A 57671-nucleotide genomic window follows, 5' to 3' on the forward strand; every position below is an offset into this window, starting at 1 on the left:
GGCCCGTCAAGGTTGACGGGCCGAGTTTGCCCATGTTGTTCACAGGGGCCACGGTTCAGAATGTAAATAAGGTCGCGCTTTCAATCTGTTAGGTAATCACCGTCCCAAAAGGCCACGGGTGACAACCTGGGCCTGAATTTCGGCAGCACCTTCGAAAATGTTCAGAATGCGGGCGTCACAAAGAACGCGGCTGATTTGATATTCAAGCGCGTAACCGTTGCCGCCATGAATCTGCAGCGCGTTATCGGCATTTGACCATGCAACGCGGGCCCCCAGAAGCTTGGCCATTCCTGCTTCGATGTCACAGCGGATATCCTGATCTTTCTCGATTGCCGAGAAATAGGTGAGCTGACGGGCGATCATGGTTTCGACAACCATCCAGGCAACCTTCCCATATACGCGCGGGAAGGCATAAAGCGGTTTGGAAAACTGGATGCGGTCCTTGGCATAGCGCATTCCGATTTCCAGCGCGTTTTGCGCAACACCGACAGCACGTGCCGCGGTCTGAATGCGCGCAGATTCAAATGTTGCCATCAATTGTTTGAAGCCCTGACCTTCCTCGCCGCCCAGAAGATTGGCTGTCGGGACTTCAAACCCGTCAAAGGACAGCTCGTACTCCTTCATGCCGCGATATCCAAGGACCTCGATCTCGCCACCCGACATGCCATCGGCCGGGAACGGATTGTCATCGGTTCCGCGCGGCTTTTCGGCAAGCAGCATCGAAAGACCGCGATAGCCTGCTTCGTCCGGATTGGTGCGTGTCAGAAGCGTCATCAGGTCCGATCGGGCTGCATGGGTAATCCAGGTTTTGTTGCCGGTAACCTTATAGGTATCTCCGTCCTTGATCGCGCGCGTGCGCAGATGGGCAAGGTCGGATCCGTTATTGGGTTCGGTAAAGACAGCTGTTGGCAGAATTTCGCCAGAAGCCAGTTTGGGTAGATAATGTTCCTTTTGGGCGTCTGTCCCGCCAAGACGGATCAGCTCGGCGGCAATTTCGGATCGTGTTCCCAGCGACCCGACACCGATGTAACCGCGCGAAAGTTCCTCGGTCACGACACACATCGCGGTCTTGCCCATGCCAAGTCCCCCAAACTCCTCGGGGATGGTCAGGCCAAAGACGCCGAGTTCCGACATCTCGTTGACGATCTCTATCGGGATCAGTTCATCTCGTTCATGCCATCCATGGGCATGGGGAGAAACTTTCTCGTCAACAAAGCGCCGGAACTGGTCACGCACCAGATCAAGCGTTTCGTCCTCAAGGCCGGTCTCACCAAAGCGACCGGTATCAAGACTGTCTTCGATTTCGATGGAGATTGCCCGGCGGGCAGCATCGGAGTTGCCATAGGCTGACAGCACAGCGACAGCCCGGCTGGAACAGAAAGCCTGAATATCTGACTCTGATGCTCCCAGGGTTGTCAGGCGAATGATCTCGCCCTGTGACATCGGAATGCCGCCCTTGATCTGGGCAAGATATTCACCAAAGGCCACCTGCAATATCAGGGTTTCGAGCGTGCCGCGTTTACCTTGGGCGACCAGTCTGTCGGACCATGCCTTCATTTGCTGAAGGGCGGTGACATAGGTCGTAAACCATGCAAAGCCGTGGGCAGCGAACTGATGTTCGTCAAAGGCGCTCGCATCAATGCGGCCATCGACAGTGACCTGCGCGCGGATGGCATTTTCGGTTGCATCATAAAGCGATGCCAAAGCGGCCAGTGCATCGTCACACAATTGGTCAAGATCAGGAAGCAGGGCGGTATCGGTCATTGTCTTGGTCCTTTGCCCGGCAATCGTGTGGGGCGATTGCACTGGTCGAAACTCGGTTAATATGATCAGAAAGGGTGGTGGCACCCCGCACGCGGATCGGGCGAGAACGCGATTGGGGTGCCAGCTGTCAGTCGAAGATTAATGTGGGACTAGCCTTCGACTGCTTCTTCAAGGGTACGCATACCCGGGCGTTTGGCCTGAACCAGAACCGCCATGTTGCCCGGCTTGTGTTCGTTGCGCATCATTTTCATGTGCGCGCGTGGGATGTCTTCCCAGCTGAATACCTCGGACATGCTGGGATCAAGACGGCGTTCGATCACCAGTTTGTTTGCCTGTGCAGCCTGTTTCAGGTTGGCAAAATGACTGCCCTGAATGCGTTTCTGACGCATCCAGACAAAGCGTGCATCAAAGGTCAGGTTAAAGCCGGTCGTGCCAGCACAAAACACCACCATGCCTCCGCGCTTGACCACGTTGCAAGATACCGGGAAGGTCTGTTCGCCCGGATGTTCAAAGACGATATCAACATCATTGCCCTTGCCGGTGATGTCCCAGATCGCCTTGCCGAATTTGCGGACTTCTTTCATATAGTCGGCAAATTCCGGACCATTGACCGTGGGAAGTTGTCCCCAGCAATTGAAGTCCTTGCGATTGATCACAGCCTTTGCACCCAGTCCAAGCACAAAGTCACGTTTTGATTCGTCTGAAATAACCCCGATGGCGTTGGCACCCGCAGTGGTGATCAACTGAATTGCCATGGAGCCAAGACCCCCGGACGCTCCCCAGACCAGAACGTTATGCCCCGGACGCAGGATGTGCGGGCGATGGCCAAACAGCATGCGATATGCCGTGGCAAGGGTCAGGGTGTAGCACGCACTTTCTTCCCAGGTCAGATGTTTGGGGCGCGGCATCAGCTGTTGCGCCTGAACACAGGTGAACTGGGCAAAAGATCCATCCGGTGTCTCATACCCCCAGATGCGCTGGGTCGGGGACAGCATCGGATCGCCGCCGTTGCATTCCTCGTCATCGCCATCGTCCTGATTACAGTGAATGACGACTTCATCGCCAACTTTCCAGCGAGTGACTTTTGAACCAACGGCCCAGACGATGCCGGATGCATCCGAACCGGCAATATGGAACGGGCAATCATGGACATTGAAAACCGAGATCGGTTTGCCAAGCGACGCCCAGACGCCGTTATAGTTCACGCCTGCTGCCATCACGAGGACAAGCACCTCGTGGCTGTCAGGTTGTGTCACCGGCAGAACTTCACATTGCATGGCGGTATCGGGTTCGCCGTGGCGCTCTTCGCGAATCGCCCATGCATACATATTCTTGGGCACGTGACCCAGCGGCGGGATTTCGCCAATTTCATACAGATCTTTTTCTTCCTGACCGCCACGGAAAGGCAGCACTTCAGCAGTGGTATTCATGGCCTTCACTCCTTGTTCGGGTCGATCCGGATCGCAGGGTAACTAAATTACCGATGCTGCATTGCGGTCGACGAAACCTCCAAGCCACAGAATTTGTTTTATTTTCCCTGGGCGTTTCCCGGTTTTCTGCGAAATTTGTTCCGATTAAACCGGGGCGACATTTGTTTTCGCTTTTATCGCGTTGCACAAATTGTTATATAATTACTCAAGTGATGTCTAGTGGATAATTTAATAACGTTTAAACGTTATTATCGAAAAGGCATTTGGTAATAAAAATACAAGAGGTCGCGATGTCGATGGAAAACGAACGCAGCGCAGCAAGAGCCGACCGGGATCGCCCATGGTTGATCCGCACTTATGCGGGGCACAGTTCGGCGCAGGCATCCAATGCCCTGTATCGTCAGAATCTGGCAAAGGGACAAACAGGCCTTTCTGTTGCTTTCGACCTGCCCACCCAGACCGGATACGATTCGGACCATGTGCTCGCACGCGGTGAAGTGGGCAAGGTCGGCGTGCCGGTGTCGCATCTCGGCGACATGATGACGCTGTTTGACGGTATTCCGCTTGATCAGATGAATACATCCATGACCATCAACGCCCCGGCGGCCTGGCTTTTGTCACTTTATATTGCGGTGGCGGAAAAACAGGGCACTGCGCGCGACAGTCTTCAGGGCACGACCCAGAACGATATCATCAAGGAATATCTGTCGCGCGGGACATATATCTTCCCGCCTGCGCCCAGTCTTAAGCTGATTACCGACGTTGCGGCATTCACCTATCGCGAGGTGCCAAAATGGAACCCGATGAATGTCTGTTCCTACCATTTGCAGGAAGCCGGGGCGACCGCCGAACAGGAACTGGCCTACGCATTGGCAACGGCGATTGCCGTTCTGGATGCTGTCCGCGATTCGGGTCAGGTCCCGGAAGAAGATTTTGCCCAGGTGGTCGGGCGCATTTCATTCTTTGTGAATGCCGGCATTCGTTTCGTGACCGAGATCTGCAAGATGCGGGCATTTTGCGAATTGTGGGATGAAATTACCCGGGATCGCTATGGCATTGAAGAAGCCAAATATCGGCGTTTCCGATACGGGGTACAGGTCAACTCGCTGGGGCTGACCGAACAGCAACCTGAAAACAACGTCTATCGCATCCTGATCGAGATGCTGGCCGTCGTGCTTTCAAAAAATGCCCGCGCCCGTGCGGTGCAGTTGCCCGCCTGGAACGAGGCGCTTGGTCTGCCGCGCCCCTGGGATCAGCAATGGTCACTGCGTCTGCAACAGATCATGGCCTATGAAACCGACCTTCTGGAATATGAAGACCTGTTTGATGGCAACCCGGCAATCGAGCGCAAGGTTGGTGCCCTCAAGGAAGGTGCGCGCGCCGAACTGGCCAAGATTGATGCCATGGGTGGGGCAATTGCCGCAGTCGACCGCGGCTATATGAAGCAGGAACTGGTGCGCTCCAACGCGCGGCGTCTGGCCGATATTGAATGCGGACTGACCAAGGTCATCGGTGTGAATGCCTATACCGAAACCGAGCCATCGCCGCTGACGTCTGGGGAAAAATCCATCCTGACTGTCGATGACATGGCCGAACAGGAACAGATTGAAAAGCTCAGGGCCTGGCGTTCAGATCGCGACAAGGCCGAGGTGGCAAAAAATCTCGACGCTCTGAAATCAGCGGCCAGCGAAGGCCGTAACATCATGGAAAGTTCGATTGCCTGTGCCCATGCCGGGGTAACCACCGGTGAATGGTCGCAAACCCTGCGTGAAGTCTTTGGGGAATATCGCGCACCAACCGGCATCACGTCGATGATCGTTACCGGCGATGCCGAAAACATTCAACAGTTGCGTCAACGGGTCGATGAGGTGTCCGGGAAGCTTGGCGAGCGTATGAAGATGCTGGTGGGCAAACCGGGTCTGGATGGCCATTCAAACGGTGCCGAACAGATTGCCGTCAAGGCGGGCGAGGCCGGGATTGAAGTGCTGTACGAGGGTATTCGCTGGACGCCGGATGCGCTGGTGCGGAACGCAATTGACGAAGGGGCGCATGTGATCGGCCTTTCGATCCTGTCGGGATCGCATGTGCCGCTGGTGCGCGAAGTGGTCAATGGTCTTCGTGCAGAGGGCGCAGGTCACATCCCGGTTGTTGTCGGCGGCATCATCCCCGAAGCCGATATGCTGATCCTGCGACAGATGGGGGTTGCTGCTGTCTACACGCCAAAGGACTACCAACTGGTCCGCGTCATTTCCGAAATCGTTGAACTTGTTGACCGCAAATCGTCAGATCTATCGGTCGGGCAGCATTCTGGTCGTGAAAATGCGGCGGGCGAAACGTCGGTCTATTGATTGGCCCGGACATCAATTTTTGTCATTGGCGTCTGCCTAGCTGGACGCCAATGACGTTTTGATCAGGCTGGGCCACGTTGCCATTGCCGCATCGGCCACAGCCATCAGGGCGTCGCGATCCATACCGTCACGTGTCTGGATCGAAAGGCCGTGCTGCACGGTCACATAGTAATTTGTAATGCGATCCAGATCTGCGCCGCGTGGTATTTCACCGCGCCTGACCGCATCGGCATAAATCGTTTTCAAAACCTGCACGTTTCCCTTGCGGCGTTCACAAAGGGATCGGGCGACGCTGGAATGTTCAGCGTCGGGTTGCGGGGCAGCCAGAACGATCATACAGCCACGCGGATTTTCAGAATGACTAAAGGTCTCGATGGTCGACACCAGAAGATGGCGGGTGGCTTCCCTGGCGGATTTAAAAAGGTCGAGATTGCCCCAGATATCTTTTCCGACCCGCTCGGAATAGCGTTCCACCACTTCCTCAAACAGGCCTTCCTTGCTGCCGAACGCAGCATAGATGCTGGGTGGGCGTAGTGCCATCGCTGCGCTGAGGTCCGCCATGGATGTGTTGTCGTAACCGTGCCGCCAGAACAGGTCGAGAGCCTTGTCCAGTGCATCATTGCGATCAAAATTTCTCGGTCTGCCGCGTGCTGCCATGTTTGGTCCGTTTATTTATGTAGTGATCATTAAATAAAACAATTGACGGCGTAGCGCAAGTTTGCCAGCATTTATGTAATGATCACTACATAAATGGAGTTTATGATGCAGAACCTTGCAGAAAAGGTAGCATTCGTTACCGGCGGAAGCCGTGGCATCGGTGCAGCAATCGTCCGACGCCTGGCACATGAGGGTGCCGCCGTGGCATTCACCTACGTTCAGTCTGATGAAAAAGCCCAAAGAGTTGTGCGCGATGTCGAAGCCGCAGGCGGTAAAGCCCTTGCCATCAAGGCAGATAACCGCAGTGATGCAGATATCATCAGTGCAGTGAATGAGGCTGCAAACGCGTTCGGCAAGATTGATATTCTGGTTAACAATGCCGGCATCTTTGATGCCGCCCCGATTGATGATCTGACCATTGAACGATTTGACGCGACGATGGATGTCAATGTGCGGGCTGTCTTTGTTGCGGTGAAAGCCGCACTAACACATATGCCCGAAGGCGGCCGGATCATTTCAATTGGCAGTAACCTTGCCCATAAGGTGCCTTGGCCGGGCATCAGCCTTTATGCCATGTCAAAATCCGCGCTGATCGGCTTTACCCGTGGTTTGGCCCGCGATCTTGGCGGGCGCGGGATTACTGCAAACATTATTCATCCGGGATCAACCAATACTGATATGAACCCGGCAGATGGTCAGATGTCCGATGCCCAGCGTGGTTTGATGTCGATCCCGCAATATAGCCACCCCGACGATACGGCGGGGCTGATTGCCTGGCTGGCGGGACCGGAAGCTAAGGTCGTCACCGGAGCAGAGTTCACGGTCGATAGTGGCATAAACGCCTGATTGCTGAGGCTCTAGCCGACCGAAAATGCAAGAATCTGGCTGATCTGGGTAAAGGGTCTGCCGGATTCTTTGTGCCATTGATCAAAAGCGACCTGAACAGCTGCAAAATCCTTGTTCGAGGATGGCATCCTGGCGACGATCCCTTCGACCTTCAGGGCCTCAAGAACATCACTTGAGAAAATCGGCGTATCCATACCAATGCGACGCAGGGCAACCTGTCCGGTTTTTCCGCCAAGGCGCGATCCGCCTTTCTGCACAATGCGCAGATTGTCGCAATAATCTGCGCGCTTCCAGTTGGCAAAGAAAGCGCCGACCGATCCGTGTGTTTCAGCAAGCGATTGCAGGAAGCGGGCATTTTCGCCCACCGATTTGATCTTTGGGCCATGTGCAACAATGCCATCGGCCTTTAGAAGACGTTCGACATCTTCATCATGCATCATCGACAGGCGACCAACATCGAAGCCGTCAAAGACTTCCTCAAACCGCGGCCATTTGGTTTCGATCACTTTCCAGCTGAAACCGGCCTGAAAGACACATTTACTCATTTCCGAGAGCCAGCGGTCGGCAGGAATTCGGGCAATATCGTCGGCGGATTTCGGGGTCAGCAAAGCAGAAGAAAGAGAGTCCTTGCTTCCCTTGCGCGCGATGGCCGCTTGTTCAATTTCGTGAAACGGGCGCATGTAGGCGGTGGCTCCGTGACCTAGAAAAAACAGCCAAAGCAAAGCCGTGACTGTTTTCAGATTAACCTTTGCAGATCAGGACTTCGCTGCGACCTTTTCGGGGACGCGATTGTGACGTTCACTGACCCAGCTTTCAAACGTGGTTGCCGGCAGCGGCTTGGAGAACAGGAAACCCTGAATGAAATCACAGCCCTTTTCACGCAGATATTCAAGCTGCTCGACTTCTTCCACGCCCTCGGCAACGACTTCAAGATTAAGACTGTGACCAAGGCCGATAACGGCATCAACGATGGCCTTGTCATCAAGATCAACATGAATGTCGTTTACAAAGGAACGGTCGATCTTGATCGAGCCGACCGGGAAGCGTTTGAGATAGTTCAGCGATGAATAACCGGTACCAAAGTCATCAATCGCGATCATCACACCAAGGGCCTTGAGCTCCTTGAGCGTCGAAACCGCCTTTTCCGGGTTGTTCATCAGGATGGATTCAGTGATCTCAAGTTCAAGCGTTCCTTCGGGAAGGGCTGTATCCTTGACGATCTTGGTCACACTATCAACAAGTTCGGCATCCTGGAACTGTGCCGGTGACAGGTTCACGGCAATCCGAAGCCCCGGAAGAGTTGAATCGCGCCAGACTTGCGTCTGTTTGCAGGCCTTTTCCAGCACCCATGCACCCAACCGGTTGATCAGGCCGCATTCCTCGGCGACCGAGATGAACTCGCCGGGCAGGATCAGGCCACGTTCCGGATGGTGCCAGCGTACAAGAGCCTCTGCACCAACGACCTTTTCGGTCCGGCAGTCAATTTTTGGCTGATAGTAAAGTTCGAGCTGATCGTGTTCGAGCGCGTTGCGCAGATCTTCCTCGATGGTTTTACGTTCCTTGACCCGTTCATGCATTGACGGCAGGAAGAAGCGGTAATTGTTGCGGCCTTCGGCCTTGGCCGCATACATCGCCATATCGGCGTTCTTGACCAGCTGTTCCGGGTTCTCGCCATCTTCAGGAAACAGGGTAATGCCAACACTGGCCGTCGAATGCAGCCGGATGCCACGGCAGTCAAAGGGCTGGGAAAGCTCGTCAATGATGCGCTGGGCAAGGGCGATGGTATCTTCGATATTCTGAACGTCGGTCTGAATGATTGCAAATTCGTCCCCGCCAAGACGTGCAGCGGTATCCGAATCACGGATGATACGCGACAGGCGCTGACCCATTTCCTGAATCATCAGATCGCCAACGTCATGACCAAAGTGGTCATTGATATCCTTGAACCGGTCAAGATCGACAAACAGAACAGTCACACCGCGCTGGAACCGTCGGGCTGAAAGCAGTGCCTGACGCAGACGGTCAAGGAACAGAGTGCGGTTCGGCAGGCTGGTCAGAACGTCATGCACGGCAAGATGGCGCATGCGGGCTTCGGTCTGTTTACGTTCGGTAATGTCGGTATAGGTTGCAACATAGCCGCCACCGGGCATCGGGTTGTGATCAACCTGAATGACGCGGCCATTCGGGCGCGTCCGTTCCATGCGATAGGGTTCGCGGCGGCGCGCAATGGCAACGCGGTCGGAAATCAGGGCCTGAATGCTGACATCGCCATATTCGCCGCGCTCGCCGTTGAAACGCAGGATATCTGAAAGCGGCGTACCTTCCTTGACCAGATCGCGTGGCAGGTTAAGAAGCTCGATATAGCGTTCGTTCCAGACCATAAGATTAAGGTCCTGATCGAACAGACAGATGCCCTGGCCGATATTATGAAGGGTTGCTTCCAGAAGCGCCTGCTTGCGCTGGGCTTCTTCCTGTGCCTGACCCTGCAGGGCGACCATTTCGTTATATTCGCGGATCAAAAGTCCCAGTTCGTCCGAGCTGTTCCATTCCACCGGACGACGCAGACGGCCATGTTTGGTCATGCGAATGGAATGCAGCAGTCGGTTGAGCGGTTCCTTGATCGACCGTTTGTTTGCGATCAGCAGGCTGGCGGCAACCACAGCGATCAGCAATCCGAACAGGATCATGTCAATAGCGATACGGCGGAACAGAAGATCCTGAACACGGGCATCGGTAAAGTAGATGACAAGTTCGCCAACATCGTGGCGCACATTGTTGCGTTCGAAATAGACCCGGCGTGACAGGCGCAACGTGTCAGTCAGTTCGGACTGGGAAACACCGGTATGGGCAAATTCGGTTCCGTCTGCGCCCAAAGCCTGCACCGCGACAATGTCGCGATCACGTGCCATGGCATTCAAAGCGGATTCGATATTGTCGACATCAAGGTACCAGAACGGGGTGGCAAGCACGCGGGCGTTGATGTCTGCGGTCTGTTCAACCTTGCCATTCAGGTCATCGCGAAGGACCTTGTAGCTGACATAGCCAAATACGATAAAAAGCGCGAGCGAGAACAGAGAAACCAGCGGCAATGCTATGAAAAGCAACCGACTGCTCAAAGACTTCCGTTGTAAAAAGCCGTACGATCCGCGCGACAAGCGTTCTCTCCTGGGCACCCACTTTAGACTAGTCAGATATACTCTACTCGACGTTTGTATGGGAGCCAACACTCCTATGTCTTTGTCAAATCAACCCGGAAGTTGTTCGAAAGGCAAGTTTGATTTTGTTTTCCTGATAAATAAATGGTTGCAATAACCTGCCCCGTCTATTTTGGGGTGAAGTGTTTAAGCTTCAAGCAGTTGTCAGCGCCGAGCGGAAAATATCATTATTTGGGAACAGCCATCCGGGCGAGTTCATCACAGCGCTCGTTCTCGGGATGACCGGCATGCCCCTTGACCCAATGCCATTCCACTTTGTGGGGTTTGAGAGCCTCGAGCATGCGCTGCCAGAGTTCGACATTCTTGACCGGTTTCTTGTCAGCCGTTTTCCAGCCGCGCTTCTGCCAGCCGAAAATCCATTTGGTGATACCGTCGCGGACATAGCTGCTGTCGGTATAGATATCGACGGTGCATGGGCGTTTCAGGGCTTCGAGTGCGCTGATTGCGGCCATCATTTCCATACGGTTGTTGGTGGTTTCGGGATCGCCGCCCGAAAGTTCCTTTTCAACGCCCTTGAAACGCAGGATCGCGCCCCAGCCACCCGGGCCGGGATTTCCGCTGCACGCGCCGTCGGTGTAAATCTCGACGTGGTTATCCCCGCCATTGTTTGAAGTCATAGGGGCGCGTCCTTAATCAAATCCATAGGCAGCTGCACTTTCCACCCGCTGATGGAAACGAAGCTTGTTGATATATTCGCGAGGGTTTTTGGGGGTGACCAGGGCGTCTTTTGGCGTATTCACCCAGTCATAAAGACGGGTCAGCAAAAAGCGCAGGCTGGCACCGCGCGCAAGAACCGGAAGGGCAGCGATTTCCGCGCCGCTCAGTGTGCGGACCTTGCCATATTGCGACAGAAGGTTTTTGGCCTTGGTAACATTGAAGCTGTTATCAGGTTCAAAACACCATGCATTCATGCAGATTGCGATGTCGTAGCTCAGCAGGTCATTGCAGGCGAAATAGAAGTCGATCAATCCCGATACATCTTCCTTGCCCGGGAAGAAAAATACGTTGTCGGGGAACAGATCGGCATGAATGACCCCCTTGGGCAGGTCATGGGGCCAGTTGGCTTCGAGATAGGCGATCTCGTCGCCAATCATCTTGCCAAGACCGGGTTCGACATCGTCGGCATGTTCCCGACAGCTTTCCACCAGTCCGCGCCATCCCTTGACACTCAGTGCATTGGGAAGATGCATCTCGAAATCCAGACCGGCAGTATGGAGTTTTGCCAAGGCGGTTCCAAGACCCGCACAATGATGGGGCAGGATCCGGCGTGGCGACATGCCTTGCAGGAAAGACGTAATTGCTGCCGGGCGACCGCAAAGACGACGCAGTGCAACACCGTCCGTCCCGTGGATCGGTGTCGGGCAGTTAAGTCCCTTGGCGGAAAGATGATCCATCAGACCAAGATAAAAGGGCAGGTCATCCGGATTTACCCGTTTTTCATACAGGGTCAGGATGAAAGGAGCTTCGGTCGTCTGTAGCAGAAAGTTGGTGTTTTCCACACCTTCTGCGATGCCCTTGAACGATACAACATCACCGATATCGTATTCGGCGACAAAACGGGCGATGTCTTCGTCTGAAACGTCGGTATAGACGGCCATTGGATTTATCGTATTCCTGATCTGAAAGATAAGCAGTTAGATCGAATTAGCTTGCAAGCTGACGCGGCAGTTTGAAGGTCACATTCTCGTCGGTCAGTGTGATGGTCTCGACCGTCACGTCATATCGTTCGCGGCAGGCATCAATAACCTCTTCGACCAGAACTTCCGGGGCAGACGCCCCGGCGGTGATGCCAAGGGTGTTAATCCCGGCAAGTTTGCTCCAGTCAATATCATGCGCCCGTTCGACCAGAACGGAACGTGTGCAGCCTTCGCGTTTGGCAACTTCGACCAGACGGTTTGAATTCGATGAATTCGGCGCACCCAGAACCAGAATGGCATCAGCCTTTTCGGCAATCATCTTGACCGCATGCTGACGGTTGGTCGTTGCATAGCAAATGTCTTCTTTCTTCGGCACCGAAATTGACGGGAACCGGCGCTGAAGGATTTCAATGATCTTGGCGGTGTCATCAAGTGACAGGGTCGTCTGGGTAACAAAAGCAAGGTTTTCCGGATTGGTGACCTCAAGCTTTTCGGCGTCTTCCTCGGTTTCAATCAGCGTCATGCTGCCTGTCGGGAGCTGGCCCATGGTGCCGATGACCTCCGGGTGACCGGCATGGCCGATCAGAAGAATATGTTTGCCTTCGGCAAAATGGCGTTCTGCGCCGCGATGAACCTTCGACACCAACGGGCAGGTCGCATCGAGATATTCAAGCTTGCGGGTTTCGGCAGCCTCGGGCACGGATTTCGGTACGCCATGGGCCGAAAAGATTACCGGTACGCCATCGGGAACAGCATCAAGTTCATCGACGAAAACGGCACCCATATCGCGCAGGCGGTCGACAACGAATTTGTTATGGACGATCTCGTGACGGACATAAACCGGCGCACCATATTTTTCGAGCGCCTTTTCAACGATCTCAATCGCGCGATCTACCCCGGCGCAAAAGCCGCGCGGGTTGGCAAGAACGATCCGAAGACTGGCTTTATCTGACATGATACGGGGTCCGGTTTCCAAAATGTGCCGGGCTGTCCCGGCGCAGTTATTCAAGCGTTCTCGTTACATAACCTGCCTGATCTTGTGGCGCAATGACTCAGCATGGATCGAGAAGCCATGAATTTCGCAGATTTTGATGTTTTCATCTTGTGACAATATCCGAAGCGGGTTGTGCCCGTTCAAGTGAGAGAATAGACTGCGCGCGGACAGTGCTGATCTTGCACATGTCAGAAAACAGATGGTTTGATAGAGGCTTGGATGACAATCGGTAACGGACTGCGGCGCGTATGCGCATTAGGTATGGTCTCGCTTGGAGGATTGCTGGCTGCGTGCAGCGGTAACCCGTTTGAAGAGCAGCCCGTTCCGACGTGCCCGGCTGCCTATCTGCCAAAGGACACCGCAAAGCTTGTCCAGTTCAATGGCACGGGCAAGGATCTGACCGATGTGATCGTCGAGGCCGAGTTCACGGGCTATCTTGGTGATTGCGGTTATGATCTGGGTGACAAGACGCTTGATGTCATCATCAGTCCGATCATCACCGCCGAGCTTGGCCCGGCTGCGCAGGAGCGCAGCGCGTCCTTTAAATATTTCGTGGCGCTTCGTGATCCTGCGGGCAATTTTGTGCAGAAATCGGTGTTTGATGTCACAATGCCGTTTGCCGATAACCTCAATATGGCTCGTTTCCGTGACGAGCAGGTAACATTGTCGGTGCCACTTGATGATGTCTGGACCGGACCGGATTACGAGATTTACCTTGGTTTCCAGCTAAGTGCGGATCAGCTCGACTATAATCGTCGTTTCGGGACGAACTGACGTCGCAAGGTTGAAATTCCGGTCTGACGATTGCCTGAATTTTGGGGCTGGTCGACCGAGATTGAAATACGTATAAGGACGCATACCCAAGTGATCCCCGTGGGAGAGTGCCACGGTCCATAACGGATTGCGCGGACGCCGAAGGAGCAACCACCCCGGAAACTCTCAGGCAAACGGACCGCGGGGAGATGGGACTCTGGAAAGCAGGCGGCATCAGAATGAAATGCCGGTGACCGCCTCGCCGAAGATGTAAGCAGACCGTCACGACAAGTCGGCTGTGATTCTTTCAGGCTCCAAGACAGAGGGGGAATGTGGTTGGCCATTGGTCGGCTATGTTTCGCAACGACTGTCCGGGAGAGCTTGATGGCCAATCATCAGACCGAACTGCTTAAAACAGCCCTTTATGACCTCCATGTAGAACTTGGCGCCAAGATGGTGCCGTTTGCCGGTTATGATATGCCGGTGCAATATCCGCTCGGCGTTAAGGGTGAACATCTTCATACCCGTGCCAAAGCGGGCCTGTTTGACGTGTCACACATGGGGCAGGTTCGCCTGACCGGTGAAAACCGTGTGGCCGAGCTTGAAAAGCTTGTGCCCGGAGACATCGCGATCCTCAAACCGGGTCGCACACGCTACTCGGCTTTTACCCAGGATGACGGCACGATCCTTGACGATCTTATGATCACCAATGCCGGTGACAGTCTGTTTCTTGTGATCAACGCAGCGTGCAAGGATGACGACATCGTTCACATGCGCGCCAACCTTGGCGATGGTGTTGCACTTGAGGAGATTGATGATCGTGCGTTGATGGCACTTCAGGGCCCGGAAGCTGCCAAGGTTCTTGCACGCTTTGCGCCGGAAGTTGCCGATCTCAAATTCATGAGTTTTGCCGAGATCGAGATTGCCGGGATCGCCTGCTTTGTGACCCGTTCCGGTTACACCGGCGAAGACGGCTACGAGATTTCCGTTCCCAATGACCGTGCCGAGGAGCTTGCGCGCAAGTTGCTGGCCGAGGACGAAGTCGAAGCCATCGGTCTTGGCGCACGTGATTCGCTGCGTCTGGAAGCCGGACTTTGCCTTTATGGCAATGATATCGATACCACGACGACGCCGGTTGAAGGCGATCTGAACTGGATCATCAACAAACGCCGTCGTGAAGAGGGCGGCTTCAAGGGCGCGGATGTCATCCTTGATCAGCTTGCAAATGGTGCAGAGCGCAAACGTGTCGGCATCAAACCGGAAGGCAAGGCGCCCGCCCGCGAACATACCCCGATTCTGAACAGCGACGGCGAAGAAATCGGCGAAATCACCAGCGGTGGTTTTGGTCCGACGGTCGATGGTCCGATTGCAATGGGATATGTGGCAATTGAATTTTCCGAGCCGGGTACCAAGGTCGATCTTATGGTGCGTGGCAAGGCCCGTCCGGCAGAGGTTGTTGAACTTCCGTTCGCACCGCATCGCTATTTCCGCGGCTAATCGCCGTAATTCTTGAGAATGTGCGGCGGATCGCCGCGCGGCAGACAAACGATCAACAGGGACTAAGACAATGGCTAAGAAATTCTCGCAGGAACATGAATGGATCGAGCTTGAAGACGGTATCGCAACCGTTGGCATCACCGATTACGCACAGCAGTCGCTTGGCGACATCGTGTATGTCGAGCTGCCGGAAATCGGCAAGAAACTGACCAAGGATGGCGATGCCGCCGTCGTTGAGTCGGTCAAGGCCGCAAGTGATGTTTATGCGCCGCTTGATGGTGAAATTGTTGAAGTAAACGAAGAACTTGATGCCAATCCGGCGCTGGTGAATGAAGCACCGGAAACCGATGGCTGGTTCTTTAAAATGTCGCTGACTGATGAATCCCAGCTCGACGAGCTGATGGATGAAGCAGCCTATAAAGACTTCGTCGAAGGTCTGTAAGTATGCGTTATCTTCCACTGACACGCGCTGATCGCGCCGTGATGCTTGAAACCATCGGGGCGTCATCAGTCGATGAACTTTACTGTGATGTGCCCGAGGGCGCATTGCTTGATGCACCGGTTGATCTGCCCAGCCATCTTGGCGAAATGCAGGTCGAACGCGACATGCAGGCGCTTGCCGCCAAAAACATCGGCGCATCAAGTGTGCCAAGCTTCCTGGGTGCAGGTGCCTATCGTCACCATGTTCCTGCAACGGTTGATTACATCATCCAGCGCGGTGAATTCCTGACGGCCTATACACCCTATCAGCCGGAAATCGCGCAGGGTACGTTGCAGTATCTGTTCGAATTCCAGACCCAGGTAGCATCGATCACAGGTATGGATGTGGCCAACGCATCGATGTGGGATGGTGCAACATCCTGTGCCGAGGCTGTCCTGATGGCTTGCCGTGCGACCCGTCGCAAAAAGGCCGTTCTTTCGGGCGGTCTGCATCCGCATTACCGCGAAGTCACCGAGACCTATTGCCAGTACAGCGATACCGAAGTTGCCGGACGTGACGGCAACCCGGAACAGCAGGCAACTGTCGAGGAACTGGGCGAACTGATTGATGATCAGACGGCCTGCGTTGTTGTGCAGTACCCGGATGTTTTTGGTCGTATTCAGGACCACACCCAGCTTGCAGATCTTTGCCATGCCAAGGGCGCGCTTCTGGTTGTCGTCTTTACCGAGGCTGTTGCATTCGGCGCGATCAAGTCACCGGGAAGCTTCGGTGCCGACATCGTTTGCGGTGAAGGCCAGTCAATCGGCAATGCGCTGAACTATGGCGGGCCATATGTCGGTCTGTTTGCCACCACCCAGAAACTGGTACGCCAGATGCCCGGTCGTCTCTGTGGCGAGACGGTGGATCAGGATGGCAAGCGTGGTTTTGTTCTGACACTTTCGACCCGTGAACAGCATATCCGCCGCGAAAAGGCGACATCGAACATCTGCACCAACTCCGGTCTGTGCTCGTTGGCATTCACGGTTCACATGAGCCTGCTTGGAGAAGACGGTTATCGTCGCCTGGCAATCCTGAACCACGAAAATGCCTGCAAGGCTGCGGATGCAATTGATTCCATCGCTGGTGCATCGGTTGTGAATGACAGCTTCTTTAACGAGTTCACTGTCAAGCTTGCCAAACCGGCAGCCGAGGTTGTCGAGGCACTGGTCGCCAAGGGTGTTCTTGGTGGTGTTCCACTGTCGCGTCTTTATCCGAACCGTTCTGATCTGGATAATTACCTGCTGGTGGCGGTTACTGAAACCAATACCGATGAAGATATCGCGGCCCTTGCGTCCGCATTGAAGGAGGCGCTGGCATGACGTTTACAACCCATACCGGCAACCGTGGACTTGTTCTGGAAGAAAAGCTGATCTTTGAACAGGGTCAGCCAGGCCGCACCGGCGTTGATCTGCCAGAGCCGAAAGGTACGAAGTCGCGCCTTGCAGGCCTTGATCGTGACAGCAATGTCGGTCTTCCGGGCTTGTCCGAACCGCAGGTGGTTCGCCACTTTACCCGCCTGTCGCAGAAGAATTTCGGGATTGATTCCGGTTTCTTCCCGCTGGGATCCTGCACCATGAAGCACAACCCGCGCCTGAATGAAAAGGTTGCGCGTTTGCCCGGTCTTTCCGATCTGCATCCGATGCAGCCCGAAAGCACGGTTCAGGGTGCGCTTGAACTGATCGACCAGTGTGCACACTGGTTGCTGGTTCTGACCGGGATGCCGGCAGTTTCCATGTCACCGGCTGCCGGTGCACAGGGTGAACTTTGCGGCATGATGGCCATTCGTGCGGCCCTTGATGCCCGTGGCGAAAACCGCCGTCGTGTTCTGGTGCCGGAATCGGCCCATGGGACCAACCCGGCAACCGCGGCTGCATGTGGCTTTACGGTTGATTCAATCCCGGCAACCGAGGACGGCCGTGTTGATCTGGCGGCGTTTGAGGCCAAGCTTGGTGACGATGTTGCCGGTATCATGCTGACCAACCCGAATACCTGCGGCCTGTTCGAACGTGATGTGCGCAAGATCGCCGATCTGGTGCACGCGGCTGGTGGTTACTTCTATTGCGATGGTGCGAACTTCAACGCGATTGTTGGTCGGGTTCGCCCGGCCGATCTTGGCATTGATGCGATGCATATCAACCTGCACAAGACCTTCTCCACCCCGCATGGTGGTGGCGGACCGGGTTCCGGGCCGGTTGTGTTCTCCGAAGCCCTGGCACCGTTCGCACCGATCCCTTATGTCGTGCGCAATGAAAACGGCTTCCATCTGGTTGAAACCGCAGACGAAAATGACGGCATGAAGCCGTTTGGCCGTCTGAAAGGCTTCCATGGCCAGATGGGCATGTTCATTCGTGCCCTGACCTATATGAAAAGCCACGGTGCGGATGGTCTGCGTCAGGCGTCGGGTGATGCTGTTCTTAATGCCAACTATCTGCTTGCCCGTCTCAAGGAAAAGCTCAGCGTGGCGTTCCCGGGCTATTGCATGCATGAAGCCCTGTTTGACGACAGCTTCCTGAAAGATACCGGTGTTTCGACGCTGGATCTTGCCAAGGCAATCATCGACGAAGGGTTCCACCCGATGACGATGTATTTCCCGCTGGTCGTTCATGGTGCATTGCTGATCGAGCCGACCGAAACCGAAACCAAGGAATCGATCGACCAGTTCTGTGATGCAGTGCTTGCACTGGTCGCAAAGGCCGAGTCGGGTGATGCAGAGTTCTTCAAGAACGCACCTTACCTGACGCCGCGTCGTCGTCTTGATGAAACGGCAGCAGCGCGCAAGCCCGTGTTGCGCTGGCAACCGGAAACGGCTTGATACGCAAGGCTGCTTTAAGATTGCGAGCACCCCGGTCCATGGCCGGGGTGTTCTTTTTCAAGGACTTGTACTTGAAACCCATTGGACTTGTTGCAATCTGCACCTTTATACTTGTTCGAAAGGTAATGAACGACGCCGTCAAACGGTGCGTTTGGGGATTTTGTGAATGGGCTGCGCCCGTTCTGGAGGTTTGAAGTCAATCATGTCTCGTCGTGTTCAGAAGGTGTTTACTGCCGAACGTCGGTTAAAAGAGCGGACAGGTGGGGTCGTTGAAGATTGGTCGGACTCGTTCTTTGATCCGACGCTGGAAAGCGGGATGGGCGGAGGTGAAGCCATGCCGTCTTCCTTGCCGTCTCCGGCTGCAACAGCAGAGCCTTCTGGTTTGACACAAGCTGTTCTCGACGAAATCCGGGCCCTTCGCGGCGAAGTATCCCAACTGCGCGAAGCGGTTGCATCCGGGGCAACAATCAGTGCCGACGCGCCGGTCGCTGCACCGGTTGCATCAAATGATGCGCCGATCGACGAGCTGCCCGAACCGGTTTCAAGCAACTTCACGCATAGCAACCGCCCGGGGGCGTCCGAGCCTGACCGTGATGATCTGGAACTGATTCGTACCCAGATCGAAGAAATGAACGAGCATATCCACAAGGCAAAGATCCAGATCGCATCGTTACGCCATCCAAAGGCGTCTGATGACCGTCTGGTCAGTGCGGCCTCCGAGCTTGATGCCATCGTCAAGGATACGGAAATGGCAACGCATACCATTCTGGAATCCGCCGAACAGATTGACGATCTGGCGATGACGCTCAAGAATTCTGCGCCCAGTGACTTTGTTGCTGATCACGTCGAACAGATCGCCTTTATCGTCACGAAAATCTTTGAGTCCTGTAACTTCCAGGACATTACCGGACAGCGCATCAACAAGGTCGTGCGCACGCTCGAATTTGTTGAAGAACGTGTCCACAACATGATCCTGATCTGGGGCGAGGATGCCTTTGCAGATCTTCCTGTGCCCGAGGGTGCGAGTAAAGAAAACCTGATTGAAGATGCGGATCTTTTGAATGGTCCGCAACTTGAAGGAGAGGGGATCAGTCAGGACGATATCGACAAATTGTTCGATTGAGGATGAAAACCTTGTTTTCTGTCCTATATCTGGGTAACAGACATACCCAATCCTTCCGCAGAAGAAGGATTCTGGCGATTTGCTGACATGTGACGTCAACCAATCGTTTACATATGTTGGGGTATGTTTATACCTATAAGAATGAGAAGCGTTGTTGGGATGCGTGTGACATTCGGTTGCACGTGTTTTGGCGTGCTTGGAGGTTGCTATGGGATTTTGGTCTCTTGGTGCTATTCGCCAGCCTAAGGCTCAGGACATTAAATGGCGCAAAAGCCCGCGTGGGGATTATTACCGCCTGTTCATGATTGATGATATCAGAGAACTCGGTCTGAACGGTGTGGGTGGCGTGTATCTGTTGTGGCATGGCGGCTTGAAACCGTCGTGGCTGGTTGCTGGCGCGACCGAGGATCTTGGCCACAGTTTTCAGGAACTGGCGCGGGACCCGGACATTCGTGAATATGACGGCCGCGGTGGCGTGTTCATGAGCTGGTCGCCGATCAAGGGTTCCTTCCGCGAAGGGGTTGTGCATTTCATTGCAAAGCACACCAACCCGACATTTGAATGCGATTTTGACAGCAGCGAAGACCCGATTCCGGTTCTGTTGCCGCGCTAAACCATTCAATCCGGTCTTTCAGACAAGAAAAGCTCCGCAGATATCTGCGGAGCTTTCTGTGTTTCGATCAGGCCCTGTTGATCAGAGCTTTTCAAGAACAGCTTCGGCGCTGGAAACTTCAAAGACGCCCGGTTCTTCAACCGCGAGATGGGTGACTTTGCCGTTATCGACGATCATCGCGAAGCGGTTGGCGCGTTTGCCAAGTCCACGGCCCGTCAGATCGAGTTCAAGACCCGTTGCATCGACGAATGACAGGTCACCGTCCGAAAGCATGGTGATGTTTTCGGCATTTTCGGATTTCGACCAGGCCTGAAGGACGAAAGCATCATTGGATGCAAGGCAGGCAATCTCGTCGACACCCTTTGCCTTGATTTCGTCGGCCTTGGCAACAAAGCCCGGCAGATGTTTGGCAGAGCAGGTCGGGGTGTAAGCGCCCGGAACTGCAAACAGGACGACCTTGCGGCCTGCGAAGAATTCCTTTGAATTGACGGCTTCGGGGCCGTCGCTGGTCGCGCGGAACAGGGTAACGTCCGGGATATCATTGCCGACTGTGATGGTCATGGGTATCTCCGTAAGAATGCGCAATCCCGTTGATTGCGCGATGGGTATCTTGAACCTGAATCAAACTACAATTCGGCTGTATATTCAATGCTGTCGACCATAGTTTTTAGGAACTGTCATCTCGGGGACAAGATGGTCTGTGAGCTGTGGTCGTGTGAAGTACTGATTACTGCGTGTTCCTGACAATATCGGATGTGGTGTTGCCGCCAGCCGTTTGCAAAGCGCCCAAAACCGCGTCAACCCGAAGCAGCTCGGACAAAAGGATGCCATCAGGTGCACCCGGTCCAAAGACGGCATTGAACGGAATACCAAAACGCCCGTAAGACGCCAGATAGTCGGCAATTTTCTGGTCAGGGCGGGTCCAGTCGGCCTGCATCAGAACAATATTGTCATTGCGAAGGGCGTTTGCGACCTCGGTGGTTTCAAGAACCAGCTTCTTGTTGACCTGACAGGTGACACACCATTCGGCGGTGACATCGACCAGCACTGTTTTACCCTCGGCAACAAGTGTACCGATTGTTTCAGGCGCAAATGCCTGCCATTCCAGTATTCCGGCATTCTGGTTGCTGGTGGTCTGGCTTGGCGGTTTGGCAAAGCCCGGAGCAAATAGCGCAATCAGGAAACCGGCAAGAGCAAGACCGGTAAAGGCAAAACGCGGTCGCAGGTTTTGGGTGCGCGAGCGCGCCCAAACAAACAAGCCACCGATCACAAGACCAAGACCAACGGCAATGGCACCCCCAAGACCGACCTGAACCGACAGGATGCCAAGCAACCATACTGCGGTCCCAACCAGTGCCAGTCCGAGAACTCCCTTGACCACATTCATCCAGCGGCCCGGTTTTGGCAGCAGATGTGCAACACGCGGCTGGATCGCAATTGCCAGATAAGGCAGGGCAAGTCCGATCCCCAGAAGCGTAAAGATCAAAAAGATATCCACGATGCTTCCGGCAAGGGCAAAGCCGATTGCCGTACCAAGAAACGGCGCCGAACACGGCGTCGCCAGCAATGTCGCAAACATGCCGGTCAGAAAATGACCGCTGAGATGACGACCGCGATTTTCCTGATTGCTGATTGCATCATTGGCGACATTGCCCAGTTCGCTGGGACCATTAATTTCAAAAAGTCCCCACATATTGAGTGCAAACAGGGCCAGAATGATCGTCATGACGGTCAGGAACAGCGGTTGCTGGAACTGAATACCCCAACCGATAGACCCACCAGCCAGTTTGATGCCAACCAGTATGGCTGCGATCAGCCAGAAGGACGTCACAATCCCGGCCGCACTGGCAAGGAAACCGTATCTGACCTGTTTGATGTCCTGTTCGCGAACATTGATGACCGACATCACCTTGATCGACAGGACCGGCAATACGCAGGGCATCACATTGAGGATAAGTCCCCCCAGCAACGCAAACACAGCAATCAGCCATATGCTGGTGCCGGTCATTACCTCTGCCTCTGCCATTGTCGCCGTCGCCGTCGGGCTGGTGGAGTCTGCTGTATTTACCGTGCCAACCGTAACGGATTGCTCAACCGATAATGGCCCGGCAATAACGGTGACTGTCAGATCTGTGCTATCAAGAGACTGATCATTATTCAGTCCAAAGACAGCAAGATCAAAATACCGGATGTCGTTTGCTGACGCTGACCCGCTTTTTACGGGGCTCGGCGTGCCAAATCCGGCGCGACCATCACTTTCAATCAGGATGTCATCGACGCTTACGCCCGCCTTATCCAGGCCTTTGATGCCAAGGCGCATAACGGGTTGGTCTGATGCCTTGTCGACCGTGATGCTTGTGACGGAAACCGGAAGGTCGTCCCCGCGCAATGGAACGCGGGACACAAATTTTTCAATCTGATGGGCTTGATTGCTCGCCGTCGAAGCGCCTGTGTCCGGACCTGTTGCGACGGATGCCGGGACATCAAGTTTGAAGTTTGCATTTGCCGGAATGCAAATGTCGCTGCACACCAGATAATCGACATCAAGATTAATCGAGACATCCTTGCGCGGATCGGGAATGACGACATCAATCGGCAAAATGATGTGGTTCTTGTAGCCGAATGTTTCGAGACCAAAGATTGAGAAACGATGCGGGGCAGGCCACAGGATTTGGGCGTCACCCAGATTTTCGGACCCGGTCCAGTCAAGCTGCGGCGGGAAGCCTGCGTCACCGGCACTGCGCCAGTAGATCTTCCAGTCGGGCTGTAACTCGAATTCAAGGCCAAGGCGCAGCATGTCCGAACCGTTAAGCCCGGTTTGAGCACTGATCAGCCGCACGGATGCAAAGTCCTCATCCGTCCAGCCTGACGTCATATCCTGGGCGGCGATTGCAGGGCGCACCCCGCCAAACGACAAGATCGTTACGGCAAGCAGCAGCGATAAGCGAATGATCAGGTGGCGAAGCACGTCGTGGTCCTTACATAGCCGATATCAGGATGCCTTACTCTGGATCGAATATATGGCGCAAAGCAGGCAAAGTTCCATGCCTTGAAGGCGTAATCCCCTGAGACGATCAAATCAAGCCACGTCTATGTGACCGATTTATCTGTGTGCGGCGATGACATATGTCTATCGACCTCAATCTGACGAAAAGTTTTGCGGAAATGTTGGCGATTGCAGGGGCGGGTTCCTACATCTTGAATATAAGGGAAATGCCCGGAACACTGTAATTATGTCATGTTTGTCGGGGTTCTTGATGGTAATGGGCCGTTAATCGCGCTAGGCTTGATGAAACAGGACAGGAAGAGTTACGAGATGGCTGAGCGTATCAACACAGGCGAATATCTTGGCGGAAAGCTGCTGGTGGCGATGCCCGGCATGCGTGATCCGCGTTTTTCGCAAAGTGTTGTTTATATCTGTGCCCACAATAAGGATGGGGCGATGGGGCTGGTCATCAACCGTGTGATTGACAGCATCACCTTTCCGGAACTTCTCGAACAACTCGGCATTGCCCGTCCGGCACCAACCATCGAAGATATTCAGGTCCATTTTGGCGGTCCGGTCGAAAGCAGCCGCGGATTTGTTCTGCATTCCACCGATTTTTCAAACGAGGCGACCCTGCATGTTGATCCGGGTGTCTCGGTAACTGCAACGGTTGATATCCTCGAACAGATCGCCTTGGGCGAAGGTCCCAAAAGCCGCATTCTGGCGCTGGGATATGCAGGATGGCGCAGTGGTCAGCTTGAAAGTGAAATTCTTGCCAATGGCTGGCTGCATGTTGATGCCGATGCCGACCTGTTGTTTGACGTAGATTGCGAAGACAAATGGGAACAGGCGTTTTCCAAGCTTGGTTTCGCACCGGAACTGCTGTCAGGCGAAGCTGGTCACGCCTGATCCGGTTTCGAGCTCACTGTTTTCTCAAAAGAAAAGCCTGCCGTCTGGCAGGCTTTTGCATTTTCAGCGACAGATGTCGTGATCAATCAAACAGGGCGTCAATTTCTGCCTGCGAGAAGATCTGATCAACCTCGTCCTGACTGACGCGCTGGGCGTTTTGCGGTGCCTTGGTGACCGTTTTGTCAAGGTTGTCGAGGCCTTTGGGATCAGCGGGCAGATCGAAATCGCCAAAATCGTCATCGCCCCAGATCTCGATCACGCGATTCACGCGTTCCTCGATATATTTCATGGTGTTGACGACTTTGGTGATGCGCTGCCCTGTCAGGTCCTGGAAGTTGCAGGACTCAAACACCTTGACCACCAGTTCGACAATGTCATCAGCCAGTCCTTGTGTATATTCGTCCGGTGCAGCCGAGCGGATATTGTGCGCAACCGCGTCAATCTTTTCGACGGTTTCAAGGATGTTGGCTGTTGCATCCTCGGTGGCCGCCACAACGGAATCAAGTTCACCCTTGACAATGTTGATGCGCGTGCCGCTGCTGTCTTCAGGGGCGGTATAAAGAGCCGCGATTTCGCGTTTGGTTTCCTGAATTGAGTTGGCCAGAGCACGAATTTCGGTTTTCAGAAGACGCAACTCATTGCGGGCATCTTCCTGTTCACTGTCTGTCGGCTTGGCATTCTGCTTTTTCTGCTCTTCGATCATGATGCGAATGTCAGAAAGAAGCTCAAGCTTGAGCTCTTCGATCGCAGTATGAAGAGACGAAATGTCCACGCCGCCAGTTCCCTGACCAGCGGTCGGGGCATCTACGGCCGGAAAGGAAACCATGTCACTCATGGTTTCAAGTTTGTTGAGGAGCCGCATCTCGGCGGTAAAAAGTCTTTTGCTGCCTTGACGTGCCATCTGCGAACCTCTGTTATTTTCCAGTCAGCATCCAGGGGAAACTTTGGGACGTGTCATACCCCGTACAGGGATCTGGATACATACGTTTGGGTAGAATAGTCCGCAAAACTGATATCGCCAACCAATTTCATCTTACTGATATGCTAGGAAACTGTTGGTATTTCAAGGGCTCGACCACAGATTCCCGTCAAGTGCTGATCATCTCTGGCCTGTTGCCAGCTTTTGCGAATCGCGTTTTTGAACAGGTGCTTACCGGTTTTGTCAGCAGCATTTCAGAACGCCGACATGAAACGTCAATGTGACGTAGCGATGCGCCCCTGAAAAGATGTCCTGATCAGACCGTCATCAAACCTGTCCGGCTTTATCCATTGGTTGAAGAGATTCTAAAGTTGTTCATCGGTTATATTGCAAAGCAGCAAAGCTGAAAGGGTTCAAAAAACTCTAACCGGAATGGCTGTTTTTCTATCTAAGGGTGGGTATTTTCGAACGTTTTTAATAAAACCAAAGCGATAATTTGAACTGTTATCAAATACATTTTTTGTGCATTGCAGCGAGGTTTTTTCTGGATCAGGTGCCGAAGATACGCTATTTGCCTGCCTTACAGATGTACTTTCGGGTGCAGGCTTATTAAGAATAAGATATGTCAGAGGAAATGCTCCGGTCCGATCTGCTGTTAATCTTTGGTTGAAGCGTGATAATGTCCTTGAGAGGGGGCGATTATCATTCATTCGGCCATCGGTGGTTTCGGAGGCGGGGAGGATTGAGGCATATCGCCTTGAGATGTAATGCGAGGGGGCAGATTCGCATGTCGATCAAGAAGCTATTTCCCATTCTTTTGTTGGGATTGGCGGTACTTACCGGGTTTGATGGCGCAGCACTTGCGGCTGTTGGTCAACCCGAACCGTGGCAGCTTGGGCTGCAGGATCCGGTTTCGCCTGTGGCTGTTGAAGGCCAGAAATTCTTTAATTTGCTTACATGGTTGATGACGATCATTACCGTGATCGTGTTGGCTTTGTTGCTCTATGTGCTTTTCCGCTTCAGCGCGAAACGCAACCCGGTGCCGTCGAAAACAACCCACCACACCCTTCTTGAAGTGGTCTGGACGGTTGTGCCGGTGCTGATCCTCCTTGTTATTGCGATCCCCTCATTCCGCCTGCTGTATTTCGCAGACCGCGTTGAGGATGCCGATATGACGCTGAAGATTATCGGCAAGCAGTGGTACTGGACCTATGAGTATCCCGATCACGGGAACTTCACGTTTGATTCCCTGATGATCGACGAGGAAACCGCCGTTTCCGAGGGCAAGAACCGCCTTCTGGATGTGGACAATCCCGTTGTCCTGCCGGTGGACCAGAACATTCGCCTGATCATGACGTCAGACGACGTGATCCATAACTGGGCAATGCCATCGCTGTTCATCAAGCTTGACGCCGTTCCTGGCCGACTGAACGAAACCTGGACCCGCATTCCAGGCGAGTATGCCGGAACGACATTCTATGGTCAGTGCTCCGAGCTGTGCGGCGTGAACCACGCCTATATGCCGATCGCAGTCAAAGCTGTTACCATGGAAGAATACGAGGCCTGGGTAGCCGAGGCCCAAGAAGAATTCGCATCTGCTGATCTGCCGTCTGCGGTATCAGTGGCATCGGCAGAGTGAGGGAGAGACTGATGGCTCACGCTGATACACACGATCACGATCATACCCCCGGCTTCTTTACCCGTTGGTTCCTGTCGACCAACCATAAGGATATCGGGACGCTTTATCTTATTTTCTCAGTGATCGCCGGTTTGATCGGTGGCGCGTTTTCGGTCTGGTTCCGTATGGAACTGGCACAGCCGGGAACCCAGATCATTGAAGATCACCAGTTCTTCAACGTGCTCGTGACCGCACACGGCATGATCATGGTCTTCTTTGTTGTCATGCCCGCCATGATTGGCGGTTTCGGCAACTGGTTTGTTCCGATCATGATTGGCGCGCCGGATATGGCGTTCCCGCGTTTGAACAACATTTCGTTCTGGCTGATTGTTCCCGCCTTCCTGCTGCTGATGCTGTCAGCTGTGGTGGGCAGTGGTGCCGGTACAGGTTGGACGGTTTACCCGCCGCTTTCGGGCGTGCTTGGGCATCCCGATGCGTCGGTCGACCTTGCGATCTTTGCACTGCACCTGGCTGGTGCAAGCTCGATCCTGGGTGCTGTGAACTTCATTACCACGATCTTTAACATGCGCGCGCCGGGTATGACCCTGCACAAGATGCCGCTGTTTGCATGGGCAATGCTGGTGACGGCATTCCTGCTTCTGCTGGCGGTGCCGGTTCTTGGTGGCGCGATCACCATGCTTCTGACCGACCGTAACTTTGGCACGGACTTCTTCAACCCGGCCGGCGGCGGTGACCCGATCCTGTACCAGCATCTGTTCTGGTTCTTCGGTCACCCGGAAGTGTACATCATGATCCTGCCGGGCTTTGGCATCATCAGTCACATCATCTCCACCTTCTCGCGCAAGCCGGTCTTTGGTTATCTCGGGATGGCCTATGCGATGGTGGCAATTGGTGTTGTTGGCTTCATCGTCTGGGCCCACCACATGTACACCGTGGGCTTGGATGTTGATACCCGCGCATACTTCACTGCGGCGACGATGGTGATTGCGGTCCCGACAGGGGTCAAAATCTTCTCGTGGATTGCGACCATGTGGGGTGGTTCGATCTCCCTGCGTGCTCCGATGCTTTGGGCAATCGGCTTTATCTTCCTGTTCACTGTGGGCGGTGTGACAGGTGTGATGCTGGCGAACTCGGGCATGGATCTGCCGCTGCATGATACCTACTTCGTTGTGGCGCACTTCCACTATGTGTTGTCGCTTGGTGCCGTCTTCTCGATCTTTGCTGGCTTCTATTACTGGTTCGGCAAAATGTCGGGCTACGAGATTTCCGATCTCGGTGCGAAGATCCACTTCTGGCTGTTCTTCATCGGCGTTAACCTGACCTTCTTCCCGCAGCACTTCCTTGGGCTGGCCGGCATGCCGCGTCGTTATGCCGACTATCCGGATGCGTTTGCCGGGTGGAACATGGTTTCGTCCTATGGTGCCTACATCTCGTTTGCGGCGACCATCTTCTTCCTCTGTGTGGTGGCGCATGCCTTCATCCGTGGCAAGAAGGCCGAGGCAAATCCGTACGGGGAAGGTGCCGATACGCTGGAATGGACTGTGAGCTCTCCGCCGCCGTTCCATACCTTTGACGAACTGCCGCGTATCAAGTAAGTGACACTGGTTTAAGTCCCCCGCAGGCCTTGGTTTGCGGGGGACATCCTGCCGCCCCAAAAGAGAAGACCAGAGTTCCATGACCAAGCAGGTTGCCGACCAGACCATAGCACTCGAAAACGCAGTATCGCTGCCGGTTTCGGATGTGCGCGACTATATTGCATTGCTAAAGCCGGGCGTCATGACGCTTGTGGTTTTCACCGGTGCAGTTGGTCTGTTGATTGCCCCGGGATCCATCCATCCGTTCCTTGGACTCGTCGCAATCGCCTGTATCGCTGTGGCCAGTGGTGCGGCGGCATCCATTAACATGTGGTATGATCGCGATATCGACATCCATATGAAGCGTACCCAGAACCGGCCAATCCCGGCAGGGCGCGTGCCAGCGGACGAAGCACTGTCGCTTGGCATCGCGTTGTCGATTGTGTCGGTGACGGTGATGGCGGTTGCCGTCAATATCGCAGCTGCTGTTTTGCTTGCGGTGTCGATTGCGTTCTATGTGTTCGTTTACACCATGTGGCTTAAGCGCAGTACACCACAGAATATTGTCATTGGCGGTGCCGCCGGGGCCTTCCCCCCGATGATCGGCTGGGCGTCGGTGACGGGCGGGGTTGATCTGAATTCAATCGCGCTGTTCATGATTATCTTTATGTGGACACCGCCGCATTTCTGGGCGCTGGCGCTGTTCCGCTGTGGCGATTATGCCAAGGTTGGCGTGCCGATGATGCCCGTCGTGGCCGGCGAGGCCGCAACGAAGAAACAGATGCTGGTTTATACGCTTCTGTTGTTGCCGATCACGCTGGTGCCGGTCGCGACCGGTTTGCTTGGTGTCTTTTATGGCGTTACGGCGGCCCTGACCGGGCTTTGGTTCCTGCGCCATGCGGTTCGTGTTCTGCGCAATGCCGAGGAACGCGCCCCGCACAAGATGTTTGGATATTCGATCCTGTATCTGTTTGTCCTGTTCGGGGCGATGGTTGCAGATGTCTGGCTTGACGGGGTGATCGCATGACGGAGTCCTCCAAAATGAGCAAAGCGGAACTCGAAGCGTTTTATGCCAAGCGCAAAAAGAAGAACTGGGTGTTTCTGGCGATCCTGAGCAGCCTGATTGTTCTGTTTTTTGCGATAACCATTTTGAAGATGAGCTAGGAAATCATGGCTGATCAAAAACACACAGATACTGTAAAGGCACGCAACAAGCGTGTGCTGCTCAGCTGTGTTGTCGTCGTTGGCGGCATGATCGGCCTGTCCTATGCATCTGTCCCGCTTTACAAGCTGTTTTGCCAGGTAACGGGTTTCGGGGGCACCACCCAGGTCGCGGAAGAAGCGCCGGTGGCTGTCTCGGAAAAGACCATCAAGGTCCGTTTCAACGCAGATGTAAATTCAGGACTGCAGTGGCAGTTCAAACCGGAACAGCGTGAAATCACGGTGCGTCTGGGCGAAGATAATCTGGCCTATTACGTGGCCGAAAACATGGCCGTCAAACCTATCACCGGGCAGGCGGTCTACAATGTGACACCACTAAAAGCAGGGCAGTATTTCAGCAAGATCGCGTGTTTCTGTTTTGACGAGCAAACCCTTCAACCGGGCGAGCGCGTCGACATGCCGGTCAGTTTCTATGTTGATCCTGCCATTGCCGAAGACATCAATACCCAAGACGTGAAGACGATTACCCTGTCATACACCTTCTTCAAATCCGAGGCATCGGTGGAAGCAGTTGACGGGAACGAAGATCATGGAGGCTGACAGTCCACTGTTTGGTGGCATGTCCAGTCTTTGGTTAACAAAGCGAACTTAGAGTTTCTTTTGTAAGGATTGAGGGGGGCAAGGAATGAGTGATCATGCACAAAAGCATCCGTTCCACCTGGTAGACCCGAGCCCGTGGCCATTGGTGGCTGCGGCGTCGGCAGGTCTGTTTACCGGTGGCATGGTCATGTTCATGCATTCGGACCGTGCGCCGGCTGATTTCTGGCTGGCCGCACTCGGCATTGCGGGCATTCTGTTCGTGATGTTCCGTTGGTGGAGCAACGTGATCAGCGAATCACACATCTATCACAACAAGGTCGTTCAGATCGGCCTTCGTTACGGGATGTCGCTGTTCATCGCATCCGAGGTGATGTTCTTCGTTGCCTTCTTCTGGGCATTCTTCCACAACGCGTTTGTGATCTTCAGCCCCGGCGTGACCGAATGGCCGCCCGCAGGCGTCGAAGTGCTTGATCCATGGGATCTGCCGTTCCTCAATACCCTGATCCTGCTGCTGTCGGGGTGCACCCTGACATGGGCACATCATGGCATCCTGGAAGGCAAGAAAAAGGATCTGGTTCAGGGACTGGCATTGACCGTGGGCCTTGGTGTCATCTTCCTGTTCCTGCAGGCCTATGAGTACAGCCACGCGGCATTCGGCTTCTCTGACAACATCTATTCCTCGACCTTCTACATGGCGACCGGTTTCCATGGTTTCCACGTGTTTGTTGGTACGGTGTTCCTTGCGGTTTGCCTTGTGCGCGCCATGAAAGATGGCTTCAAACAGGATCATCACTTTGGTCTCGAAGCAGCAGCCTGGTATTGGCACTTCGTTGATGTTGTCTGGCTGTTCCTGTTCTTTGCCGTTTACATCTGGGGTGGCGAATAAGCCACCCGTCAGGTGAGACACAAGATCATGGATGATTATTATCCAAACCTTTCCCCCATTCGTACCGGGTTGGCATGCAAATGCCCCCGCTGCGGTGGGGGAAAGTTGTTTTCGGGCTTTTTGACAGTGCGTGAAACCTGCGAGGTGTGCGGACTGGATTTGCGCGGGCATGATGCCGGTGACGGCCCGGCTGTGTTTATCATCTTTATTCTCGGATTTCTGGTTGTTCCCCTGGCGCTTTGGGTTGAGATGAAATACATGCCGCCATTATGGTTGCATGCGGTGGTGTGGGGGCCGGTTATTATCGGTGTGACAATGGTGTTGCTTAGACCGTTAAAAGGTCTCATGGTGGCGCTGCAATATCGCCATAGATCGACATCTCAACAGGACTGATTTCAGTTAATGCCTTTACTTACTACGCGCCCTAGTCCGGCGATGAAAATCTGCGTCGGCTTGTCTCTGGTTATTTTGGTGGGGCTCGGTTCCTGGCAGCTTGACAGGCTATTCTGGAAACAGGGCCTGATTGAGCAACGTCAGGCACAGGCATTGATGTCACCGATCCCGGTTCCGACCGATACGGTCGTTGACCCGTCACTGGCGTTTCGCGCAGCCTATGCCGACGGGCGTTACCTGAACGATCAGGAAAAATACCTGATGGCGCGCACCCGGCGCGGCAATGTCGGGTTCCAGTTGATCACCCCGCTTGAACAGGAAGATGGTCGCATCATTCTGGTTAATCGCGGATGGGTGCCGACAGAAAACCGTGCCCCGGAAACACGCCCTGAAAGCCTTGTTGAGGGGAAAGTCCATGTGACGGGGGTTTTGCGCCTGCCAAAGACAAAACACTGGGCGCAGCCGGAAAATGATGCGCTTACCAATCAGTGGTTTTATGTCGATGTCGATCACATGGCCGAAGATAGCGGTGCGGAGCTTGCCAGCCCTTATTATCTGGAACTTGATGATACGCCCGTCGCTGGCGGATTGCCGATCGGTGGCCAAGCCAAGGTCGAGTTGCCAAACAACCATCTGGAATATGCAATTACCTGGTACAGTCTGGCGCTGTCCCTGATTGTGATCTTTGTTGTTTATCATCGCCGTCCTGCCGAAGACAAAGATGATCAGGATCACAATGGTCAGGCTGCCTGACGGTGCAATGCCGGGCAGGTTGCCCGATTAGCCAGTTTCCTGTTTGCCGTCCCTGTTGGACGAGATCATACCCCAAAAGAAGAAAAATGAGCGCTGACCGGTTTGCGGCAGCGCCAAGGAGTTCCGATGACCGAAGCATATAAAAAGCTCGAAGCCCGTTTCCATCGCATGGGTGTTCTCTCTGATGCCGGTCAGATGCTCCATTGGGATATGGCGGCAATCATGCCTGAAGGTGGCGCAGAGGCCCGGTCAGAACAGCTGGCGACCCTGAGTGTTCTTGAAAACGAGCTGATGAATGCGCCGGAAATGGGCGACCTGATGGCTGCTGCCGAAGACGAAAGTCTTGATGCCTGGCAGAAAGCCAACCTTGGCGAGATGAAACGCAACTGGGTGCATGGCACCGCCGTTCCATCCGATCTGGTCGAAAAGATGTCGCGCGCGGAAACCCGCTGCGAAGTTGCATGGCGTAAGGCGCGTGCAGACAATGATTTCAAGGGGCTTCTGCCGAAATTGCAGGAAGTGCTTGATCTGTCGATTGAGGCAGGCAAGGCAAAGGCGGATGCGCTGGGCACGTCGGTCTATGACGCGTTGCTTGATCAGTATGATCCGATGATGCGGTCGGACCGGATTGACAGTCTGTTTGCCGAGCTTGAAGCATTCCTGCCCGATTTCACATCCGAAGTGATCGAACGGCAAAAAGCCGAAGCCAAGCCGGTTCTGCCGGTCGGTCCGTTCCCGATTGAAACCCAGAACGCGGTCGGCCTTGATCTGATGAAAGCGGTCGGGTTTGACTTTAACCATGGGCGTCTGGATATTTCGCATCATCCGTTCTGCGGTGGTATTCCCGATGATGTACGCATCACCACCCGCTATGACGAAAATGATTTTACCTCGGCCATCATGGGCGTTCTGCACGAAACCGGTCACGCGATGTATGAGCGTGGCTTGCCCAAGGACTGGCGCAACCAGCCGGTCGGCAAGGCACGCGGCATGACCATGCATGAAAGCCAGTCGCTTCTGGTTGAAATGCAGGCCTGCCGGTCCGAGGAGTTCCTGACCTATGCGGGGCCGGTTTTCAAAAAGGCATTTGGTGGCGATGATGCGGCATGGAGTGCCTCAAACCTGCACCGTCTCTATACCCGGGTTGAGCCCGGCCTGATTCGTGTTGATGCCGACGAGGTCACCTATCCGGCACATGTCATCATGCGCTATCGGCTTGAGCGTGCCCTGATCGAAGGTGATATGAAACTTGCCGATCTTCCGGGTGCCTGGAACGAAATGATGCAGAAGCTTCTGGGGATCACGCCGACGGATGATCGTGACGGATGCCTGCAGGATATCCATTGGCCATCCGGGGCCTGGGGCTATTTCCCGACCTATACGCTGGGCGCTATGGCGGCAGCCCAGATCTTTGCTGCGGCACGGGATGCAAACCCGGCTATTCCCGATGCATTGTCGCGTGGTGAATTCGAACCGCTGATGAACTGGCTTGCACAGAATATCCACAGTCAGGCTTCAAGTCGTTCAACCGATGAAATTCTTAAGGATGCGACGGGAAGCATTCTTGGTGTTGATGCTTTCAAAACCCATATGCACAACCGGTACGGAAACTAAATTCGATTGAATGCATGTGGTAATATGCTAGCATCGGTAACTACGGATTTCCGAATGATGATAAGCGGTTATCCGATAGTTTACCCTTTATAGACTTCATGGGTATGACAGTCACATGGGAATAACCGACGGCAACAAGAAGGTCATGGACCGCCAGGTCTTTGCCACAGATCAGGTTATTTTCCGGGAAGGGAAGCCGGGAAACTCGGCCTATGTTGTCCAAGAAGGCAAAGTCGAGGTTTTCAAAACCCTGAATGGTGAAGAAGAAGTCATTCTGGGGACCATTGAAGCCGGTGGCTTGTTTGGCGAACTTGCTCTTGTTGATAACAAACCCCGCATGGCATCTGCACGTGCGACCGAACGTACTGTGCTGATCGCGATCAACCGGCAGACCTTTGAGAAAAAAATGGCGGGCTCGGATCGCTTTATCAAGGCGATCTTGCGAATCCTGCTTGGGAACTACCGGACTGTGGTTCGCCGTGCCGCGGTTGCCGAGGCCAAGCTTAAGGAACATGGCATTCCGCTTGATTGAGACGTGCGAATTATCCGCAGTTTGCAAGAGGCTTGCGGGATAATGCCGACCACAGCCCTGCTCTGCTTGATTGTCCCTTGACTATATTTGCCCAACCCCTCACTAACTCAGGCGTTGGAGTGTGTTTTGGCGCGACTTGCGTCCGGACACACGGAACTGGTTTTCGCCTTATGCAGGAGCAGGTCTAGTGCGCTATGTCAGCACGCGGGGAAGCGCCCCCATTTTGCAGTTCGATGATGTTCTTCTTGCCGGTCTGGCCCGTGATGGTGGTCTTTATGTCCCCGAAACCTGGCCTGCTTTTTCCAAGGATGACATTCGTGCGCTGCGAACTCTGACATATGCAGAAGTCGCTTTCAAAGTGATCCAGCCGTTTGTGGCAGGCACTGTTGATGACGATGCCCTTAAGGCCATTCTCGAAGATACCTATAACGGCTTTGATCACGACGCAGTCGCACCGCTCAAACAGCTTGGTGCCAATGACTGGGTGATGGAGCTGTTCCATGGCCCCACACTTGCCTTCAAGGATTATGCGCTTCAGGTTGTTGGTCGTCTGTTTGACCATGTTCTGGCCAAGCGCGGCGAACGGATCACGATTGTTGGTGCAACCTCCGGCGATACCGGATCGGCTGCGATTGAAGCCTGCCGGGATCGTGAAAATATCGATATCTTCATCCTGCATCCGAAAGGCCGCGTTTCAGAAGTTCAACGTCGCCAGATGACGACGATCCTGTCTGACAACGTTCATAACATTGCGGTCGAAGGATCGTTTGATGATTGTCAGGATCTGGTCAAGGCCCTGTTCAATGATCATGCCTTCCGTGACGAGATTGGCCTGTCTGCGGTCAACTCGATCAACTGGGCGCGTATCATGTGCCAGATCGCCTATTATTTCTGGGCCGGTGTGCAGCTCGGTTCCCCGGAACGCGAGATTTCCTTCTCTGTACCGTCAGGCAACTTTGGCAATGTCTATGCCGGGTATGCAGCGATGCAGATGGGCCTTCCGATCAAGCAGTTCGTGGTGGGTGCAAACCGCAATGACATCCTTGCACGCTTCTTTGAAAGCGGTGTGATGAAGATGGAAGGTGTGGCGCCGTCGCTCAGCCCGTCCATGGACATTCAGGTCAGCTCGAACTTCGAGCGTCTGATGTTTGATCTTTATGATCGTGATGGTCTGGCCATTGCCGAGATGCTGACCAAATTCCGTGAAACCGGTGTTATGGAAATGTCGCAGGGGCAGTTTGCCCGCGCACGCGAACATTTCGATGGTTATCGTCTTGATGACGACGCGACCAAGGCCGCGATCAAGGATATCCTTGAAACAAGTGGCGAGCTGGTCGATCCGCATTCCGTGATCGGCATCGTTTCGGGCCGCGCCTGCAATCGGGACAAATCGGTGCCGATGGTGGCACTGGCCACAGCACATCCGGCAAAGTTCCCCGATGCGGTCAAACAGGCATCCGGCATTTATCCGGACTTGCCCCCGCGTCTCTCTGATCTATATGACCGACCTGAAAAGGTCGAACCCATGGCCAATGATGTTGACGCATTGATGGCGCATGTCCGTAAAAACCGGCGTGCGGCCTGAAAATCGGATATGATTGGGCGTGATGTGAAAAACAGGAGTAATGCTATATGACAGTCGAGCTTACCCAGCTTGACAATGGGATGATTGTCGCAACCGACCGCCTTGACCATGTGCAGTCGGTGGCCCTTGGTACCTGGGTTGATGTTGGCGCGCGTAACGAAACGCCAGACATCAACGGCATTTCCCATATGCTTGAACATATGGCCTTCAAGGGCACGCGCCGTCGTTCTGCGCTTCAGATCTCCGAGGAGATCGAAGCCGTTGGCGGGCAGATGAATGCTTATACATCGCGTGAAAATACGGCCTATTACTGCAAGGTCCTGCACGAAGATCAGGAATTGGCGATCGATGTGATTGCCGACATTCTGCAGCATTCAACGCTTGATGCCAAAGAGCTTGAACGCGAACGCCAGGTCATCCTGCAGGAAATCGGGCAGGCCAATGACACGCCCGACGACATCATTTTTGACTATTTTCAGGAAACAGCCCTGCCAAATCAGGCTCTGGGCCGTTCAATCCTTGGCAGTCCGGAAAATGTATCGTCGCTGACGCGTGATCATCTGTTTGACTATATGTCGCGCCGCTACAGCCCGAAACGCATGGTGTTTTCGGCATCTGGCAAGGTCGAACACCAGCGCGTTGTCGACATGGTTGCCGAAAAATTCGACAGCCTGCCTGCACATGAAGATCACGAGATGGAGCCGCTCAAATACGAAGGCGGTAACCGGATTGAAAATCGCAAACTTGAACAGGTTCATGTGATTTTCGGTCTTCCGACCGTGTCCTATACCGATGACAGCTTCTATGACCTGCAGGTCTTCAACACCCTTCTGGGGGGTGGCATGTCATCGCGTCTGTTCCAGGAAATCCGTGAAAAGCGTGGTCTGGTTTATTCGGTCTATAGCTTCTCGTCGCATTATGTTGATGGTGGCCTGTTTTCGATCTATGCCGGGACCGGGGCCAATGACATTGGCGAACTGATGCCGGTCATGTGCGACGAACTGGTCCGTGCGACCGATGATCTGACCGAAGAAGAAGTCACGCGCGCGCGTGCACAGCTCAAGGCATCGGTGGTGATGGCAATGGAAAGCAATTCCGGTCGCTGTGAAACCCTTGCCCGTCAAATCCAGATTTTCGGTCGTCCGCAGAGCATGGAAGAGATCGTCGCCAGGATTGACGGAGTTGATCTTGAAAGCGTGCGTCGTTCCGGCAAGGCGCTTCTGGATGGTAAACCGACCATCACGGCGCTTGGCCCGGTCGATAAGATGCCTGAATATGACGAACTGGCAGCCCGCCTGCGCGGTTGATTGCCAGAACCGGACAGATAAAAGACGGCACTTGTTCCTTGGGGCAGGTGCCGTTTCTTTTTGCTGCGTCAAAGCTTGTGGTGTATCCCCATATCTGTCGGCAGAAAGGGATAAGCCCATGCAATATGCCTTTGATATTGGCGGTTCTAAGATTGAATTCGGGGTGTTCAGTGACGCTGGTGAAGTCCTGCTTCACAGCAAGACACCAACGCCCAGGGACAATCTGGATGCGTTTGTTGCAACCATCCGGGATGTGATCGGCGAGGCGGATCAGGAATTCGGTGCGCGTCCCGATATCGGGATCAGTTTTGCCGGTGGTCTGGATCCGCAAAGCGGAGCGGTGATTTCAGCCAACATCCCGGCGATCAAGGGCTGGTCCCTGGCATCAGAACTGTCATCCATCCTTGGCCGCAATGTGCTGGTGGAAAATGACGCTGATTGCTTTGCTCTGGCCGAGGCGATCAGCGGTGTCGCCAAAAATGCCCGAACCGTTTTCGCGATCATTCTTGGTACCGGCGTGGGGGGCGGCATTGTTGTTGATGGCCGCTTCATTGGCGGTGGTAGTGGCATTCGCGGCGAATGGGGGCATGGGAATGATGTAACCGGTACGCTGATCCGTAATGGTCTGGCACCGGTTCCCTGTGGCTGTGGTCAAACAGGGTGCCTTGATGCCTGGGGCGGAGCGCGTGGCCTTGAACATATTCACACCCAGATCAGCGGAAACCCGATCAGCAGCTTTGAAATCACTGATGCCTGGCGGGCCGCAGATGTCCAGGCCACCCGCGCGGTCGAGATTTACTGTGAACTGGTCGCCCGCGAGCTTGCCCTGATGGTCAATGTCATTGATCCCGACTGTATTCCGGTTGGCGGCGGCATGGCATCGGAAAAGGGGATTGTCGCGCAAATCGATGCGCTGGTTCGTGAATGTGCTCTGGGACGCTATGACAACCCGCTGATCATTCCCGGTGCCTTTGCCAGCGATGGTGGACTTCGGGGGGCGGCAATGCTGCATCTTGATGCGAAAGGCGCGGGATCGGATAAAGGGTCGCGACCAATCGGGATACCGCGCTGATGACCGGAAATGATCTTCTGCTTGAAGTCTGTGTCGAAAGTCTCGGGGATGCGGTGCGTGCAATCGAAGCCGGAGCAGACCGGATTGAATATTGTTCGGCACTGGCACTTGGTGGACTGACGCCAAGCCCCGGGGCCTTGGCGCGCATTTCCGGACTTGATGCGCCATGTATGGTGATGATCCGTCCACGGCCGGGTGACTTTTGTTATGACGCTTCTGAATGTACCCTCATGAAGCACGAGATCGCGCTGGCGCGCGATCATGGTGCGGCCGGTGTGGTGTTTGGCGCCTGCGACAAGGATGGCAATCTTGATGTTGCTGTTTTGCGGGACCTGATTGCTGAATGTGATGGTCTGCAGACAACCCTGCACCGCGCCTTTGACGTGGTTACCGATCAGTCCCGCGCGCTTGAACAGGCGGTTGTGCTGGGCTTTGATCGCATCCTGACCAGCGGAGGCGCATCCGATGCACTTTCCGGGCGTGATCAGATCGCAAAACTGCAAAACCAGGCCAATGGCCGGATCATGATCCTGCCCGGTGCCGGGGTTTCGGCGGCCAATGCGGGCGAGATCTTGCGCATAACCGGGGCCATCGAACTGCATGCCTCCTGCAAGGCGGACGGCGGTGAAGATGGACGAATATGTGTCGATCCTGCGCGTGTCACCGCCCTGAAAGAAGCGATGCGCCAATAAAACGGATCGTATCAATGAAAGGCTTATGCATACGTATGGTATCGGTCTAATCTTAATAGGTTAAGGCCGGTAATTGTTCGTTAAGCTGGCTGGCATAAAGCTGTGTTTCTGATGCGTGCCACAGGGGCAGGCGGCTTTGGGTATCAATGGTGCAACGGTTGGTGAAATAATGACGACAGAACAAAATAGTGGCGCAAATTCCGTTGGCTTGGCTTCTAACCAGACATTGAACCGGCTGCACCAGATCATCACGTCGCAGAACCTGAATTTCGAGCAGCGCGTCGATGCGATCCTGAAACTGGGAACGGAACATTTTGGTCTGCCGATCGGGGTGTTCAGCAAGATCGTTGAGGATCAGTATGAAATCCAGCAGGCCGTGCATCCCGAAAATGCCCTGACACCGGGCATGAGTTTTGAACTCGCCAACACCTATAGCGCCCATGTCATTCAGGCCGGCGATGTGTGCGGCTTCAACCATGTTGGCCAAAGCGATGTCAAAACCCATTCCAGCTATCAGAATTTCCGGCTTGAAGCCTATCTTGGCGCGCCGGTTCCGGTGGATGGCAAATACTTTGGAACGCTGAGTTTCTCGGGGCCGCGACCGGTCCCTGTCTTTACAGCACCTGATATCGAATTGGTTCGGCTATTTGCTTTGTTGCTGGGGCAGGCGATTGCTCGCCGTGCCGATCAGCACGCACTCGACGCTGCGCGCAAGGAGGTCGAACGTCTGTCGACGCGCGATCCGCTGACCGGTCTTTATAACCGGCGTTATATGCAAGATTGCCTGAAAGCCGAACTCGGGCGTACCAAACGCTATGACAAGCAGCTGGTTGTTGGTTTACTTGATTACGATAATTTCAAGAAACTCAATGACGATTATGGTCATGATGCGGGCGACAACGCCCTGAAACTGTTTGCCAGGGTATCTTCGGAACTTATGCGTGACACCGACGTGATCGCACGGTGGGGCAACGAGGAATTTCTGATCCTGATGCCCGAAACCGGTGCCGCCGGGGCTATTAAATATTTGCAACGCCTGACGGATCGTGTCCGTGAATCTGATTTCCGGGCAGGCGATGATGAACTTCACCTGAGCCTGAGCGTTGGTCTGGGGATTGCCGAGCCGGGGGATACTGTCGACACCCTGATCGCACGCGCCGGTGTTGCAATGTATGAATCCAAACAGGCAGGCTAGTATTATACGGTCGCCTGCTTCGGCGGGGACTGACGGCTGGCGATACGGATACTGATCACATGACGGCTCGCAGAACCCGTGCGAGTGTTTCCGGTGTCAGTGGTTTGGACAGATATCCGTCAAACCCGATCGCAAGGTAACGGCTTTCGGCTTGTTCAAGGGCGTCTGCGGTAACGACAATGATCTTTGCATTGCGCGATGGTCCCGGCGTCCTTCGGATGGCATGAAGGGCCTCTGTGCCATCCATCACCGGCATTTGCGCATCCATCAGGATCAGGTCATAGCGGTTTTCCACGGCCTTCTCGACAGCTTCGCGGCCATCACAGGCATAGCTGATCTCATAGGGACCCTTGTCAAGAAAGGCCCCTATGACGATACGATTGAGTTCCTTGTCATCAACGACGAGCACCTTGATGAAATTATCAAGCGGCACGTCACTATTTTCCAGGGTCGGAAGTTCTGGCGAATAATGTTCAGCAACAAGTCGGCTCTGCTCGTTCAGGGCCGGATGTACTGGTGTGAACGGAACGTCGACCCAAAATTTTGCACCTTTGCCGGGGACAGCGGAAGCATCAATCTTGCCGCCCATTGCCTCGGTCAAACGTTTGGCAATGGCAAGTCCAAGACCAGTGCCGCCATATTTGCGTGTTGTTGACTGGTCGGCCTGATTAAAGGCCTCAAACAGATTTTTCCGTGTTTCGTCGCCAAAGCCGATACCGGTATCCGTAACTTCAAGCCTTAGAACAACGACATCTGCCCAATGTTCGGAAAGCCTGTCGCTGCGGTAAAGATTTACCGTAACATTCCCTGTCTCGGTAAATTTCAGGGCATTGGAAAGAAAGTTCGCCAGAATCTGGCGCAATCGGGTGGGATCACCTTCGACAAAGTCCGGTGTGTCGTCGGCAATGATGGTGCGCAGATCAAGCTCCTTGTCCGAGGCGATACTGCTGAAACTGCCAACCGTGTTGCGCACAACATCCTGTGGAGAAAAGACGATATGTTCGATCTCGAGTTTACCGGCTTCAATCTTGCTAAGATCAAGGACGTCGTTGACGATGGCCATAAGGGTCTTGGCTGATTCATTGATCAGCACAGCATAACGTTGCAGGTTTGCGGCCATATCGCCTCTGGCCAGCAGACCTGACAGACCAAGAATGCTGTTCATCGGGGTTCTTATTTCGTGGCTGACAGTGGCCAGAAATTCCGACTTTGCCTGACTGGCGGCATTGGCCCGGTTCCGTTCGGTTGCAAATTGCTGAAGGTTGGTGCGAATGATCGCGATCATCGGCCAGACAACACCAAAGATCACCCCAAGAATGCACAGGATCAACGCCCCGCGCGTCACAAGAGATACTTGCGTGCTGATCATAAGTTGGCGTTCGGCATCGCGTTGATAAAGCGTAACCGTCCGGTCAAGCATCTCAAGCAACGGTTTGAAAGCAGTCCGGTGAATGTATTCGGCATCAATGGCCACAACACGGCTTTGTCCGGGGTCGGTGCTGTTCAAAACACGTTTTGCAGCTTCAAGAAACGATCTTACTTCACTATCAAGTGACGGTTTGCCTTCAAGATAATAGCGGCGAATGACGCCTTCTGACGGGGGAAGCGCAAGCTGCTGGTTGCCATCGACAAGTGCGCGATGGGAGCTTTCCATCAGGTCAATCGCGTCTTTTAGTGCAAGGCGTATTTCGTTACTTTCGGCTGCGGTGGTCTGAGTGCCTTGTGCAAGCATCTGGCTAAAGCCGTTGATGCGCTGGCTCAGCATGCGCTGGCGGCCGCTCATATTGATCTGAAGGGTGGTTTCCTGACGGGCATGTTCAATCATGTAATCGACAACGCCATCAGCAAAAATCAGGCTCAGGATCAACCCGGTCGCAATCAGGATGCGTTTGCGAAAGGGGATGACAACATCGCGCGGTCGCAGCAAGGGATGTGGGCTGTCGCGATTTTCTGTGTCCCCGGGTGTCATTCGCTTCCCCTAAAAAAACTTACGTTCCCTGTTCTGTTTGCTTTGGCAGGGTAATGGTCTTTATCAGACAGTTGAACGCTACATTGTGAATATGGGGGTTGTCACGCGCAATTCGAGAAGTTCCGGGGAACGAAACGAGGCCCGGTTGAAGGCCGGATATCTTTGGGCAAAAAGAAAACCGCTTTGAGGAAAACCTCAAAGCGGTTTGTCTTGGCTGGGGCGGTAGGATTTTCAGTTGACCATAGTGCAAGTCGTTAAGAGCGTTGATAATGTTGACGTTTTTGATGTGTGTGTGCTACTAGCGTGTAACACCAACGTGTAACACCAAGCTAGAAAATGGCCGATACAAGATACCTGCTAAAGCGCCGTCAGGGATGGTATTTCAGAATGAAAATACCGGCTGACTTGCGACCTCATTACGGGGGAAAGTCACAAATCTTGAAATCACTTCGCACAGGTGATTTGTCGAAAGCTCAAAGCCTTCGGTGGCAAATGGTTGCGGATCAGAAGGCCGAATTTGAAGTTCTGACTGGCGTGCGCGACTGGACACCTGCCCAGATTGAAGAAAAGGCAGAACGGGAGTTCACAGAGTTTTTAGTCCAACTCAACGAAGATGGAGTTGAAGAAGAGGAACTCGATATTACACGCGATGTTTATGTCGAAAAGCTAAGGGGGCGCGAGCCGCTGAGCGACCTCGATTTCGCGATGACGCGGGCACGTATATATGCCTGCTCTGCTCGTGAAGCTGCGCTTAATGGAAAGGTTTATCCGAAGCCGACTTCGTTTGGCCGTAACACCATTGATCCTGTTGAACTTGTTCCATACCGAGAACTGAAGCAAAAGAAGAAGAAAGAGGGTCCGCTGTTTCGAGATGTCGCCAAGCGATACCTTGAACAGACGCAGCGCCATCCAAGTTCACGGCTGACGCAGCAAACCATTGCCCAGTATCAAGTTGTTCACCGCTTGTTTGATGAGTGGGCGGGAAGACCAACTTTGGAGGAAGTAACGCGCCAGCAGGCAGCAGAATTTATTGAAGTGGTCAGTACGCTTGATCCTTATTGGGGGCGTAGCCCCAAGACCAAGCAACGCAGCTTCAGCGAAATCATGGAACGCTTTGGAAATCATGAGGTGGGTCTGAGTAACCGGACGCTTAACCGCTATTCCACAGGGTTGTCTTTGGTATGGAAATGGGCAGGTAAGCAAGGGCTTTTCGAAGGAAAGAACCCATGGAAGTGGTTGCAGCGTCCTGAAGGGCAAAGCCGCAAGACGGGAAAATTGCCGTTCACGCAGGAGGAGGTCTGCACCCTCTTGTCGCAGAAGCCTGAAGTGTTTCCGAGTGAACAAGACTATCCGAACACCTTGCTCTGGGTCTGCTGGATTGCTGCTTTCAGTGGGATGAGGCTAAACGAAATTTGCGAGAGGAAAGTATCAGACCTCAAGCAACAGGATGGTATATGGTGCCTTGAGGTAACGGGAGCCAAGACCGAAGCCGGAGATCGTCTCGTTCCTCTCCATAGCACTCTGCTTGATCTGGGGCTTCTGGAGTTTGCGCGTCACCATCGTCAAGAGTACCTGTTCCCCTGTTTACTTCCCGGTGGACCAGACAAGAAGCGGTCATGGTATTTGACCAGACGCTTTGTGGAATACAGAAGATCGCTTGGCGTTACGCGCATTGACAGCGCGACGCAAAAGGACAGGGTGAACTTCCATTCATTCCGAAGGACAGTAATTCAGCAATTCGAGCATGCTCGATTGCCGCAGACCGAGGTGGCACAGGTTGTTGGTCATGAACGTGTCGGGATTACCTACGGCACCTATAACCCTGATGGGCTGGATCTAACGGTCCTCAAGGAGATCATTGAAGTTATAGAGTATCCGAACTTGGTGGTGCATTTAGAAGATTTGGTGGAAGCTTCTGTGTAATTTTTGTTGTCTGCTGCTGTTTGGGCGAATTGGTGTGAGGGCTGACTTGCTTGTGTTGAGGCTGGTCTAATCCTGTCTAATGGGTTGCTACTCATAAGGGTTGGTGCTGTTGACAGTTCTGCAGATTGTTGAAATATAATCGTTAGTTGTAGTGTGCCTGTATCTCGCAGAGGGGGAATTGTGGGGCTGTTCTCGAAGTTTAGTTCGACTTTCAAAAAGCTCGACGAAGCTCAGCATGACTATGAGGTCTCGCTGACGAAATTTCCCGACATAAATGTACCTAAACTTCAGACTGACCTGAAGCTTGAGGAGCGAGCTCAAGAACGTGGAGAGGCCGGTGAGCCTCCGACTGGAAGTACGTCACTCGATGCTGTAGAAACGGAAATTGTCGATGTAATTGAGACTTTTAAGCGTTCTGCTATCAATACCTATTCGGATCAGACTGAAGTTCTTGCTGACCGGCAAGCAAAACTCGATTTTACAAGTAGTGTTTCGCAGATTGATCTTGAGCTTAAAGAGGGAGTTGCTGACTTTAAGCGTTTGATTGACAAGGGGCTGGATCAGCTTCATGCCAAACGAAAAGCTTTGCAAAGTCAGGCAGTTGAGCTGAAGGAGTTTCGGAAACGGCATAATCGCTTCATGTCTGCCGATTATCCTTCGAACGCGATACATGTACTTCAACTCGCTATAGTTGCGGTGCTTTGGTTTGTTGAAAGCTTTGGAAACGCATCGTTTCTAGCGAAGGGTAACGAGCTAGGAATTTTAGGCGCATATACAGAGGCAATAGTCATCTCAACTGTAAACCTTGTATGTGCCTTTATGCTGGGTAGAGCCGTTACCTATATCAACCACGTCAATTTTGGGCTCAAGTTTATCGGGCTGCTTTCTCTCTTTACTTTTGTTGTGGGCGCATTTTGTTTGAACCTACTTGTCGCACACTATCGTGATGTGACTGGAACGTTCTTGGACCAAGGTGGGTTGCTTGCCGTCCAAAACATCACGGAAAACCCGTTAGGATTGGCGGATTTTCGTTCTTGGTTGCTGTTTGCTATGGGCATGCTGTTTGCGATTGTCAGCTTTATTGATGGTTTAAAATGGGATGATCCATATCCGGGTTACGGCAAGAAAACTCGCCGTGTTGAAGCTGTTCGGCAAGATTACTTAGGCGAGAAGGAGTATCACATTGATGAGCTTGAGAGCGCCTTCGCGGATGCTGTCGACGAGTTGAAGTCTGCCCGTTCGGCATTAGCTAAATGGCGACAAGAACACTCGGCAATTAACGAGAGTCGTAAGCGGTGGCATGAGGCCTTCCGTGACCACTTGGACGGTCTTGAGCGTTCAGGTAATGCTCTCCTGAATTACTATCGTGAGGAGAATAGAAAAGCTCGGACAGGTAATGCGCCCAAAAGGTTTAAAGACAAATGGACCTTGTCACGGCCTTCCGCCTCAGAAACGTTTGTATCTCAAACCGTTGATAAAGCCGAGTTGGATGAACTTCTCCGTAAGGCTCAGGATAAGATCGATAATGGGATCTTGGAGATTACTCAACTGCACGATGACGGATTGCAGAGTTATCGCAAACTGGATGAGCTATTTCCCGATGAGCCTGAGGATGCGGTGAGCAATGGCTAGAAGAAGCCGTAAAAAGCGCCGTTCCTCAAGAGGGCAGTCTGCGCTGGGAATTTATTTGTTTTCTGGTTTTCTATTCGCGCTGGTTATTTTTGCGGTGGCTGCGGCGCTTTACTTTCGTCCTGAAGCCATCGAAATTGACGCAGAAACTCTGTGTCCGAAAGCAGGTCCGACTGCAATTACGGCCATCGTAATTGATCGTACAGATTCTTTTGGCGTAGTTACAAAAGCGGATATCGAAACTCAAATTGGTAACCTGTTTTCTACCTTGAGAACGGGAGAAGAGATTTCTCTGTTTACTGTGGATGAAACGGAGACCGCTGTGCTCTCTCCGATTGCTCGTATTTGCAGCCCGCAGGATCCAGACGAGATTAATCCTTTAACTGGATCAAAGCCCATTGCTGAGAGGCGCTGGATTGAGAGGTTTATAAAACCTCTGAAGAGAGTTCTGTCTGAAATTTTGACTGAGAGGGAAGCTAAGCACTCCCCAATACTTGAGAGCCTACAGTCAATATCAGTCACACACTTTGCTTCGAATGAAAGGGCTGGCATTCCTCGCAGGTTGATACTGATCTCGGATTTGCTTCAGAACAGCAACGCAGAGTCTTTCTATCGCGGTGAACCCAACTTTAGTCGCTTTCTGAACTCCGGAGGAGCGCGCAGTCTAAATGCAGACTTTAGGAATGTGGACGTCCAAATCTGGCTTGTTCAACGCTCACATAATGCGCAGAACACGGGTGCTGAGGTGTTGGAGTTCTTTGGTGCTTGGTTTGAACAAAACGGAGGAAGCGTGTCGCGCTTGCTCAGGCTAACGGGGATGAATGATTAATGGCAGAAAGACGAGTATCTCCGAACCATTCCAGCTACTTACCAGCTATCTATTTCTTTGTGACTTTTGCGTTTGGTGCATGTGCAATCGTTGCTTTGAAACTATTTGGCGCACATCAGGTGATCGTTACAGCAGTACCTGTTTTGATCATGGTTGCATTTGCCATTTTTTCTTGGGTTTTTCGCAGTGCACGTATGAGATTAGACCAGACTGGTGATAACCTCTACTATCTGGGCTTCCTATACACACTTGTGAGCCTTGCGTACTCGCTGATTGAGTTCACCGTTCAAACATCTGGCACTGCCTCAATTATTACTAATTTTGGCATCGCAATCTTCACTACAATTTTTGGCCTCGCATTTCGTGTCTTATTTTCTCAAATACGTCAGGACCCTTACGAAACAGAGCGCGTTGCTCGTGTCGAATTAGCTGAATCAGCTCGTCGCGTTCGAGATCAACTTGATGAGGCTTCGCGAGAATTCTCAATGTTCTCACGTACGCTCCGGCAATCAGTTGATGAGGGATTTGAAGAAACGAAACAATCACTGGATAAGTTTCTCGAAGAAGGAATGGGACGTTTCGAGAAAGGTCTCAATGAGTTTTCGAGCTCCGTAGAAAAAGCAAATGAGGGCTTCGAAAGTCGAACAGATGCACTCACACAAAGCTCAGATAAGCTTGTGGGGACAATTAACGGCTTGGCTGCTCGTATCGAGAATATCCGCGTATCTGAGAACCTTTTGGAAGAGCAGCTAGCTCCAACAATGCTGAAGCTTCAGTCTTCTGCCGCGCAGATTGATGGTGCCTCTGGAGAGATTGCATCGAAAATCAAATCTATTCAAATTCCGACAGACCTTATTGAGAAGCAGTTGAGTAGCGCCGTTCAAGAACTTCGGAACGCTGCGCAGGCTATGGAAGCAACGGCTCAACACGAAGCTGGCAAGACTGCTGCATGGCAAGAGTCTGTTGATGCATTGGCTGTCTCTGCAAGTTCACTTCGTCGAGATTTCGGGCAGATGGATGAAGCAACTGAAAGGCTATGCAAGACTATTGAGTCAGTGTCAGCCTCAGCTGAAAAAGTTGGTCAGCTGCCCGAGAATTTGAAAGCGGTGAATCAACAGGTTGAAGCCTTTTCACGTACAGTGGAGGAATCGAGTAGTCGCTATTCCAGTGCGATAGATCGGGCAATTGACTCTATACGCTCGAAGCCATTTTGGCGGCGTCGTAGTACTGATATCGTCGACGAGAGTGAGCAGTAGTTCAACATGACCCAGCCGCATGAGATCGAGGGGCAAGGACAATCATATAGAAGAGGGCTGTTGCTCGGCTTAACAATGGCTGAGATCATGCTGTTGATTATCTTTATTTTGCTCCTTGCTTTGGCTTCATTGCTTCTTTTTCAGAAGGAAAAGGAAGAAAAGCTGCTTGAGCAGACCTCAAACCTGTCCCGGCAGGTGCTGACTCTAAGAGAGCAGGTTCATACATATGAATCGATCACTGAAGGCCGTTCTGATTTGGTTCAGGAATTAGCCCAGCTTAGGGTAATGAACCGTCAGCAGGAGGCGATGCTAGAGCAGTTTGAAGCTGATGCTGAGGCATTTGCTGAGCTAGAGGCTGCCTTGAAATCGGTGGGTGTGGACATTGCCTCAGGGACTCTCAAAAAGGATTTAAGCGAATTTCGTGAACTCAAAATTGAGCTTGATAAGACAGGGTTGAGTTCTCAACCAAAGCAGCTTGCACAAATCCTTCAATCTTCAAACGATTTGGTAATGGCGGCCAAAGAAGCAGGTGTCGAGCCGACTTCGGAAAGTTTGAAGGAGGCGTTTGAAGAACGGGCCGCGCTGAAAGGTGTTGTCGCTGATATGGGGGGCTCTGATATCGTTGAGGCCCTGAAAGAAAACCGCGAGCTAGAGCGAGAAGTTGAGCGCATGAAGGGGCAGCAAGCAAACATGCAGCTTACATTGGAACGCTTGGGCCGTGGTACGGAGAAACCTAGTTGCTGGGCTGACTCAGACGGATCGGTGGAGTTCATCTATGAGATTGCACTCACATCCAACGGTGTGATTCTTCGTGAGACTGACCTTCCCCACAGGAAAGATGATCGCATGGATCTTCCTGTCGGGGAGATACCGCTGATGCAAGATATTTCGGAGAGAGCCTTCCTTGCCGTGACGCGCCCTTTGTATGAGTGGTCAGAAAGCAAAGAGTGCCGCTTTTTTGCTCGGGTTTACGATCAAACTGACGCATCTGCAAAGGAGCTTTACAAGAACCGTCTCAAGGCTGTCCAGGGCAGTATGTATACCTACGAGAGTAGAGAGCAATTCTAACGGGGTAAAGGCCATGACTTCCAATAGTGCGTTAAAGTCGCTTCCTATTGCCTCATCCTCAATTGTCTTGTGTTTGTTAGCTTTTCTCTCGTTCATGCCCATCAACGCAAATGCGGGCGGCGTCAACGGGAAGGCAAGTGTTATCGACGGGGATACTCTGGAAATAAGAGGTGAGCGGATCCGTTTACACGGGATCGACGCCCCCGAAAGCTCCCAGCTGTGCGAGGATGTTAATGGTCGAACTTGGGCGTGCGGACAGAGAGCCACGGAGGCTCTGAGGGCAATAATAGGAACCCAAGATGTTCTCTGTTCAGGCAGCTCGAAGGATCGTTACGGGCGTCTCATAGCGGTATGTGAGGCGGAGGTGGTGCTGAATGAATTCATGGTGCGGAGTGGTTGGGCGTTAGCCTATCGTACGTACTCGCTTGATTATGTTCATCAGGAGCAGTTGGCTAGCAACAATAAGGTAGGCATTTGGGCGGGGCAGTTCGTATCTCCATGGGAGTGGAGAAGAGGAGTGAGATTAGCTAAGACTGTTAACTCTGATTGCCCGGTAAAAGGTAATATCGCAAAGTCGGGTGAGCGTATTTATCATGTCCCGACTGGAATGTATTATTCTAGGACCAAGATTGATTTGAGTAAGGGTGAGCGTTGCTTCTCTGACGAAACTGAGGCCATACAAGCTGGGTGGAGAAAGTCTCGTCGCTAGCTTTTGGTCCCGTGTTGAGCAAGCTGCTCCACATTAGTTTTTCAAATTGCCCGAATTCTTTGCATCCCAGCCACCCACTAATTAGTAAACGTCATACTCATATCCCAAGTGAAGTAAGTTAATTCTAGCTAGCGACGCTGGAGTAACTAGCTGGCATAAGGGCAATAGAGGTGGGCGTTGAAGGCGATTTAATGGGGAATGAGAGTCTTTAGATTGCTTGTGCGTCATTGGGGCGAAGTTTGTCGGAAATGCTCTGTATGCGCAAATTATCGGCCCTAGTGTTCGATGTGAATTCAGCTTTGCATATCAGGCCGGTATGGTGTCTTGGCAAGCTTTCTGTTTGATGAATTTTGATCTGATAGTGCCGACAGAAATTAACATGAATAGTTATGTAGAATGTCAAAAAAACATATACACCATCTAGGGTGCATATGTTCTCATGCCTTGTCTTAGCTTTAATCTTCGCCGGTTTTTTCAAGGACCCTGTAGACAGAAGAGCGGGAAATTCCAAGCCTCCGCGCAATAGAGGTTGGGTTTATACCCTCCTGCATCATTGATCGAACAGTTTTGGGATCAATCTCAGAAGGTCTTCCTTTGTACTTTCCTTCCCTACGGGCCTTCTCGATGCCTTCTCGCTGACGCTCTAGCATGATCTCTCGTTCAAACTGAGCGATAGCAGATACTACATTCAGCATGAGACGCCCTGTCGCTGTTCCTGTATCGATCCCAAGGTCAACAATACGCAGCCCTGCTTTCTTGGTCTCGATGGTTTGCATGATGTCAACTAGGTGGGCTGTAGAACGTGCCAAACGGTCAAGCTTTGTAACGACCAAAGTGTCGCCTTCTCGGATGAAGTCCAGCGCCAAGGCCAGTTGGTCGCGGTTCTTTACATCAACCGATGATACTTGCTCTTTGAAGACCTTCTCACATCCCAGATCAATGAGGTCTCTGACTTGTCCTTCAATGCTTGCCTTCTGATCGAGGGTCGAGGTGCGGGCATATCCAACAAGCATAGTTTTCTCCTGAAAGTGTCCTATTTACCTCTAAGACGTTATTCAGTGAGTGTTCGATAAGTCAATAAGTAATTTAAAAAGGACGCGATCAGTGTGGTGGTTGAGACGTCCGTTTTGACCATGGTTATATCGGACGGTCGGGTTCTTGATGTCTGGCAGAGGAAATAGATGAGGTGAGAAAGTTTTGGCGCTTGTCGCTGTCGCTGATCATCTCTGGGGAGAGGGCGGGACCCCATGGGGGGGAAGAGGCCAGAAACAATATATGGATATGTCACTCAGATTTGTGACCCTCAAACTTTTTGTAAGGCAGGGTCAACTTTCTTGATCGTGAACAGCCATCCATGAAGCAGATGCAAAGGCAGCATCGAGGTTTTCTGAAGACCACCGGAAGAAGGTGTTTCGATTATCGACACCCCTTTACTGAAGACAGGATCATTCCTGATTGGGGGACCAGCTAATACCAAGCGGATCACAAAAGGCTTTCGGGTTTACATGCTACCAGCAGAAGGTGTTGTGATAATCACAACCCCTTTACTGAAGACAAAATCATTCTTGATTGGGGTACCAGCTAATACCCAGCTACTACCAAGTACATCACAGAACGCGCTGGGACTTACACGTCGCCTGCCATCATGCTGGACGACGCTGTGAGCCAACCCACGCAAAGTATTTGAGGGCTAGCTTATCGCTTGGCTCTTGTGAGAGGTGAGAAAAGACCATAAATCTGAAATGGGACAGGGAAGACAGGCAGAAGAAGAAAGCCATGTACGAGAAACCTGTTGGCGTCCCGATTGAATACCTCATCAAACAGCGTAGACAGACGGTGGTCTTTACCTGCGGCTGTTGCTCCCGAGAAGTTACAAAAACACCTCAACAACTGTTGGATATCGCTGGTCCTGATACAGGGCTTAAGGAGCTATCTAGGAGGCTTAAGTGTTCCCAGTGTGGTGCAACACAGTTCAGCTTTGCTGTTTCCTATCCCTAGCTTATTTGAGGGGAGGGTTAGGCTAGGTGCTTTAGGGGTATAAACAGGTAAGTAATCAGGAAGAAGTAGTAGCTATAGAGGCTCTATAGAGTACTAAAGAGGTACTATAGTTATACTATATATGTGTTTTTGTTGATTGATTATTCTCCTCCCTTCTATGGTGGAACCTAATTCTAAGTGTATGAATTTAAAGGGATAATTTGACTTCTGGGTTGCCGGTCTGAATCAGGGTCAAAAGTGTCAATTCATTACCGCTAACGGAGGGGTAGGTGCCCATAAATCGGGACAGGTTCGGTTGCGGTCTGCAAATTGAAACGCAGGTCTGTGATGAAGCGAATCACCTCAAAGCGAACAGCCATCCAGCCAGCTCAAAAAACAGTCTCAGAGTGAGGAAATATGTGTGCCTTTGGGGTCACCAGTGTGTAACACCAACGTGTAACACCCCGCGCTCTGGCGGGGTGCTAAACGTCTGATTTTATTGAAAAAATCAAGTCTGGCTGGGGCGGTAGGATTCGAACCTACGGTACACGATACCAAAAACCGATGCCTTACCACTTGGCCACGCCCCATCAGCATGCGTGGCGCGGAAAATAGCGCCCCCGTGACAAGAGTGCAACCCTCTATTTGAAGGTTTTTTTATCACGGTCCTAGTCGGGGAATGACGCGCCGATATTTGACAGAACTCTGGCTTGCTGACTGATGATTTCCGTTGGTGAAATCCACCAGTCCGGGTGCTGGGCAGCAATGGCAATTGCGGCCTTTTCTGCCTGATCGCTGGTGTCATAAATGCCAAAACAGGTGGCCCCGCTTCCCGACATCCGGGCAAGAAGACAGCCTTCTTCACGGGCCAGCGCATTCAGCACGTCGCAAATCTCGGGAAGGATGCTGGTGGCGGCAAGCGTCAGGTCATTACCGCATTCCGACAAGGCATCGGCAAGGGCGGCCCCACTGGCAAATTCACGTTGCACATCCCAAAGCCCCGAGACAGAGAAGGCTTCGTCTTCGCGCGCCTTGAAAATTGCCGGGGTCGAAACCGCCTTGCCGGGATTGATCAGCAACATGGCAACGGGCGGAAGTTCGGGAAGGTCGGTCAGTTCTTCGCCAATACCCGACATCAGACAGGTCCTGCCATGCAGGCATACCGGCACATCCGCACCGAGACTGAGCGCAATCCGTGAAAGGGCATTCTGATCAAGGTCGAGTTGCCACATATCGCAAAGAAGGCGCAATGCACTGGCCGCATCCGCAGACCCGCCGCCAATGCCCGACGCAACAGGCAGGCGCTTATCAAGGACAAGATCAGCACCAAGGCTGGTGCCGCTTTCTTCCTGAAGCAGCCGTGCGGCGCGGACAACAAGATTGTTTTTGGTCTCTTCAAGCGCAAGGCTTGCCGACATCGGACCGGTGATCGTCAGATTGATCGCACCATCATCGCGGCATTCGCCGCTTAGAACGTCACCGACAGCGGTAAAGCAGACAAGACTTTCAAGCAGGTGATAACCGTCATCACGCTTGCCGGTGATATGCAAAAACAGATTGATTTTGGCCGGTGCCTGTTCGCTATAGGTCGCAGACATGGATGTTTCTTCCCGAACTAACTGGTCAGTTCACGACGACCGGGGCGACGGCCGGTACCTGACCCTTGATCTTGTTTTCGACTGTGGTCCGCAATTCTTCTGTCGGATTGAATGAAAGGGCACGGTGCCACTGGAACCGGGCTTCGTGATACCGCCCGATCTGCCAATAGGCATCGCCAAGGTGATCATTGATGGTCGGATCATCGGGTTTGAGTTCCACAGCCTTTTCAAGTTGCTCGACTGCGTCATCAAACCGGCCGAGCTTGTAGTAAACCCAGCCAAGACTGTCGACGATATAGCCGTCATCAGGCTGCAATTCGACCGCGCGTTTCAGCATGTCTTCGGCCTGTTCGAAATTCTTGCCCATATCAACCCAGCTATATCCAAGATAGTTCAGGACATAGGGTTGTTCCGGCTCGATTTCGAGCGCAAGCAGGAAGTCCGTTTCTGCCTTTTTCCAGTCACCGGCACGCTCATGGGCGATGCCGCGACGATACAGCAACCGCCATCCGACCAGACTGTCACCACCAAGGCGCTCAATCGCCTTGTCATAGGCGCTTGCGGCTTTGGCATAATCGCCCTGAATACGCAGGATATCACCAAGCTGGATCAGGGCATCGGGACGGTCCTTGCGTTCATTGACCATGTTTTCGAGAATATCGATGGCTTTGTCAGCCTGCCCGATCTGCTCAAGACTGGATGCGGTGCGAAGGCGGGCATTCCAGCTGTGCGGGGATGTTTGCGGGATCGCGCTGTAAACCGAGATCGCCGCGTCATAGCGTTCCTGGATTTCCATGACCTCACCGACCAGAAGACGGGTGATATCGTCATAGGGGCGCAGCGACAGGGAATAACGCGCCATCAACAGGGCCGGATCAACAGCATTTTCCTGACTAAGCAGGGTCGCGATATCAAGATAGGCCTCTGCCAGACCGGTGGTTGGTGTCAGGATCGTTGCCAGTGGCGGCTCGCCGCGTTCAAGCCGTTCCAGATGGAAGGGCATGGCAAGTGACTGCGGGTGGCGATCCATATAGCTTTGATACAGCAGGGCTGCTTTTTGTGACTGGCCTTTGCGCTCATAGACAGCGCCAAGGGCCTCGGCCGCGCGCAGCGGCGCATCCGCCGGGTCGCCATAGGCGCTGGCAAGGGCGCGTTCGGCACCGTTAAGATCATCAAAATAGGCCAGAATCAGGCCACGATGATATTCCGAAAGCGGATTAAGCGCGCCATTCCCCTGCATTTCATCCAGTGACGACAAGGCCCTGGATGGTTCGTTCAGACCGGCATATAGCCAGGCCTTTGCCAGGGGGGCGATCAGGGCATTGACGCCGCGCTGGGGCAGTTCCGATACGACATTGATTGCATCCTGATAGCGGTCTTCACGGATCGCGGTGTCCATGACCGTCAGGGCTGCAAACAGGTCTTCCGGATTTTCTCCTTGAAGCTGTTTGGCGATGTCACTGGCATCGGAAATACGACCATCACTGATCAGCGCCAGAAAGGCACGGCGGCGCAATTCGTTATTACCGGGTTCCAGCTCATGGGCGCGCAAAAGATACTGTGCCGCATAGCCGGACTGGCTTTCAAGCTGGGCTGCTTTACCTGCAAGGAAGTTCCCCGAAAAACCGTCTGATTGCGGATACTGGAATTCTACCTGCTCGTCGCGCTGTGGCATGGAGCCACAGGCTGAAAGAGCAAGTGCCGTCATCGGGATGATGATTTGTAACAGTTGACGTTTCAAAGGCTTGTCCTGCGTCCGCAATTCGGGTTCGGTATTGTCGCGTGCCGAGCAACACCATGTTGAATTTCGGGTTTAGCCTACTCAGTCGGCAATTATAAGGCAAAGCATTTGCAACACGCGACGACATGCAATCGCAAGACAATACGCTATATCTCGGCATGCCGGTTCAAAACCGTCACGGATTTCAGGTTGGTGGTTGTGCAAACCTTCTGGCAAGGCCCCGGTTTGGTCGGGAAAATACAATCATCAGACCAAACAAAAAGACCCGCCAGATAGCGGGTCTTTTGTATGACGAAAGCCGGAAGGCTTACATGTTCGGATAATTCGGGCCGCCGCCACCTTCGGGCACCACCCAGACGATATTCTGGGTCGGGTCCTTGATGTCGCAGGTTTTGCAATGCACGCAGTTCTGGGCATTGATCTGCAAACGTTTGCCGCCCTTGTCTTCATCTTCGACAAATTCGTAAACGCCTGCCGGGCAGAACCGTGCTTCGGGGCCATCATAAATGGCAAGGTTGGTGTTGACCGGAACACTGTCATCCTTAAGCGTCAGGTGAACAGGCTGGTCTTCGCCATGGTTGGTGTTCGACAGGAAGACCGACGACAATTTATCAAAGCTGATTTTGCCATCGGGTTTCGGATAGTCGATCTTGGGCATCTCGGCTGCCGGTTTCAGGCAGGAATGGTCCGCATGGTTCTTGAAGGTCCAGGGAGCCTTGCCGCCAAACAGATATGTATCAACCGCACTATAGGCCATGCCGCCCCAGAAGCCCCATTTGGCAAAGCTCGGGCGGATGTTGCGGACCTTGTGCAGTTCCGGATAGATCCAGCTGTTTTCAATGCGCGACGGATAGCTGTCCATCTGGGCGGGGACTTCGTCTGCGGTCAGGGCCTCGAATGCGGCCTCGGCGGCCAGCATCCCGGTCTTCATCGCGGTGTGCGACCCCTTGATTTTCGGCACGTTCATGAAGCCTGCCGAACAGCCGATCAGGCAACCACCCGGGAAAACAAGATCAGGGATCGACTGGAAACCGCCTTCGTTGAGCGCGCGCGCACCATAGGAAATGCGCCGACCCTTTTCGAAAATCTTGCGAATGGCCGGATGGGTCTTGAACCGCTGGAACTCGTCAAACGGGCTGAGATGCGGGTTCGCGTAATCAAGGCCGATGACGAAGCCGACAACAACCTGATTGTTATCAAGGTGATACAGGAAAGATCCGCCATAGGTGTCTTTATCGAGCGGCCAGCCAACCGTATGCTGGATCAGGCCTTCCTTATGGACTTCCGGATCAACTTCCCAAAGTTCCTTGATGCCGATGCCATAGGTCTGCGGATCGGAATTCTTGCGCAGATCAAACTTCTTGATCAGCTGCTCGGAAAGCGATCCACGGCACCCTTCGGCAAAGAAGGTGTATTTGGCATGCAGTTCCATGCCCGGTTCGTGGTTCGGGCCAGGCGTGCCGTCACGCGTAAGGCCCATATCGCCAGTGGCAATACCCTTTACCGAACCGTCTTCGTTAAACAGAACTTCGGCGGCGGCAAAACCCGGATAAACTTCAACGCCAAGCGCCTCGGCCTGTTCGCCAAGCCAGCGGCACACATTACCAAGGCTGACAATATAATTGCCCTTGTTATGCATCTGCGGCGGGGTCGGCAGTTTTCTGGAACCGGTTTCGCTCAGCATCATGAACTGGTCTTCACCAGCCGGAACGTTCAGCGGCGCGCCGCGTTCTTTCCAGTCCGGGAAAAGTTCGTTCATGGAGCGGGGCTCCATCACGGCACCCGACAGGGTGTGGGCGCCGACTTCGGAACCCTTTTCAACCACACAGACGGTGATTTCTTTTTCCTGTTCCTGGGCGAGTTGCATCAGTTTGATGGCAGCCGACAGACCGGATACACCGGCGCCTACGACAACCACGTCAAATTCCATGGATTCGCGTTCCATATGGCCTCTCTCGTTTGGCTGCGACCTTGTTCGAACTGTTTTCGTCCGTTTGGTTGCAGGCCGGTATTCACCGATCAGAGTCTCGCCCAAGCCCTGATTTCTCACATTTGGCGCTTAATCGGTATAGCTATACCTATTTAGCGCGCGTTTGTATATGGTACATATGGATCAAAATCGTTAAAGTCGGTCAAAATCCGCTGCACCAATCACGCGTGCGCCGCAACATACACCGCCTTTGTGTAGATGAGCAATCCAATTACAGATTTTGATGTAAATAATCTCGATCCGTTTCAGGCATTGGTCTGGCAATATGAAATGGGTGTGGACGAAGCAATTGCAGACGAGCCACTCGACCGTTTCAAGGCTTCTGAAAGCCTGAGCCGGAATGCTGCGAACCGGCCCGGATTCGCCCCGCAACCGCAATCGGCAGCCCGTCCCGGGGCGACGTCTGTGGCGCGACCATCTGCGCTTGGCGCTGGTGGTCCGGCTCCGATGCCACAAGGCGCTGATGGCGGGTTTCTGCTTTCAGATACACCGCACGAAGCCCGTCAGTCGGCCCGTGATGCGGCCGCAGCCGCCACCAGTCTTGATGAACTCAAAGACGCCATCGAGAAGTTCGAAGGCTGCGCGCTTAAAAAATCTGCAAGCAACACTGTCTTTGGGACCGGGAATGTCGAAGCCAAGCTGGTTCTGGTTGGCGAAGCCCCGGGTGCGGAGGAGGACCGGCAGGGACTGCCGTTTGTTGGTCCCAGCGGCAAGCTGCTTGATGCGATGTTGCGGTCCATCGGACTTGCGCGCGAAGAAGTCTATATCACCAATATCCTGCCCTGGCGCCCGCCGGGGAACCGGCAGCCGACCACGGCCGAGGTTGCAGTGTGCGAACCGTTTGTGCGCCGTCATCTTGAACTGATCGGCCCAAAGGTCGTCGTATGTCTGGGCGGAAGTTCTGCCAAAACCCTGATGGAAGAAGATCGAGGGATCACGCGTTTGCGTGGCACATGGAAGGAACTGGTCTTTGCCGACGGGGCCAGGGCCGATCT

49 protein-coding genes, 1 tRNA gene and 2 riboswitches (1 of these 52 running past the window's edge) are annotated in these 57671 nt (G+C 53.3%); of the genes, 32 read left to right on the forward strand and 18 right to left on the reverse strand.

The genetic code is table 11. The annotated features are described in order from the left end of the window. Window positions 1-96: 96 nt before the first annotated feature. Complete coding sequence (locus TH30_RS09195) at window positions 97-1764, reverse strand: acyl-CoA dehydrogenase family protein (RefSeq protein ID WP_114097806.1); 1668 nt, start codon at window positions 1762-1764, stop codon at window positions 97-99. 149 nt (window positions 1765-1913) lie between these two features. Then, window positions 1914-3194 (reverse strand): crotonyl-CoA carboxylase/reductase, encoded by a 1281-nt coding sequence (gene ccrA / locus TH30_RS09200; RefSeq protein WP_114097807.1) that lies wholly within the window; start codon window positions 3192-3194, stop codon window positions 1914-1916. A 290-nt stretch (window positions 3195-3484) separates the two neighbouring features. Between ccrA and TH30_RS09205 the strand changes: the two genes are divergently transcribed. Then, window positions 3485-5542, forward strand: a complete 2058-nt coding sequence (locus tag TH30_RS09205; RefSeq protein WP_114097808.1) for a protein meaA — start codon at window positions 3485-3487, stop codon at window positions 5540-5542. Between the two features lie 36 nt (window positions 5543-5578). Here TH30_RS09205 and TH30_RS09210 read toward each other — a convergent pair whose 3' ends face one another. Next, complete coding sequence (locus tag TH30_RS09210; RefSeq protein WP_114097809.1) at window positions 5579-6199, reverse strand: TetR/AcrR family transcriptional regulator; 621 nt, start codon at window positions 6197-6199, stop codon at window positions 5579-5581. 105 nt (window positions 6200-6304) lie between these two features. On the opposite strand from TH30_RS09210, the gene TH30_RS09215 reads away from it, so the two are divergent. Further along, window positions 6305-7045: an SDR family oxidoreductase gene (locus TH30_RS09215; protein WP_114098036.1), complete on the forward strand. Its 741-nt coding sequence runs from the start codon at window positions 6305-6307 to the stop codon at window positions 7043-7045. Window positions 7046-7056: 11 nt separating this feature from the next. Here the strand turns inward: TH30_RS09215 and TH30_RS09220 are convergent, their stop codons facing one another. From TH30_RS09220 to ispH, 5 genes are all read right to left on the reverse strand, one after another. Continuing rightward, window positions 7057-7725, reverse strand: a complete 669-nt coding sequence (locus TH30_RS09220) for a DNA-3-methyladenine glycosylase I (RefSeq protein ID WP_114097810.1) — start codon at window positions 7723-7725, stop codon at window positions 7057-7059. A 75-nt stretch (window positions 7726-7800) separates the two neighbouring features. Beyond that, the gene (locus TH30_RS09225) at window positions 7801-10149 is read right to left on the reverse strand and encodes a putative bifunctional diguanylate cyclase/phosphodiesterase (RefSeq protein WP_258548671.1); all 2349 of its coding nucleotides are present in this window, start codon (window positions 10147-10149) and stop codon (window positions 7801-7803) included. A 278-nt stretch (window positions 10150-10427) separates the two neighbouring features. Continuing rightward, window positions 10428-10877, reverse strand: a complete 450-nt coding sequence (gene rnhA / locus TH30_RS09230; RefSeq protein ID WP_114097812.1) for a ribonuclease HI — start codon at window positions 10875-10877, stop codon at window positions 10428-10430. Window positions 10878-10889: 12 nt separating this feature from the next. Beyond that, window positions 10890-11858: a homoserine kinase gene (locus tag TH30_RS09235; protein ID WP_114097813.1), complete on the reverse strand. Its 969-nt coding sequence runs from the start codon at window positions 11856-11858 to the stop codon at window positions 10890-10892. A gap of 46 nt (window positions 11859-11904) precedes the next feature. Further along, a complete protein-coding gene (gene ispH / locus TH30_RS09240; protein WP_114097814.1) occupies window positions 11905-12852 on the reverse strand; it encodes a 4-hydroxy-3-methylbut-2-enyl diphosphate reductase in 948 nt (315 codons plus the stop codon). A 258-nt stretch (window positions 12853-13110) separates the two neighbouring features. Between ispH and TH30_RS09245 the strand changes: the two genes are divergently transcribed. The 7 genes from TH30_RS09245 to TH30_RS09275 all read left to right on the forward strand — a co-directional run bounded on the left by TH30_RS09245 (window position 13111) and on the right by TH30_RS09275 (window position 20170). Further along, complete coding sequence (locus TH30_RS09245) at window positions 13111-13665, forward strand: hypothetical protein (protein ID WP_114097815.1); 555 nt, start codon at window positions 13111-13113, stop codon at window positions 13663-13665. Between the two features lie 90 nt (window positions 13666-13755). Beyond that, window positions 13756-13856, forward strand: a riboswitch (glycine riboswitch). Between the two features lie 3 nt (window positions 13857-13859). After that, window positions 13860-13969, forward strand: a riboswitch (glycine riboswitch). A gap of 59 nt (window positions 13970-14028) precedes the next feature. Further along, window positions 14029-15141, forward strand: coding sequence for a glycine cleavage system aminomethyltransferase GcvT (gene gcvT / locus TH30_RS09250; RefSeq protein WP_114097816.1), 1113 nt, complete (start codon window positions 14029-14031; stop codon window positions 15139-15141). 70 nt (window positions 15142-15211) lie between these two features. Next, complete coding sequence (gene gcvH / locus TH30_RS09255) at window positions 15212-15583, forward strand: glycine cleavage system protein GcvH (RefSeq protein ID WP_114097817.1); 372 nt, start codon at window positions 15212-15214, stop codon at window positions 15581-15583. Window positions 15584-15585: 2 nt separating this feature from the next. Then, window positions 15586-16941: an aminomethyl-transferring glycine dehydrogenase subunit GcvPA gene (gcvPA, locus tag TH30_RS09260; protein WP_114097818.1), complete on the forward strand. Its 1356-nt coding sequence runs from the start codon at window positions 15586-15588 to the stop codon at window positions 16939-16941. Further along, a complete protein-coding gene (gene gcvPB / locus TH30_RS09265) occupies window positions 16938-18434 on the forward strand; it encodes an aminomethyl-transferring glycine dehydrogenase subunit GcvPB (RefSeq protein ID WP_114097819.1) in 1497 nt (498 codons plus the stop codon). Before gcvPA ends, gcvPB begins: the two co-directional genes overlap by 4 nt. 202 nt (window positions 18435-18636) lie before the next feature. Then, entirely contained in the window at window positions 18637-19557 is a 921-nt protein-coding gene (locus TH30_RS09270; protein ID WP_114098037.1) for a protein phosphatase CheZ, read from the forward strand. 208 nt (window positions 19558-19765) lie between these two features. After that, window positions 19766-20170 carry a hypothetical protein gene (locus tag TH30_RS09275; protein WP_258548672.1) on the forward strand — a complete coding sequence of 135 codons (405 nt, stop codon included), beginning with the start codon at window positions 19766-19768 and terminating at the stop codon, window positions 20168-20170. An 81-nt stretch (window positions 20171-20251) separates the two neighbouring features. Here the strand turns inward: TH30_RS09275 and TH30_RS09280 are convergent, their stop codons facing one another. Then, window positions 20252-20731, reverse strand: coding sequence for a peroxiredoxin (locus TH30_RS09280; protein ID WP_114097820.1), 480 nt, complete (start codon window positions 20729-20731; stop codon window positions 20252-20254). Between the two features lie 166 nt (window positions 20732-20897). Beyond that, complete coding sequence (locus tag TH30_RS09285; protein WP_114097821.1) at window positions 20898-23138, reverse strand: protein-disulfide reductase DsbD family protein; 2241 nt, start codon at window positions 23136-23138, stop codon at window positions 20898-20900. A 348-nt stretch (window positions 23139-23486) separates the two neighbouring features. Between TH30_RS09285 and TH30_RS09290 the strand changes: the two genes are divergently transcribed. Continuing rightward, window positions 23487-24065 (forward strand): YqgE/AlgH family protein, encoded by a 579-nt coding sequence (locus TH30_RS09290; RefSeq protein WP_114097822.1) that lies wholly within the window; start codon window positions 23487-23489, stop codon window positions 24063-24065. 82 nt (window positions 24066-24147) lie between these two features. Here TH30_RS09290 and TH30_RS09295 read toward each other — a convergent pair whose 3' ends face one another. Together TH30_RS09295 and TH30_RS21980 are read right to left on the reverse strand one after the other, a co-directional pair. Beyond that, window positions 24148-24966: a hypothetical protein gene (locus tag TH30_RS09295; RefSeq protein ID WP_258548673.1), complete on the reverse strand. Its 819-nt coding sequence runs from the start codon at window positions 24964-24966 to the stop codon at window positions 24148-24150. Window positions 24967-25397: 431 nt separating this feature from the next. Further along, a complete protein-coding gene (locus TH30_RS21980; RefSeq protein WP_147251958.1) occupies window positions 25398-25694 on the reverse strand; it encodes a hypothetical protein in 297 nt (98 codons plus the stop codon). 77 nt (window positions 25695-25771) lie between these two features. Between TH30_RS21980 and coxB the strand changes: the two genes are divergently transcribed. The 15 genes from coxB (at window position 25772) to TH30_RS09365 (ending at window position 39987) form a co-directional block, all read left to right on the forward strand. Beyond that, window positions 25772-26623, forward strand: a complete 852-nt coding sequence (coxB, locus tag TH30_RS09300) for a cytochrome c oxidase subunit II (RefSeq protein WP_114097823.1) — start codon at window positions 25772-25774, stop codon at window positions 26621-26623. An 11-nt stretch (window positions 26624-26634) separates the two neighbouring features. Beyond that, the gene (ctaD, locus tag TH30_RS09305) at window positions 26635-28218 is read left to right on the forward strand and encodes a cytochrome c oxidase subunit I (RefSeq protein ID WP_114097824.1); all 1584 of its coding nucleotides are present in this window, start codon (window positions 26635-26637) and stop codon (window positions 28216-28218) included. A gap of 79 nt (window positions 28219-28297) precedes the next feature. Further along, window positions 28298-29224, forward strand: a complete 927-nt coding sequence (locus TH30_RS09310; protein WP_181850202.1) for a heme o synthase — start codon at window positions 28298-28300, stop codon at window positions 29222-29224. A gap of 14 nt (window positions 29225-29238) precedes the next feature. After that, complete coding sequence (locus tag TH30_RS22535; RefSeq protein ID WP_258548674.1) at window positions 29239-29361, forward strand: hypothetical protein; 123 nt, start codon at window positions 29239-29241, stop codon at window positions 29359-29361. Window positions 29362-29367: 6 nt separating this feature from the next. Beyond that, window positions 29368-29958 carry a cytochrome c oxidase assembly protein gene (locus TH30_RS09315; RefSeq protein ID WP_114097825.1) on the forward strand — a complete coding sequence of 197 codons (591 nt, stop codon included), beginning with the start codon at window positions 29368-29370 and terminating at the stop codon, window positions 29956-29958. A gap of 85 nt (window positions 29959-30043) precedes the next feature. Next, window positions 30044-30844 carry a cytochrome c oxidase subunit 3 gene (locus TH30_RS09320; RefSeq protein WP_114097826.1) on the forward strand — a complete coding sequence of 267 codons (801 nt, stop codon included), beginning with the start codon at window positions 30044-30046 and terminating at the stop codon, window positions 30842-30844. A gap of 27 nt (window positions 30845-30871) precedes the next feature. After that, entirely contained in the window at window positions 30872-31237 is a 366-nt protein-coding gene (locus tag TH30_RS09325; protein ID WP_114097827.1) for a DUF983 domain-containing protein, read from the forward strand. 9 nt (window positions 31238-31246) lie between these two features. After that, a complete protein-coding gene (locus TH30_RS09330; protein ID WP_114097828.1) occupies window positions 31247-31990 on the forward strand; it encodes an SURF1 family protein in 744 nt (247 codons plus the stop codon). 126 nt (window positions 31991-32116) lie between these two features. After that, window positions 32117-33604, forward strand: coding sequence for a carboxypeptidase M32 (locus TH30_RS09335; RefSeq protein ID WP_114097829.1), 1488 nt, complete (start codon window positions 32117-32119; stop codon window positions 33602-33604). 115 nt (window positions 33605-33719) lie between these two features. Next, window positions 33720-34136 carry a cyclic nucleotide-binding domain-containing protein gene (locus TH30_RS09340; RefSeq protein ID WP_114097830.1) on the forward strand — a complete coding sequence of 139 codons (417 nt, stop codon included), beginning with the start codon at window positions 33720-33722 and terminating at the stop codon, window positions 34134-34136. A gap of 187 nt (window positions 34137-34323) precedes the next feature. Continuing rightward, complete coding sequence (gene thrC / locus TH30_RS09345; protein WP_114097831.1) at window positions 34324-35721, forward strand: threonine synthase; 1398 nt, start codon at window positions 34324-34326, stop codon at window positions 35719-35721. Between the two features lie 47 nt (window positions 35722-35768). Beyond that, window positions 35769-37028, forward strand: a complete 1260-nt coding sequence (locus tag TH30_RS09350) for a M16 family metallopeptidase (RefSeq protein ID WP_114097832.1) — start codon at window positions 35769-35771, stop codon at window positions 37026-37028. A 118-nt stretch (window positions 37029-37146) separates the two neighbouring features. Further along, window positions 37147-38100, forward strand: a complete 954-nt coding sequence (locus tag TH30_RS09355; protein WP_114097833.1) for an ROK family protein — start codon at window positions 37147-37149, stop codon at window positions 38098-38100. After that, on the forward strand, window positions 38100-38792 hold the full coding sequence (locus tag TH30_RS09360) for a copper homeostasis protein CutC (protein WP_114097834.1): 693 nt from the start codon (window positions 38100-38102) through the stop codon (window positions 38790-38792). The genes TH30_RS09355 and TH30_RS09360 overlap by 1 nt, the downstream gene beginning before the upstream one ends. Before the next feature lie 169 nt (window positions 38793-38961). After that, window positions 38962-39987, forward strand: a complete 1026-nt coding sequence (locus TH30_RS09365; RefSeq protein WP_147251960.1) for a sensor domain-containing diguanylate cyclase — start codon at window positions 38962-38964, stop codon at window positions 39985-39987. A gap of 55 nt (window positions 39988-40042) precedes the next feature. Here TH30_RS09365 and TH30_RS09370 read toward each other — a convergent pair whose 3' ends face one another. Beyond that, window positions 40043-41956 carry an ATP-binding protein gene (locus tag TH30_RS09370; protein WP_114097836.1) on the reverse strand — a complete coding sequence of 638 codons (1914 nt, stop codon included), beginning with the start codon at window positions 41954-41956 and terminating at the stop codon, window positions 40043-40045. Between the two features lie 336 nt (window positions 41957-42292). Between TH30_RS09370 and TH30_RS09375 the strand changes: the two genes are divergently transcribed. The 6 genes from TH30_RS09375 (at window position 42293) to TH30_RS09400 (ending at window position 49370) form a co-directional block, all read left to right on the forward strand. Next, window positions 42293-43879 carry a site-specific integrase gene (locus tag TH30_RS09375; RefSeq protein WP_114097837.1) on the forward strand — a complete coding sequence of 529 codons (1587 nt, stop codon included), beginning with the start codon at window positions 42293-42295 and terminating at the stop codon, window positions 43877-43879. A gap of 180 nt (window positions 43880-44059) precedes the next feature. Continuing rightward, a complete protein-coding gene (locus TH30_RS09380; RefSeq protein WP_114097838.1) occupies window positions 44060-45511 on the forward strand; it encodes a YoaK family protein in 1452 nt (483 codons plus the stop codon). Next, entirely contained in the window at window positions 45504-46337 is an 834-nt protein-coding gene (locus TH30_RS09385; protein WP_114097839.1) for a hypothetical protein, read from the forward strand. Before TH30_RS09380 ends, TH30_RS09385 begins: the two co-directional genes overlap by 8 nt. Beyond that, window positions 46337-47593 (forward strand): coiled-coil domain-containing protein, encoded by a 1257-nt coding sequence (locus tag TH30_RS09390; protein ID WP_114097840.1) that lies wholly within the window; start codon window positions 46337-46339, stop codon window positions 47591-47593. Before TH30_RS09385 ends, TH30_RS09390 begins: the two co-directional genes overlap by 1 nt. A gap of 6 nt (window positions 47594-47599) precedes the next feature. Further along, a complete protein-coding gene (locus tag TH30_RS09395) occupies window positions 47600-48661 on the forward strand; it encodes a hypothetical protein (protein ID WP_114097841.1) in 1062 nt (353 codons plus the stop codon). Between the two features lie 94 nt (window positions 48662-48755). After that, window positions 48756-49370, forward strand: coding sequence for a thermonuclease family protein (locus TH30_RS09400; protein ID WP_114097842.1), 615 nt, complete (start codon window positions 48756-48758; stop codon window positions 49368-49370). A gap of 455 nt (window positions 49371-49825) precedes the next feature. Here the strand turns inward: TH30_RS09400 and TH30_RS09405 are convergent, their stop codons facing one another. The 5 genes from TH30_RS09405 to TH30_RS09435 form a co-directional block, all read right to left on the reverse strand. Continuing rightward, a complete protein-coding gene (locus TH30_RS09405) occupies window positions 49826-50383 on the reverse strand; it encodes a recombinase family protein (RefSeq protein WP_114097843.1) in 558 nt (185 codons plus the stop codon). 1479 nt (window positions 50384-51862) lie between these two features. After that, window positions 51863-51937, reverse strand: a tRNA-Gln gene (locus tag TH30_RS09415). Between the two features lie 78 nt (window positions 51938-52015). Continuing rightward, window positions 52016-52945: a 4-(cytidine 5'-diphospho)-2-C-methyl-D-erythritol kinase gene (locus TH30_RS09420; RefSeq protein ID WP_114097845.1), complete on the reverse strand. Its 930-nt coding sequence runs from the start codon at window positions 52943-52945 to the stop codon at window positions 52016-52018. Window positions 52946-52970: 25 nt separating this feature from the next. Then, window positions 52971-54686, reverse strand: a complete 1716-nt coding sequence (locus TH30_RS09425) for a tetratricopeptide repeat protein (RefSeq protein ID WP_114097846.1) — start codon at window positions 54684-54686, stop codon at window positions 52971-52973. A gap of 307 nt (window positions 54687-54993) precedes the next feature. Beyond that, on the reverse strand, window positions 54994-56631 hold the full coding sequence (locus TH30_RS09435) for an electron transfer flavoprotein-ubiquinone oxidoreductase (protein WP_114097848.1): 1638 nt from the start codon (window positions 56629-56631) through the stop codon (window positions 54994-54996). A gap of 243 nt (window positions 56632-56874) precedes the next feature. Between TH30_RS09435 and TH30_RS09440 the strand changes: the two genes are divergently transcribed. Beyond that, window positions 56875-57671, forward strand: partial view of a uracil-DNA glycosylase gene (locus TH30_RS09440; RefSeq protein WP_114097849.1) — the 5' portion only. It continues 94 nt past the right edge of the window; 797 of the gene's 891 nt are visible here — the first part of the coding sequence; its start codon is at window positions 56875-56877; its stop codon lies off the right edge, out of view.

Source organism: Thalassospira profundimaris, assembly GCF_003326795.1.
GTDB classification, from domain to species: domain Bacteria; phylum Pseudomonadota; class Alphaproteobacteria; order Rhodospirillales; family Thalassospiraceae; genus Thalassospira; species Thalassospira profundimaris_C.

Excerpts from the sequence above, each read along its gene's own strand:
- TH30_RS09195 (WP_114097806.1), bottom strand. The coding sequence starts at position 1,764 with ATGACCGATACCGCCCTGCTTCCTGATCTTGACCAATTGTGTGACGAT.
- ccrA (WP_114097807.1), bottom strand. The coding sequence starts at position 3,194 with ATGAATACCACTGCTGAAGTGCTGCCTTTCCGTGGCGGTCAGGAAGAA.
- TH30_RS09205 (WP_114097808.1), top strand. The coding sequence starts at position 3,485 with ATGTCGATGGAAAACGAACGCAGCGCAGCAAGAGCCGACCGGGATCGC.
- TH30_RS09210 (WP_114097809.1), bottom strand. The coding sequence starts at position 6,199 with ATGGCAGCACGCGGCAGACCGAGAAATTTTGATCGCAATGATGCACTG.
- TH30_RS09215 (WP_114098036.1), top strand. The coding sequence starts at position 6,305 with ATGCAGAACCTTGCAGAAAAGGTAGCATTCGTTACCGGCGGAAGCCGT.
- TH30_RS09220 (WP_114097810.1), bottom strand. The coding sequence starts at position 7,725 with ATGCGCCCGTTTCACGAAATTGAACAAGCGGCCATCGCGCGCAAGGGA.
- rnhA (WP_114097812.1), bottom strand. The coding sequence starts at position 10,877 with ATGACTTCAAACAATGGCGGGGATAACCACGTCGAGATTTACACCGAC.
- TH30_RS09235 (WP_114097813.1), bottom strand. The coding sequence starts at position 11,858 with ATGGCCGTCTATACCGACGTTTCAGACGAAGACATCGCCCGTTTTGTC.
- ispH (WP_114097814.1), bottom strand. The coding sequence starts at position 12,852 with ATGTCAGATAAAGCCAGTCTTCGGATCGTTCTTGCCAACCCGCGCGGC.
- TH30_RS09245 (WP_114097815.1), top strand. The coding sequence starts at position 13,111 with ATGACAATCGGTAACGGACTGCGGCGCGTATGCGCATTAGGTATGGTC.
- gcvT (WP_114097816.1), top strand. The coding sequence starts at position 14,029 with ATGGCCAATCATCAGACCGAACTGCTTAAAACAGCCCTTTATGACCTC.
- gcvH (WP_114097817.1), top strand. The coding sequence starts at position 15,212 with ATGGCTAAGAAATTCTCGCAGGAACATGAATGGATCGAGCTTGAAGAC.
- gcvPA (WP_114097818.1), top strand. The coding sequence starts at position 15,586 with ATGCGTTATCTTCCACTGACACGCGCTGATCGCGCCGTGATGCTTGAA.
- gcvPB (WP_114097819.1), top strand. The coding sequence starts at position 16,938 with ATGACGTTTACAACCCATACCGGCAACCGTGGACTTGTTCTGGAAGAA.
- TH30_RS09270 (WP_114098037.1), top strand. The coding sequence starts at position 18,637 with ATGTCTCGTCGTGTTCAGAAGGTGTTTACTGCCGAACGTCGGTTAAAA.
- TH30_RS09275 (WP_258548672.1), top strand. The coding sequence starts at position 19,766 with ATGGGATTTTGGTCTCTTGGTGCTATTCGCCAGCCTAAGGCTCAGGAC.
- TH30_RS09280 (WP_114097820.1), bottom strand. The coding sequence starts at position 20,731 with ATGACCATCACAGTCGGCAATGATATCCCGGACGTTACCCTGTTCCGC.
- TH30_RS09290 (WP_114097822.1), top strand. The coding sequence starts at position 23,487 with ATGGCTGAGCGTATCAACACAGGCGAATATCTTGGCGGAAAGCTGCTG.
- TH30_RS09295 (WP_258548673.1), bottom strand. The coding sequence starts at position 24,966 with ATGGCACGTCAAGGCAGCAAAAGACTTTTTACCGCCGAGATGCGGCTC.
- TH30_RS21980 (WP_147251958.1), bottom strand. The coding sequence starts at position 25,694 with ATGAATGATAATCGCCCCCTCTCAAGGACATTATCACGCTTCAACCAA.
- coxB (WP_114097823.1), top strand. The coding sequence starts at position 25,772 with ATGTCGATCAAGAAGCTATTTCCCATTCTTTTGTTGGGATTGGCGGTA.
- ctaD (WP_114097824.1), top strand. The coding sequence starts at position 26,635 with ATGGCTCACGCTGATACACACGATCACGATCATACCCCCGGCTTCTTT.
- TH30_RS09310 (WP_181850202.1), top strand. The coding sequence starts at position 28,298 with ATGACCAAGCAGGTTGCCGACCAGACCATAGCACTCGAAAACGCAGTA.
- TH30_RS22535 (WP_258548674.1), top strand. The coding sequence starts at position 29,239 with ATGAGCAAAGCGGAACTCGAAGCGTTTTATGCCAAGCGCAAAAAGAAG.
- TH30_RS09315 (WP_114097825.1), top strand. The coding sequence starts at position 29,368 with ATGGCTGATCAAAAACACACAGATACTGTAAAGGCACGCAACAAGCGT.
- TH30_RS09320 (WP_114097826.1), top strand. The coding sequence starts at position 30,044 with ATGAGTGATCATGCACAAAAGCATCCGTTCCACCTGGTAGACCCGAGC.
- TH30_RS09325 (WP_114097827.1), top strand. The coding sequence starts at position 30,872 with ATGGATGATTATTATCCAAACCTTTCCCCCATTCGTACCGGGTTGGCA.
- TH30_RS09330 (WP_114097828.1), top strand. The coding sequence starts at position 31,247 with ATGCCTTTACTTACTACGCGCCCTAGTCCGGCGATGAAAATCTGCGTC.
- TH30_RS09335 (WP_114097829.1), top strand. The coding sequence starts at position 32,117 with ATGACCGAAGCATATAAAAAGCTCGAAGCCCGTTTCCATCGCATGGGT.
- TH30_RS09340 (WP_114097830.1), top strand. The coding sequence starts at position 33,720 with ATGGGAATAACCGACGGCAACAAGAAGGTCATGGACCGCCAGGTCTTT.
- TH30_RS09350 (WP_114097832.1), top strand. The coding sequence starts at position 35,769 with ATGACAGTCGAGCTTACCCAGCTTGACAATGGGATGATTGTCGCAACC.
- TH30_RS09355 (WP_114097833.1), top strand. The coding sequence starts at position 37,147 with ATGCAATATGCCTTTGATATTGGCGGTTCTAAGATTGAATTCGGGGTG.
- TH30_RS09360 (WP_114097834.1), top strand. The coding sequence starts at position 38,100 with ATGACCGGAAATGATCTTCTGCTTGAAGTCTGTGTCGAAAGTCTCGGG.
- TH30_RS09365 (WP_147251960.1), top strand. The coding sequence starts at position 38,962 with ATGACGACAGAACAAAATAGTGGCGCAAATTCCGTTGGCTTGGCTTCT.
- TH30_RS09370 (WP_114097836.1), bottom strand. The coding sequence starts at position 41,956 with ATGACACCCGGGGACACAGAAAATCGCGACAGCCCACATCCCTTGCTG.
- TH30_RS09375 (WP_114097837.1), top strand. The coding sequence starts at position 42,293 with ATGGCCGATACAAGATACCTGCTAAAGCGCCGTCAGGGATGGTATTTC.
- TH30_RS09385 (WP_114097839.1), top strand. The coding sequence starts at position 45,504 with ATGGCTAGAAGAAGCCGTAAAAAGCGCCGTTCCTCAAGAGGGCAGTCT.
- TH30_RS09390 (WP_114097840.1), top strand. The coding sequence starts at position 46,337 with ATGGCAGAAAGACGAGTATCTCCGAACCATTCCAGCTACTTACCAGCT.
- TH30_RS09395 (WP_114097841.1), top strand. The coding sequence starts at position 47,600 with ATGACCCAGCCGCATGAGATCGAGGGGCAAGGACAATCATATAGAAGA.
- TH30_RS09400 (WP_114097842.1), top strand. The coding sequence starts at position 48,756 with ATGCCCATCAACGCAAATGCGGGCGGCGTCAACGGGAAGGCAAGTGTT.
- TH30_RS09405 (WP_114097843.1), bottom strand. The coding sequence starts at position 50,383 with ATGCTTGTTGGATATGCCCGCACCTCGACCCTCGATCAGAAGGCAAGC.
- TH30_RS09420 (WP_114097845.1), bottom strand. The coding sequence starts at position 52,945 with ATGTCTGCGACCTATAGCGAACAGGCACCGGCCAAAATCAATCTGTTT.
- TH30_RS09435 (WP_114097848.1), bottom strand. The coding sequence starts at position 56,631 with ATGGAACGCGAATCCATGGAATTTGACGTGGTTGTCGTAGGCGCCGGT.